Annotated in this window: 53 protein-coding genes (1 of these 53 running past the window's edge); 23 read left to right on the top strand and 30 right to left on the bottom strand. The window is 72.0% G+C overall.

Features of this window, described 5'->3' with window-relative positions:
* The 3 genes in view from J3486_RS00265 to J3486_RS00255 are tightly spaced (each overlapping or abutting the next) and all read right to left on the bottom strand, a layout consistent with a single transcriptional unit that may run on beyond the window.
* A protein-coding gene (locus J3486_RS00265; RefSeq protein ID WP_207817856.1) for an iron-containing alcohol dehydrogenase family protein crosses the window boundary here: on the bottom strand, positions 1-998 show its 5' portion. The gene continues 70 nt to the left of window position 1, outside the view; only the first 998 of its 1068 coding nucleotides appear in the window; it begins with the start codon at positions 996-998; its stop codon lies beyond the left edge, outside the window.
* Positions 986-1738 carry a sugar phosphate nucleotidyltransferase gene (locus J3486_RS00260; protein WP_207817855.1) on the bottom strand — a complete coding sequence of 251 codons (753 nt, stop codon included), beginning with the start codon at positions 1736-1738 and terminating at the stop codon, positions 986-988. The genes J3486_RS00265 and J3486_RS00260 overlap by 13 nt, the downstream gene beginning before the upstream one ends.
* Positions 1735-3492, bottom strand: a complete 1758-nt coding sequence (locus tag J3486_RS00255; protein WP_207818865.1) for a DUF5941 domain-containing protein — start codon at positions 3490-3492, stop codon at positions 1735-1737. Before J3486_RS00255 ends, J3486_RS00260 begins: the two co-directional genes overlap by 4 nt.
* Positions 3493-3750: 258 nt before the next feature.
* Between J3486_RS00255 and galE the strand changes: the two genes are divergently transcribed.
* The 4 genes from galE to idi all read left to right on the top strand — a co-directional run bounded on the left by galE (position 3751) and on the right by idi (position 8045).
* Entirely contained in the window at positions 3751-4743 is a 993-nt protein-coding gene (gene galE / locus J3486_RS00250) for a UDP-glucose 4-epimerase GalE (RefSeq protein WP_207817854.1), read from the top strand.
* A gap of 168 nt (positions 4744-4911) precedes the next feature.
* Positions 4912-5853: a cation diffusion facilitator family transporter gene (locus tag J3486_RS00245; RefSeq protein WP_207817853.1), complete on the top strand. Its 942-nt coding sequence runs from the start codon at positions 4912-4914 to the stop codon at positions 5851-5853.
* 211 nt (positions 5854-6064) lie between these two features.
* Complete coding sequence (locus J3486_RS00240; protein WP_207817852.1) at positions 6065-7324, top strand: bifunctional class I SAM-dependent methyltransferase/N-acetyltransferase; 1260 nt, start codon at positions 6065-6067, stop codon at positions 7322-7324.
* A gap of 127 nt (positions 7325-7451) precedes the next feature.
* Positions 7452-8045, top strand: coding sequence for an isopentenyl-diphosphate Delta-isomerase (gene idi / locus J3486_RS00235; RefSeq protein ID WP_207817851.1), 594 nt, complete (start codon positions 7452-7454; stop codon positions 8043-8045).
* 3 nt (positions 8046-8048) lie between these two features.
* Here idi and J3486_RS00230 read toward each other — a convergent pair whose 3' ends face one another.
* On the bottom strand, positions 8049-8522 hold the full coding sequence (locus J3486_RS00230; protein ID WP_229377289.1) for an ATP-binding protein: 474 nt from the start codon (positions 8520-8522) through the stop codon (positions 8049-8051).
* 282 nt (positions 8523-8804) lie between these two features.
* On the opposite strand from J3486_RS00230, the gene J3486_RS00225 reads away from it, so the two are divergent.
* Positions 8805-9560, top strand: coding sequence for an enoyl-CoA hydratase/isomerase family protein (locus J3486_RS00225; RefSeq protein ID WP_207817849.1), 756 nt, complete (start codon positions 8805-8807; stop codon positions 9558-9560).
* On the opposite strand, the gene J3486_RS00220 is transcribed toward J3486_RS00225, so the two are convergent.
* Positions 9538-10164 carry a DJ-1/PfpI family protein gene (locus J3486_RS00220; protein WP_207817848.1) on the bottom strand — a complete coding sequence of 209 codons (627 nt, stop codon included), beginning with the start codon at positions 10162-10164 and terminating at the stop codon, positions 9538-9540. The two genes, J3486_RS00225 and J3486_RS00220, sit on opposite strands and share 23 nt — an antisense overlap.
* A gap of 168 nt (positions 10165-10332) precedes the next feature.
* Between J3486_RS00220 and J3486_RS00215 the strand changes: the two genes are divergently transcribed.
* On the top strand, positions 10333-11208 hold the full coding sequence (locus J3486_RS00215; protein WP_207817847.1) for a hypothetical protein: 876 nt from the start codon (positions 10333-10335) through the stop codon (positions 11206-11208).
* 137 nt (positions 11209-11345) lie between these two features.
* Positions 11346-13709 (top strand): Tex family protein, encoded by a 2364-nt coding sequence (locus tag J3486_RS00210; protein WP_207817846.1) that lies wholly within the window; start codon positions 11346-11348, stop codon positions 13707-13709.
* Between the two features lie 96 nt (positions 13710-13805).
* Here J3486_RS00210 and J3486_RS00205 read toward each other — a convergent pair whose 3' ends face one another.
* The 3 genes from J3486_RS00205 to J3486_RS00195 form a co-directional block, all read right to left on the bottom strand.
* Positions 13806-15443, bottom strand: coding sequence for an ABC-F family ATP-binding cassette domain-containing protein (locus J3486_RS00205; protein WP_207817845.1), 1638 nt, complete (start codon positions 15441-15443; stop codon positions 13806-13808).
* Between the two features lie 29 nt (positions 15444-15472).
* The gene (locus J3486_RS00200; protein WP_229377287.1) at positions 15473-16036 is read right to left on the bottom strand and encodes a hypothetical protein; all 564 of its coding nucleotides are present in this window, start codon (positions 16034-16036) and stop codon (positions 15473-15475) included.
* Between the two features lie 93 nt (positions 16037-16129).
* The gene (locus tag J3486_RS00195; RefSeq protein WP_207817844.1) at positions 16130-17164 is read right to left on the bottom strand and encodes an oxidoreductase; all 1035 of its coding nucleotides are present in this window, start codon (positions 17162-17164) and stop codon (positions 16130-16132) included.
* Positions 17165-17284: 120 nt separating this feature from the next.
* Here J3486_RS00195 and J3486_RS00190 point away from each other — a divergent pair, with 120 nt between their 5' ends.
* Positions 17285-18178 (top strand): FAD-dependent oxidoreductase, encoded by an 894-nt coding sequence (locus J3486_RS00190; protein WP_229377453.1) that lies wholly within the window; start codon positions 17285-17287, stop codon positions 18176-18178.
* A 63-nt stretch (positions 18179-18241) separates the two neighbouring features.
* Here the strand turns inward: J3486_RS00190 and J3486_RS00185 are convergent, their stop codons facing one another.
* The 4 genes from J3486_RS00185 to J3486_RS00170 form a co-directional block, all read right to left on the bottom strand.
* The gene (locus J3486_RS00185) at positions 18242-18880 is read right to left on the bottom strand and encodes an SIMPL domain-containing protein (protein WP_207817843.1); all 639 of its coding nucleotides are present in this window, start codon (positions 18878-18880) and stop codon (positions 18242-18244) included.
* Between the two features lie 46 nt (positions 18881-18926).
* Positions 18927-19571: an HAD family hydrolase gene (locus tag J3486_RS00180; RefSeq protein WP_207817842.1), complete on the bottom strand. Its 645-nt coding sequence runs from the start codon at positions 19569-19571 to the stop codon at positions 18927-18929.
* 35 nt (positions 19572-19606) lie between these two features.
* Positions 19607-21286: a BCCT family transporter gene (locus tag J3486_RS00175; protein ID WP_207817841.1), complete on the bottom strand. Its 1680-nt coding sequence runs from the start codon at positions 21284-21286 to the stop codon at positions 19607-19609.
* Positions 21287-21362: 76 nt separating this feature from the next.
* On the bottom strand, positions 21363-22646 hold the full coding sequence (locus tag J3486_RS00170) for a M14 family metallocarboxypeptidase (RefSeq protein ID WP_207817840.1): 1284 nt from the start codon (positions 22644-22646) through the stop codon (positions 21363-21365).
* 320 nt (positions 22647-22966) lie between these two features.
* Here J3486_RS00170 and J3486_RS00165 point away from each other — a divergent pair, with 320 nt between their 5' ends.
* A complete protein-coding gene (locus tag J3486_RS00165; protein WP_207817839.1) occupies positions 22967-24451 on the top strand; it encodes a M1 family metallopeptidase in 1485 nt (494 codons plus the stop codon).
* Between the two features lie 39 nt (positions 24452-24490).
* Here the strand turns inward: J3486_RS00165 and J3486_RS00160 are convergent, their stop codons facing one another.
* The 5 genes from J3486_RS00160 to J3486_RS00140 all read right to left on the bottom strand — a co-directional run bounded on the left by J3486_RS00160 (position 24491) and on the right by J3486_RS00140 (position 29842).
* The gene (locus J3486_RS00160; RefSeq protein ID WP_207817838.1) at positions 24491-25330 is read right to left on the bottom strand and encodes an oxygenase MpaB family protein; all 840 of its coding nucleotides are present in this window, start codon (positions 25328-25330) and stop codon (positions 24491-24493) included.
* A 99-nt stretch (positions 25331-25429) separates the two neighbouring features.
* Complete coding sequence (locus J3486_RS00155; protein WP_207817837.1) at positions 25430-25732, bottom strand: hypothetical protein; 303 nt, start codon at positions 25730-25732, stop codon at positions 25430-25432.
* Positions 25733-25801: 69 nt separating this feature from the next.
* Positions 25802-26281 (bottom strand): macro domain-containing protein, encoded by a 480-nt coding sequence (locus tag J3486_RS00150; protein WP_207817836.1) that lies wholly within the window; start codon positions 26279-26281, stop codon positions 25802-25804.
* Positions 26282-26341: 60 nt separating this feature from the next.
* Positions 26342-27814 (bottom strand): amino acid permease, encoded by a 1473-nt coding sequence (locus J3486_RS00145; RefSeq protein ID WP_207817835.1) that lies wholly within the window; start codon positions 27812-27814, stop codon positions 26342-26344.
* A gap of 201 nt (positions 27815-28015) precedes the next feature.
* Positions 28016-29842: a long-chain fatty acid--CoA ligase gene (locus tag J3486_RS00140; RefSeq protein WP_207817834.1), complete on the bottom strand. Its 1827-nt coding sequence runs from the start codon at positions 29840-29842 to the stop codon at positions 28016-28018.
* 126 nt (positions 29843-29968) lie between these two features.
* Between J3486_RS00140 and J3486_RS00135 the strand changes: the two genes are divergently transcribed.
* Positions 29969-30697, top strand: a complete 729-nt coding sequence (locus tag J3486_RS00135) for a MerR family transcriptional regulator (RefSeq protein WP_207817833.1) — start codon at positions 29969-29971, stop codon at positions 30695-30697.
* 46 nt (positions 30698-30743) lie between these two features.
* On the opposite strand, the gene J3486_RS00130 is transcribed toward J3486_RS00135, so the two are convergent.
* The 4 genes from J3486_RS00130 to J3486_RS00115 all read right to left on the bottom strand — a co-directional run bounded on the left by J3486_RS00130 (position 30744) and on the right by J3486_RS00115 (position 36704).
* Complete coding sequence (locus J3486_RS00130) at positions 30744-32921, bottom strand: 3-hydroxyacyl-CoA dehydrogenase NAD-binding domain-containing protein (RefSeq protein WP_207817832.1); 2178 nt, start codon at positions 32919-32921, stop codon at positions 30744-30746.
* A gap of 214 nt (positions 32922-33135) precedes the next feature.
* Entirely contained in the window at positions 33136-34350 is a 1215-nt protein-coding gene (locus tag J3486_RS00125) for an acetyl-CoA C-acetyltransferase (RefSeq protein WP_207817831.1), read from the bottom strand.
* Between the two features lie 45 nt (positions 34351-34395).
* Positions 34396-35538, bottom strand: a complete 1143-nt coding sequence (locus J3486_RS00120) for an acyl-CoA dehydrogenase family protein (protein ID WP_207817830.1) — start codon at positions 35536-35538, stop codon at positions 34396-34398.
* An 8-nt stretch (positions 35539-35546) separates the two neighbouring features.
* Positions 35547-36704 carry a CaiB/BaiF CoA-transferase family protein gene (locus J3486_RS00115; protein ID WP_207817829.1) on the bottom strand — a complete coding sequence of 386 codons (1158 nt, stop codon included), beginning with the start codon at positions 36702-36704 and terminating at the stop codon, positions 35547-35549.
* Positions 36705-36869: 165 nt separating this feature from the next.
* Here J3486_RS00115 and J3486_RS00110 point away from each other — a divergent pair, with 165 nt between their 5' ends.
* Complete coding sequence (locus J3486_RS00110) at positions 36870-37319, top strand: DUF523 domain-containing protein (RefSeq protein WP_207817828.1); 450 nt, start codon at positions 36870-36872, stop codon at positions 37317-37319.
* Between the two features lie 16 nt (positions 37320-37335).
* On the opposite strand, the gene J3486_RS00105 is transcribed toward J3486_RS00110, so the two are convergent.
* Positions 37336-37731, bottom strand: coding sequence for an MmcQ/YjbR family DNA-binding protein (locus J3486_RS00105; RefSeq protein ID WP_307804636.1), 396 nt, complete (start codon positions 37729-37731; stop codon positions 37336-37338).
* A gap of 104 nt (positions 37732-37835) precedes the next feature.
* On the opposite strand from J3486_RS00105, the gene J3486_RS00100 reads away from it, so the two are divergent.
* Positions 37836-39044: a trans-acting enoyl reductase family protein gene (locus J3486_RS00100; protein WP_207817827.1), complete on the top strand. Its 1209-nt coding sequence runs from the start codon at positions 37836-37838 to the stop codon at positions 39042-39044.
* 39 nt (positions 39045-39083) lie between these two features.
* Here the strand turns inward: J3486_RS00100 and J3486_RS00095 are convergent, their stop codons facing one another.
* Complete coding sequence (locus J3486_RS00095; RefSeq protein WP_207817826.1) at positions 39084-39776, bottom strand: endonuclease V; 693 nt, start codon at positions 39774-39776, stop codon at positions 39084-39086.
* 48 nt (positions 39777-39824) lie between these two features.
* On the opposite strand from J3486_RS00095, the gene J3486_RS00090 reads away from it, so the two are divergent.
* Positions 39825-40250 carry a GNAT family N-acetyltransferase gene (locus J3486_RS00090; protein WP_207817825.1) on the top strand — a complete coding sequence of 142 codons (426 nt, stop codon included), beginning with the start codon at positions 39825-39827 and terminating at the stop codon, positions 40248-40250.
* A 12-nt stretch (positions 40251-40262) separates the two neighbouring features.
* Here J3486_RS00090 and J3486_RS00085 read toward each other — a convergent pair whose 3' ends face one another.
* From J3486_RS00085 to J3486_RS00070, 4 genes are read right to left on the bottom strand one after another with little or no spacing between them, the layout of a single operon-like run.
* Positions 40263-41078: an ABC transporter permease gene (locus J3486_RS00085; protein WP_207817824.1), complete on the bottom strand. Its 816-nt coding sequence runs from the start codon at positions 41076-41078 to the stop codon at positions 40263-40265.
* Positions 41079-41090: 12 nt separating this feature from the next.
* Complete coding sequence (locus J3486_RS00080; protein WP_374194681.1) at positions 41091-41936, bottom strand: ABC transporter permease; 846 nt, start codon at positions 41934-41936, stop codon at positions 41091-41093.
* A 16-nt stretch (positions 41937-41952) separates the two neighbouring features.
* On the bottom strand, positions 41953-43152 hold the full coding sequence (locus J3486_RS00075) for an ABC transporter substrate-binding protein (protein ID WP_374194669.1): 1200 nt from the start codon (positions 43150-43152) through the stop codon (positions 41953-41955).
* A gap of 27 nt (positions 43153-43179) precedes the next feature.
* The gene (locus J3486_RS00070; RefSeq protein ID WP_207817822.1) at positions 43180-44262 is read right to left on the bottom strand and encodes an ABC transporter ATP-binding protein; all 1083 of its coding nucleotides are present in this window, start codon (positions 44260-44262) and stop codon (positions 43180-43182) included.
* Positions 44263-44320: 58 nt separating this feature from the next.
* Between J3486_RS00070 and J3486_RS00065 the strand changes: the two genes are divergently transcribed.
* Complete coding sequence (locus tag J3486_RS00065; protein ID WP_207817821.1) at positions 44321-44617, top strand: YciI family protein; 297 nt, start codon at positions 44321-44323, stop codon at positions 44615-44617.
* A gap of 6 nt (positions 44618-44623) precedes the next feature.
* Here J3486_RS00065 and J3486_RS00060 read toward each other — a convergent pair whose 3' ends face one another.
* Positions 44624-45715 (bottom strand): oxidoreductase, encoded by a 1092-nt coding sequence (locus J3486_RS00060; protein WP_207817820.1) that lies wholly within the window; start codon positions 45713-45715, stop codon positions 44624-44626.
* 180 nt (positions 45716-45895) lie between these two features.
* On the opposite strand from J3486_RS00060, the gene J3486_RS00055 reads away from it, so the two are divergent.
* From J3486_RS00055 to J3486_RS00030, 6 genes are all read left to right on the top strand, one after another.
* On the top strand, positions 45896-46312 hold the full coding sequence (locus tag J3486_RS00055; RefSeq protein WP_207817819.1) for an SsgA family sporulation/cell division regulator: 417 nt from the start codon (positions 45896-45898) through the stop codon (positions 46310-46312).
* Positions 46313-46422: 110 nt separating this feature from the next.
* Positions 46423-47346 carry a DUF4129 domain-containing protein gene (locus tag J3486_RS44860; protein ID WP_207817818.1) on the top strand — a complete coding sequence of 308 codons (924 nt, stop codon included), beginning with the start codon at positions 46423-46425 and terminating at the stop codon, positions 47344-47346.
* Positions 47343-47963 carry a hypothetical protein gene (locus J3486_RS00045; RefSeq protein ID WP_207817817.1) on the top strand — a complete coding sequence of 207 codons (621 nt, stop codon included), beginning with the start codon at positions 47343-47345 and terminating at the stop codon, positions 47961-47963. Before J3486_RS44860 ends, J3486_RS00045 begins: the two co-directional genes overlap by 4 nt.
* A complete protein-coding gene (locus tag J3486_RS00040; RefSeq protein WP_307804633.1) occupies positions 47960-48976 on the top strand; it encodes a MoxR family ATPase in 1017 nt (338 codons plus the stop codon). The genes J3486_RS00045 and J3486_RS00040 overlap by 4 nt, the downstream gene beginning before the upstream one ends.
* Positions 48973-50328 carry a DUF58 domain-containing protein gene (locus J3486_RS00035; RefSeq protein WP_207817816.1) on the top strand — a complete coding sequence of 452 codons (1356 nt, stop codon included), beginning with the start codon at positions 48973-48975 and terminating at the stop codon, positions 50326-50328. The genes J3486_RS00040 and J3486_RS00035 overlap by 4 nt, the downstream gene beginning before the upstream one ends.
* Complete coding sequence (locus J3486_RS00030) at positions 50325-50915, top strand: hypothetical protein (protein ID WP_207817815.1); 591 nt, start codon at positions 50325-50327, stop codon at positions 50913-50915. The genes J3486_RS00035 and J3486_RS00030 overlap by 4 nt, the downstream gene beginning before the upstream one ends.
* On the opposite strand, the gene J3486_RS00025 is transcribed toward J3486_RS00030, so the two are convergent.
* Both J3486_RS00025 and J3486_RS00020 read right to left on the bottom strand, forming a co-directional pair.
* Positions 50912-51052, bottom strand: a complete 141-nt coding sequence (locus J3486_RS00025; RefSeq protein WP_207818985.1) for a hypothetical protein — start codon at positions 51050-51052, stop codon at positions 50912-50914. The genes J3486_RS00030 and J3486_RS00025 overlap by 4 nt on opposite strands.
* 67 nt (positions 51053-51119) lie before the next feature.
* Entirely contained in the window at positions 51120-51785 is a 666-nt protein-coding gene (locus tag J3486_RS00020) for a GPP34 family phosphoprotein (RefSeq protein WP_207817814.1), read from the bottom strand.
* 317 nt (positions 51786-52102) lie between these two features.
* Here J3486_RS00020 and J3486_RS00015 point away from each other — a divergent pair, with 317 nt between their 5' ends.
* The 3 genes from J3486_RS00015 (at position 52103) to J3486_RS00005 (ending at position 55821) form a co-directional block, all read left to right on the top strand.
* Complete coding sequence (locus J3486_RS00015; RefSeq protein ID WP_207817813.1) at positions 52103-53719, top strand: ABC-F family ATP-binding cassette domain-containing protein; 1617 nt, start codon at positions 52103-52105, stop codon at positions 53717-53719.
* 242 nt (positions 53720-53961) lie between these two features.
* Positions 53962-54738: a dimethylargininase gene (ddaH, locus tag J3486_RS00010; RefSeq protein WP_207817812.1), complete on the top strand. Its 777-nt coding sequence runs from the start codon at positions 53962-53964 to the stop codon at positions 54736-54738.
* 105 nt (positions 54739-54843) lie between these two features.
* Complete coding sequence (locus tag J3486_RS00005; protein ID WP_207817811.1) at positions 54844-55821, top strand: acyl-ACP desaturase; 978 nt, start codon at positions 54844-54846, stop codon at positions 55819-55821.
* Positions 55822-56078 lie beyond the last annotated feature (257 nt).

The raw sequence follows: 56078 nt of genomic DNA, 5'->3' as shown, positions 1-56078 counted from the left end.
TCGAGGATCGTGTAGCGGCCCGGCCGGGTCTGCGGAGCGAACTCCACGACCTTGACGAACTCGTCCACGGTGAAGCCGATCTCCTCGGGCAGCACGGGCAGCCCGTGGCGGCGCAGCACCTCGGCCATGTACGCGGACTCGTCGTGGGCACCGCGCAGGTGCATCGCGAAGGCCGCGCCCAGGCCGCACTGCTCGCCGTGGCTGGCGGCGCGCTTGGGGTAGAGGAGGTCGAAGGCGTGGTTGATCTCGTGGCAGGCCCCCGAGGCCGGCCGCGAGTCGCCCGAGACCGACATGGCGATACCGGTCATGACCAGGCCCTCGGCGAGCACCTGGAGGAAACCGTCGTCGCCGACGCCGCCGGGGTGCCGCAGGACGGCCTCACCGGCCTGACGGGCCATGGCGGCCGCGAGACCGTCGATGTCCTCGCCGCGCTCGCGGGCGGCGAGCTCCCAGTCCGCGACCGCGGAGATGTTGGACAGGGCGTCGCCGATGCCGGAGCGCACGAAGCGGACCGGAGCCTCACGGATGATGTCGAGGTCGATCACGACGGCGATCGGGTTCGGCACGCCGTAGGAGCCGCGGCCCGCGTCGTTGTCGAGGGTCGCGACGGGCGAGCAGAGGCCGTCGTGCGACAGGTTCGTCGCGACGGCGACCAGCGGCAGACCGACCCGGGCCGCGGCGAACTTGCCGCAGTCGATGATCTTGCCGCCGCCGAGGCCGACGATGGCGTCGAAGCGGCCCGCCTTCTTGATGTCGTCGGCGAGCTTGATGGCGTCGTCCAGCGTGCCGCCGCCGACCTCGAACCATTCGGCCGTGGGCAGCGAGGGCTCCAGGCGGGCCCGCAGGGCGGCGCCCGAACCACCGCTGATCGCGATGGCCAGGCACCCCTGCGACGACGAGATCCTCTGGTCGGCGAGGACCTTGGCCAGGTCGTCGAGCGCCCCCGGCCGGATGTCGACGACGACCGGCGAGGGAATCAGCCTCGTCAGTACTGGCACGCGATCTCCCGGGCCTTGGCGAGGTCGTCGTGGTTGTCGATCTCGACCCACTTGACGTCGCCGATCGGGGCGACGTCGACCTTGAAGCCGCGGTTCACGAGCTCCTGGTAGCCGTCCTCGTAGTACAGCTGCGGGTCACGCTCGTACGTGGCCTTGAGGGCGTCGGCCAGCTCGTCGGCGGCCTCGCCCTCGATGAGGGTGACACCGATGTACTCGCCGGTGGCCTCGGACGGGTCCATCAGCTTCGTGATCTTCTGGACGCCCTTCTCGGGGTCCACGACGACCTTCATCTCCTCTTCGCCCAGGTTCTTCACCGTGTCGAGCGCGAGGATGATCTTCTTGCCGTCGCCGCGGGCGGCGAGCAGCGTCTTCTCGACGGAGACCGGGTGCACGGTGTCACCGTTGGCGAGGATCACCGAGTGCTTGATGGCGTCACGGCCGCACCACAGGGAGTAGGCGTTGTTCCACTTCTCGGCGATGTCGTTCTCGATGAGCGTCAGCTTCAGGCCGTACTTCGCCTCGAGCGCCGCCTTGCGCTCGAAAACGACCTCCTTGCGGTAGCCGACGATGATGCCGACCTCGGTGAGGCCGATCTCGGCGAAGTTCTTCAGCGTGAAGTCGAGGACGGAGAGCTCGTTGTCGGTGCCCTCGCCCGCGACGGGCACGAGCGCCTTGGGGAGCGTCTCGGTGTAGGGGCGGAGCCGGCTGCCGGCGCCGGCGGCCAGGACGAGGCCGATCATGCGGGTTCTCCTTCATCGTGTACGGCGGGTGCTCCAGCAGAGACCCAGAAGCGGATGCTCTCGGCGAGCACCACGAGTGCCACGAGCACGGCGAGCGCCGTGAGCGCGACGGTGAAATCTGTGTTTGTGAGCAGCGCGGCCAGCACAGTGACCACCAGCGTTCTGCCTTCGTGCCCGCCGATCGCCCGCACCAGCCAGTGCGGGGGCGCTCCGGTGCCGCCGCGGATGCGGTACACCGTGTCGTAGTGATGGTAGGCGACCGCCGCCACAAGCCCGAAAGCCGCGGGCAGGGCCCCTTGGACGTCCGCGCGGGCCGCGAGGACCAGGATCGTCAGGTACTCCGAGGCCCGGAAAATCGGGGGGACGAGCCAGTCGAGGGCGCCCTTGAGAGGGCGGGAGACGGCGAGTCCCGACGTGACGCAGTACACGGCCGCGGCCACGATCGGCCAGACACCGCCGAAGTCGGTGAAGGCGCTCACCGTGACGACGGCCACGCCGCCGATCAGCCCGACGACGGGGGCCGCGGGGCTCTTGCCGGCCTTGGCCACGGCGCGGGCGATCGGGCCGGAGTCGGCGAGATCGGCGAGGGCCAGGGCGGCACGGTCGGTACGGCGTGCCTTGCGGGTCAGCGAGCGCAGGACGCGGCCCGCGGTCGTGTAGCAGGCGGCGAGTGCGCAGCCGACGAGAAGGACGTAGAAGGTGATGCGCGGCGTGGTGAGCGCCGTGAAGAGCGCGATGAGGGCCCAGCGTTCGCCGATCGGCAGCACTATCATCCGGCGCACCCAGACCGTCCAGCCGACACTGTCGAGCTTGTCGGAGAGGGCGGCGGTGGGGCTGGTGTTGGCGCTGGCGTCGTGGTTCGCCTCGTTGAAGGAGAAGTCGACGACGTGGCGGCAGGTCTGCAGGACCATCGCGCCGAGGGCGAGGGCCCATACGTCGTCGCCGCTCGCGTGGGCCGCGCCCAGGGCGAGGCCCGCGTAGTAGGCGTACTCCTTGGCGCGGTCGAAGGTCGCGTCCAGCCAGGCGCCGAGCGTCGAGTACTGCAGCGAGTAGCGGGCGAGCTGCCCGTCGGTGCAGTCCAGGACGAAGGAGAAGAGCAGCAGCAGGCCCGCCGCGACGAAGCCGGGGCGGGTGCCGGTGGCCGCGCAGCCCGCCGCGATCAGGGCGGTGAGCAGCGACGCGGTGGTGACCTGGTTCGGGGTCAGGCCACGGCGTGCGCACCAGCGCGCGATGTAGCGCGAGTACGGGCTGATGCAGTACGTGGTGAAGAAGCCGTCCCGCGCCTTGACCGCGGTGCGCAGCCGGATCGCCTCGTCGTCGACGGCGGCGACCCGCTGGCGGACCTCGTTGCGGGCCTGCGGGTCGTGCGGCACGGCGGCGACGAGCTCACCGAGCTCGGGGCGGTGCACATCGGTGCCGGCCGCCTCCAGGCTCTTGGCGACGGCGTCGGGGGCGGTGCCGGTCTCCTGGACCGCCCGGATCAGCGCCTGCCGGGCCGCGGGCTGGACGGTGACGGCGCCGGGGATCGCCGAGGCGGGGAAACGGGGGTCGGTGAGGCCGAGACGCAGGGCGTGGACATGGCCCACGAAACCCGCGTCGACGACCGCGACCCGCTGGTCGCCGGGGACGGTCGCGAGCGCCGCTTCGGCGTCGGCCGCGTCCGGGGCGAGCCGCACGTCGAAGCCGAGCGCCCGCAGATCGCCCTCCAGGGACGACCCGGGGACCGGCTGACCGGTGACGATGGCGGTCGACAGACGAACTCACTCCTTGGGTGCCGACGCGAGCGCGCGCCGGACTCATGCAGGTGGGGCGCCCTGGGCCAGATGTCCTCCGGGCGGCATGTCGGCAGAGGCTATCGGATGATCTGACGCGGACGTTCACCGCCCGTTTACGGCCCGATTGGCCCCTGTCTCACGCGGTCTGCGTCGCCGAGGCCGCCCGAACATCATTGTCGATCAAGGCCCCGGGCCACAAACCCGGGCTGCGCCGTGACCGGCTTAGGGTGGTGCGTCATGACATGGCTGATCACCGGCGGAGCCGGATACATCGGGGCACACGTGGCGCGGGCGATGACCGGCGCGGGCGAACGCGTCGTCGTCCTCGACAACGTGACGTCGGGGGTGCCCGACCGGCTGCCGGCCGGGATCCCACTGGTGCGCGGCTCGGCGGCGGACGCGGAGCTGGTGGCCCGGGTGTGCGCCGAGCACCAGGTGACCGGTGTGGTGCACCTGGCCGCACACAAGCAGGTCGGGGAGTCCGTCGAGCGGCCGGAGATGTACTACCGGGACAACCTCGGCGGCCTCGCCACGCTGCTGGAGACGGTCGCCGCCGCGGGTGTGCGCCGCTTCGTGTTCTCGTCGTCGGCCGCGGTGTACGGCAACCCGGACATCCCCGTCACGGACCTGATCACGGAGTCGACGCCGTGCGCGCCGGTGAACCCGTACGGCGAGACGAAGCTCGCGGGCGAGTGGCTGGTGCGGGCGGCAGGCCGCGCGCACCAGATGGCGACGGTCTGTCTGCGCTACTTCAACGTCGCGGGCGCCGCCGAGCCGGCCCTCGCCGACACCGGGGTCTTCAACGTGATCCCGATGGTCTTCGACCGGCTCACGCGCGGCGAGGCGCCGCGGATCTTCGGCGACGACTACCCGACACCGGACGGCACCTGCGTCCGCGACTATATCCACGTCGCCGACCTCGCCGAGGCCCATCTGTCGGCGGCGCGCCGGCTGGCCGGGGCCGGCGCGAGCGGCGATCTGACGCTGAACATCGGCACGGGGCAGGGCGTCTCCGTCCGCGAGCTGGTCGACGTGATCGCCGACGTCACCGACGACCGCACGCCCGCGCTCGTCGAGCCGCGCCGTCCCGGTGACGCGCCGCGCGCGGTGGGTTCGTCCGCGCTGGCCGAGAAGGAGCTCGGCTGGACGGCGTCGCGCGGCGTACGCGAGATGGTCGAATCGGCGTGGGCCGGATGGTGTCTCCGGCACCCGGAGGCGACCGCGAAGTGATCTTGTCAGCGCCCTGACCTGCGTACATACGCTTTGTCATTTACGCAGGTCAGGGCACATGACAACGGTGTTCAGTGCAGTGTTTGCAGATACCCCCTACCCGTAGTTCACTGTGATCGCCGCCCCGGCTCCGGGGCAGCACGGCGAACCGACGCGGAGGGTGGATTCATGGGTGTCGGGCACAGCCACGACCACGGGCACGGTCACGGGCCCACGACCGGGACGGCCGCCGCCGCCCACAAGGGGCGGCTGCGCATCGCGCTCACGATCACGCTGACCGTGATGGTGGTGGAGATCGTCGGCGGCATCGTGGCCGACTCGCTCGCCCTGATCGCCGACGCGGCCCACATGGCGACGGACGCGCTGGGGCTCGCGATGGCGCTGATCGCGATCCACTTCGCGAACCGCCCGGCCAGCGATCAGCGCACCTTCGGTTACGCGCGCGCCGAGATCCTGGCCGCGCTCGCCAACTGTCTGCTGCTGCTCGGCGTGGGCGGCTACGTGCTGTACGAGGCGGTCCAGCGCTTCATGGAACCGGCCGAGACGGCGGGCGGCCTGACCATCGTCTACGGCCTCATCGGCCTGGTCGCGAACATGATCTCGCTCTCCCTCCTGGTGAAGGGGCAGCAGGACAGCCTCAACGTGCGGGGCGCCTTCCTGGAGGTGGCCGCGGACGCCCTCGGCTCCGTCGCCGTGCTGATCTCCGCGACGATCATCCTGACCACCGGCTGGCAGGCCGCCGACCCGATCGCGTCGATCGTCATCGGCCTCATGATCGTCCCGCGTACGGTCAAGCTGCTGAGCGAGACCCTGAACGTGCTCCTGGAATCAGCCCCCAAGGGCGTGGACATGGCCCAGGTCAGGGCCCACATACTGGCCCTTCCCGGCGTCGAGGACGTCCACGACCTGCACGCCTGGACCATCACCTCGGGCATGCCGGTGCTCTCCGCGCACGTGGTCGTCTCCCCCGACGTCCTCGGCGCCATCGGCAACGAGAAGATGCTCCACGAGCTCCAGGGCTGCCTGGGCGACCACTTCGACGTGGAGCACTGCACATTCCAGCTGGAGCCGACCGGACACGCGGAGCACGAGGCGAAGCTCTGCCACTAGGGCCTTCGGCTCGGAGGTCCTTCGGCTCAGAGGTCCTTCGACTCGGCGTGATACCTTGGCCAATGATCTTTGAGGAGGTGGGTTGATGACTGTCGTCGCGGTGAGCGCTGCCGTGCGCAGCGACAGGTGCATCCCCATTTCCCGGGTCCTTCTCGGCTGAGCCGCGCCGTCGCGCGGTCGGTCGGGACCCCTTCACTCAGAGGTTCTTACGTTGACCGACGACAGCAACGTCGTACGCGATTCCTTCTTCGCCCTGCACCACGGACTGCCGCGGCAGGGCCCCGGCTCCGACGACACCACCCGGCGACTGCTCTCCTTCGTGGGCGAGCTGCCCGAGCGGCCGCGCATTCTCGATCTGGGCTGTGGGCCCGGACGGTCCGCGCTGCTGCTCGCCGCCGAGACCGGTGGTGAGGTGACGGCCGTGGATCTGCACGAGCCGTTCCTCGACGAACTGCGGGCCGCGGCCGCGGCCGGCGGCCTCTCCGACCGGGTCCGTGCCGTCAACGCGGACATGGGCGAACTCGCCTATCAGGATGGTTCCTTCGATCTGATCTGGGCCGAGAGCTCGGCCTACAACATCGGGTTCGACACCGCGCTCGCCCGCTGGCAGCGACTGCTCGCGCCGGGCGGGACGCTCGTGCTCACCGAGTGCGAGTGGACGACCGACACCCCGTCCCTCGAGGCACGCGCCTTCTGGGACGCGGCGTACCCCTTGCGCACCCACGACGCGAACCTGCGGGCCTGCACGGCCGCCGGGTACTCCGTGCTCGGAGCGCACCGGCAGCCCGAGTCCGACTGGGACGCGTACTACGGGCCGCTCGCCGAGCACGTCGCCGGCGCCGACCCGGAGCGTCCCGGGATGGCCGAGGCGCTCGCGGACACGCGCGCTGAGCTGGGAATGCGGCGCGCCCACGGGGCCGAGTACGGCTACACGGGGTACGTGCTGCGGCCCGCCGGGCGCTGGGTCACGCGGCCCGAGGGCGCGGCCGACCGCGCGGCCGTGCACGCCGTCAACGCCGCCGCCTTCGACACCCCGGCCGAGGCCGATCTCGTGGACGCGCTGCGGCGCGACGACGCGGCATGGCTGGAGGGTCTGTCGTACGTCGCCGAGGCCGCGGACGGCACGGTCGTCGCGTACGCGCTGATCACCCGCTGCACGGTGGACGGCGCGCCCGCGGCGGCGCTCGCGCCCTGTGCGGTGTTGCCGCAGTACCAGCGCACGGGGGCCGGTTCGGCCGTCGTACGCGCGGCGCTCGACGCGGCACGCGCGCGTGGGGAGCGACTCGTGCTGGTGCTCGGCCACCCCGAGTACTACCCGCGGTTCGGCTTCACGCCCGCGTCCGGGTACGGCATCAGGCCCGGTTTCGAGGTCCCGGACGCGGCGATGATGGCGCTCGTGCTGGGTGCCGGAGACGGGCTCCCGCAGGTGCCCGCGGGCACGATCGCCTACCCGCCCGCGTTCGGCGTCTGAGCCGGGTCTACGTTGGGTCCCGCCCCGCCGTACGCGGCCGGGCGGGACATGCGGGACGCGGCGCGGGGCGTGACGGTCCGTCGCGTACGGCAGACTTGGGGTCAGAGGACCGAAGCGAAGGATGGGTATGCCGACCACACCTGCCACCGCGGCGAACAGCTCGTCGAACGGCACCGGAGAAGCGATCTTGCTGGAACTCGTCGACGAGGACGGCAGGACGATCGGCACGGCGGAGAAGCTCGCCGCGCACCAGGCCCCGGGGCAGCTGCACAGAGCGTTCTCGGTCTTCCTCTTCGACGAGCAGGGCCGACTGCTGCTCCAGCAGCGGGCCCTGGGGAAGTACCACTCCCCCGGTGTCTGGTCGAACACCTGCTGCGGGCACCCCTACCCGGGCGAGGCCCCGTTCGCGGCGGCCGCCCGGCGCACCTTCGAGGAGCTGGGTGTCTCGCCGTCGTTGATGGCCGAGGCCGGCACCGTGCGCTACAACCACCCGGACCCGGAGTCGGGCCTGGTGGAGCAGGAGTTCAACCATCTCTTCGTGGGCATGGTGCAGGCTCCGCCGAGTGCGGACCCGGAGGAGGTCGGCGCGACCGCGTTCGTGACCGCGGACGAGCTGGCCGAGCGGCACGCCAAGGACCCGTTCTCCTCGTGGTTCATGACCGTGCTCGACGCCGCACGCCCCGCGATCAAGGAGCTGACGGGCCCCGCCGCGGGCTGGTGACGCTCAGCCGACCGCGGACTTGAGGGGCAGGGCGGCCCAGATCACCTTGCCCCCGCTCGCGGTGTGCTCGACGTCGCAGACGCCGCCCGCCTCCGCCGTGATCTCCCGGACGAGCAGCAGTCCGCGGCCGCCGGTCTGCCCGCTGGTGGCCTCCAGCGCGGTCGGCCGGTAGGGGTGTTCGTCCTCCACCGAGACCCGCACCCACTCCGCGCCGACGGCCACCTCGACGGCGAGCATCGGGGAGAGCAGGGCCGCGTGTTTCACCGCGTTGGTCACGAGCTCGGAGACGATCACGAGCAGTCCGTGCACGAGATCGTCCGACACCGGTACCCCTTGTCGCGCGAGCAGTTCCCGCACCGCCCTCCGGGCCTGCGGCACGGAGGCGTCGACCGCCTGCGCCGTGAACCGCCAGACCCCCTCGTACGGCAACGGCCCGCCCGAGGCATGCTCGGGGGGCGCGCTCCCGTGGTCGTTCATTGTCAGGTCCCCGCCCTTGCGCTGGATTGTCACCACACTTCGAGTGTTGGGAATCCGCTGGTCCGGACCGCATCACTGACCAGAAGTCAGCGACTATCGACGGGATTTGATCGTTGGCGTATGACCGCGTCAGGTGTGCGACCGGTCCTGTCCCAGTTGTTCCACTTTCGCGTGCTCTTCAGCTTGTTGTACGAGACGGACGAGTCTCGGCGGACGCCTCGGCCGAACCCGGACCGACCCTTCTTGATCGTCCGCGCGGGGCCGCTGGATAGCATCCGCGTCATGTCCCCTGCACCTGCTCTGACGCACTCCGTGGCCGACGGCGTCGCCATGGTCGTCATCGACCACCCGGCCAAGCGCAACGCGATGACCGACGCCATGTGGGCCGCGCTGCCACCGCTGCTCGACCGCCTGGCCACGGATCCCGCCGCACGGGTCCTCGTCCTGACCGGAGCCGGTGACACCTTCTGCGCCGGGGCGGACATCTCCACGCTCGGTGCGGACGCGGGCGCCGCGAAGGAACTCGCGGTCGCGGCGGAGGACGCGCTGGCCGCGTTCCCGAAGCCGACGCTCGCGGTGGTCCGCGGGTACTGCGTGGGCGGCGGCTGTCAGCTGGCGGTCGCGTGCGACCTGCGGTTCTCGGCCGAGAGCGCGCTGTTCGGGGTGACTCCCGCGAAGCTCGGGATCGTCTATCCGGCCTCCTCGACGCGCCGCCTCGCCTCGCTGGTCGGCCCGTCGACCGCCAAGTACCTGCTGTTCTCGGGCGAGTTGATCGGCACGGAGCGGGCGCTGCGCACGGGCCTCGTGGACGAGGTCCTGGCCGAGGGCGAACTCGACAAGCGGGTGGCCGAGTTCACGCGCGTCCTCGTGGGCCGTTCGCAGCTGACGCAGGCGGCGGCCAAGGAGTTCACGGCCGGCCGTAAGGACCGGGACGCGTACTGGGCCGAGCAGGCGCGCGGCAGCGGCGACACCGCCGAGGGTGCCGCCGCGTTCCTGGAGCGCCGCGCGCCGCGGTTCAGCTGGACCGTGACTCCCTGAACATCGCCACGAGATGAGCCGGGGCCCGCTCCGGCGAACCGGCGTCGTAGGGCGGCCGCGGGTCGTACTCGGTCATCAACTGGATGGCCTGGGCCGTCTCGTCGCCCACGATCCGGCCCGCGAGGGCGAGGCCCCTGCCGATGCCGGACGCGACCTCGGCGGCGGTGACGTCCTTCCCTGCGAACACCACCCGCCGCCCCGTGGAATGCGCGCCGAGCCGTTCGAACCGCTCCGGCGCGAGCCAGTGGGAGGTGGCCGTGCGGCCCTTCAGGAGTCCGGCCGCGGCGCGCGCGAGGGAGCCGGTGCACACGGATGTCGTCCAGGTCGTGGTGGGGTCGACGGCGCGCGGCCAGTCGAGCAGCGGCCCGTTCCGCGTCCGGGTGCTCGGCTCGGGGCCGCCGGGCGCGACCGCGAAGTCCGGGCCGCGCACGTCGCCGAAGATCCGGTCGGCGACCAGGGCGAGCCGCCCGGAGTCGTCGCGCACGGGCCCGGTCCCCTCGGCCCCGAAGACGACGCCGGCGTCCGGGATGCCGCCGAGCGTCCGGCACGGGCCGATGGCGTCGCGGGCGGTGAGGTGTCCGTCGAGAGCGACGGCGATCTGCATGGCTTCCTGTGGAGGAGGACCAGGACGGTGCGGGGCGGCATGTCCGCCGTTCTTCGAGCAGCGCGCGGAAGGCCGCGCGGCTGGCCGCAATGACGCTCCCCCCAACTTTTCCGCCATCTGAGGCGCCCCGTCTCCCCAGACGTACCGACCGGTCAGTAACGTAGAGGCATGACTCCTGACCCGCGACCGCGCGCCGCCCGCCGCTGTCACAACGTGCTCAATCCGTTCCACTCGACGCACTACTTCTCGCCCGACCTGGGCCGGGAAATGGCCGCCATAGGTGTCACGGACCGCAGCGCCGCCTACTTCGCGGTGCGTTCGGCGCCCATGGGAGCCGTCGGCGCCGGTGTCGTCACGGCCGCCTTCTACAACTTCAAGCACGACCTGGTGGCGCGGCACGTGCCCGAGGTGTGGCAGGTCGCCTCTCCCGACGAGGTGCTCGCGGCACGCGCGCGTGCCGTCGACGCGACGCTGCGCCGGCTGCTCGGCGAGGAGGCGCTCGCCTCCAAGGAGATGGCCGAGGCCGCCGCACTCGCCCTGCGCGCGACCGATGCCTGCACCCGCCACGCCCGTCCCCTGTACGCGGCGCACGCCGATCTGCCGGTGCCCGAGGCCGCGCACCTGGCCTACTGGCACGCCGCGACGCTGCTGCGCGAGCACCGGGGCGACGGCCATCTCGCCGCGCTGCTCGACGCCGGTCTCGACCCGGTGGAGGCCCTCGTCAGCCATGTCGCGACGGGCAAGGGCATGGCCCCCAAGTTCCTGCTGACCAGCCGCGGCTGGACCCAGGACGAGTACGACGCGGCGGCGGAGCGGCTGCGGACCCGCGGACTGCTCACGGCGGACGTGGAACTCACGCTGACCGAGGAGGGCGTACGCCTGCGGGCCGCCGTCGAGGAGCGCACCGACGTCCTGGACCGCGCGCCCTACGACCACCTCGGCGACACGGGCGTGGCCCGGCTCACCGAGCTGGCCACCGGCTTCATCGGCACCGCCCTCGGCAACGGCGCGTTCCCCACGGACCTGATCGGCAAGGCCGCCTGAAGCGCGCGGAGCGGTGCCTCGCGCTCCGGCCTGACACGCCGCGGATGAGCGGCAGGTCGCTGCCCTGATCCCCCGATTGTCGGTGTCACCTGCCACAATTGCCGCGCAACCTCATTCGACTTAGGCGGTACGGGATCGTGGCGACACCCACTCTTGGGTCCATCGAAGGCAGGATTGCCGAGGAACTCGGCGTACGGGAGCGGCAGGTGAAGGCCGCCGTCGAGCTGCTGGACGGCGGCTCGACGGTGCCTTTCATCGCCCGTTACCGCAAGGAGGCGACGGAGTCCCTGGACGACGCCCAGCTGCGCACCCTTGAGGAGCGGCTGCGGTATCTGCGCGAGCTGGAGGAGCGGCGCACCGCCGTCCTCGACTCGGTGCGCGAGCAGGGCAAGCTGACCGAGGAGCTGGAGGCGCAGATCCTCGCCGCCGACACCAAGGCGCGCCTGGAGGACATCTATCTGCCCTTCAAGCCCAAGCGGCGCACGAAGGCGCAGATCGCGCGCGAGGCGGGTCTCGAGCCGCTCGCGGAGGGACTGCTCGGCGACCCGACCGTGGAGCCGCTGGCGGCCGCGGCGGCGTTCGTGGACGCCGACAAGGGCGTCGCGGACCCGCAGGCGGCGCTCGACGGCGCCCGCGCCATCCTCACCGAGCGCTTCTCGGAGGACGCCGACCTGATCGGCGAGCTGCGCGAGCGCATGTGGGTGCGCGGTCGGCTCGCGGCGAAGGTGAAGTCCGGCAAGGAGGAGGCGGGCGCCAAGTTCGCCGACTACTTCGACTTCGCGGAGCCCTTCAAGGAGCTGCCCTCGCACCGCATCCTGGCGATGCTGCGCGGCGAGAAGGAGGACGTGCTCGAGCTCGTCCTGGAGCCCGAGGAGGCACCGGCCGACGGCGGCCCGTCCTCGTACGAGCCGATGGTCGCGGACCGGTTCGGGATCCGTAACCAGGGGCGTCCGGGCGACAAGTGGCTTCAGGACACGGTCCGCTGGGCCTGGCGCACCCGCATCCTCGTGCACCTCGGCATCGACCTGCGGCTGCGGCTGCGGACGGCCGCCGAGGACGAGGCGGTGAAGGTGTTCGCGGCGAACCTGCGGGACCTGCTGCTCGCGGCTCCGGCGGGCACGCGCGCGACGCTGGGGCTCGACCCCGGTTTCCGTACGGGCGTGAAGGTCGCGGTGATCGACGCGACGGGCAAGGTCGTGGCGACGGACGTCATCCACCCGCACGTCCCGGCGAACCGCTGGGACGAGGCGATCGCCAAGCTGGCGAAGCTCTCGCGCGACCACTCCGTGGACCTGATCGCGATCGGCAACGGCACGGCGTCGCGCGAGACGGACAAGCTCGCCGGTGAACTCATCACCAAGCACCCGGAGTTGAAGCTCACCAAGGTGATGGTGAGCGAGGCGGGCGCCTCCGTGTACTCGGCCTCCGCGTTCGCCTCGCAGGAGCTGCCCGACATGGACGTGTCGCTGCGCGGCGCCGTCTCCATCGCGCGCCGTCTCCAGGACCCGCTCGCCGAGCTGGTGAAGATCGACCCGAAGTCGATCGGTGTCGGCCAGTACCAGCACGACCTCAGCGAGGTGAAGCTGTCGCGCTCGCTGGACGCGGTGGTCGAGGACTGTGTGAACGGTGTCGGGGTGGACGTGAACACCGCGTCCGCGCCGCTCCTCGCGCGGGTGTCCGGCATCGGCGCGGGCCTCGCGGAGAACATCGTGGCGCACCGCGACGCCAACGGCCCCTTCAAGAACCGCAAGGGCCTCAAGGACGTGGCCAGGCTCGGCCCGAAGGCGTACGAGCAATGCGCGGGCTTCCTGCGGATCCGCGGCGGTGACGACCCGCTCGACGCGTCGTCCGTGCACCCGGAGGCGTACCCGGTGGTGCGGCGGATGGCCAAGTCGACGGGTGGCGAGGTCGGTTCGCTGATCGGCGACGCGGGGACGCTGCGCTCGCTGAAGCCGGCCGACTACGTGGACGACACGTTCGGTCTGCCGACCGTGACGGACATCCTGAAGGAGCTGGAGAAGCCGGGGCGCGACCCGCGGCCCGCCTTCAAGACGGCCACCTTCAAGGAGGGCGTGGAGAAGATCTCCGACCTGGAGTCCGGGATGGTGCTCGAAGGTGTCGTGACGAATGTCGCCGCGTTCGGGGCGTTCATCGACATCGGTGTGCACCAGGACGGGCTCGCGCATGTCTCGGCGCTGTCCCGTACGTTCGTGAAGGACCCGCGCGATGTCGTGAAGCCCGGCGACATCGTGAAGGTGAAGGTCCTGGACGTCGATGTGCCGCGCAAGCGGATCTCGCTGACGCTGCGGCTGGACGACGAGAAGCCGTCCGGCGGTGACCGGGGTGATCGGGGTGGGCGCGGCGGTGACCGTAAGCCGCCGCGGCAGTCGAACCGGCAGGGTGGGCGCGGTAACTCCGGTGGCGGGGGCAAGGGGCGGCCCGCGCCCGCCCCGGCCAATTCCGCCATGGCCGATGCGTTGAAGAAGGCCGGGTTGGCGTAAGCGCCGTTGAGGTTCGGCGGGGGTGGGGAACTGCGCGTCGTGTGGGGCCGGGCGCGCCCACGCGGCGGAGCCGCAGTTCCCACTCGGCCCCCGCGCCTAACGGACGCTCACCTTCCCTGCGTCGACCTCGAAGCGCCTCGTCGTCGTGACCGCGTTCAGCATCCGCCGGTCGTGGGTCACCAGGAGCAGCGTGCCCTGGTAGGACTCCAGCGCCGATTCGAGCTGTTCGATCGCCGGGAGGTCCAGGTGGTTCGTCGGCTCGTCCAGGACCAGGAGGTTGACGCCTCGGCCCTGGAGGAGGGCGAGGGCGGCGCGGGTGCGTTCGCCCGGTGAGAGGGTCGCGGCCGGGCGCAGCACGTGGTCGGCCTTGAGGCCGAACTTGGCCAGCAGCGTGCGCACTTCGGCCGGTTCGGTGTCGGGGACCGCGGCGCCGAACGCGTCGAGCAGGGTCTCCGGGCCGTGGAAGAGAGCGCGGGCCTGGTCGACCTCGCCGACCACGACGCCCGAGCCGAGCGTCGCGTGCCCCGCGTCGAGCGGGATCCGGCCGAGGAGCGCGGCCAGCAGGGTCGACTTGCCGGAGCCGTTGGCGCCGGTGATGGCGACACGGTCCGCCCAGTCGATCTGGAGCGTGACCGGCCCGAAGTGGAAGTCCCCGCGGCTCAGTTCGGCGTCGCGGAGCGAGGCCACCACGGCGCCGGAGCGCGGGGCCGCCGCGATCTCCATGCGCAGCTCCCACTCCTTGCGGGGCTCCTCGACGACGTCCAGGCGCTCGATCATCTTCTGCGTCTGACGGGCCTTCGCGGCCTGCTTCTCGCTGGACTCGCTGCGGAACTTGCGGCCGATCTTGTCGTTGTCGGTCGCCTTGCGCCGGGCGTTCTTGACGCCCTTGTCCATCCAGGAGCGCTGCATCTGGGCGCGGCCTTCGAGCGCCGACTTCTTGTCCGCGTACTCCTCGTACTCCTCGCGCGCGTGGCGGCGTGCGACGTCGCGCTCCTCCAGGTAGGCGTCGTAGCCGCCTCCGTAGAGGTTGATCTGCTGCTGGGCCAGGTCGAGTTCGAGGACCTTGGTGACGGTGCGGGTGAGGAACTCGCGGTCGTGGCTGACCACGACGGTGCCCGCGCGCAGGCCCCGTACGAACGCCTCCAGCTGCTCCAGGCCGTGCAGGTCCAGGTCGTTGGTGGGCTCGTCGAGGAGGAAGACGTCGTAGCGGGACAGGAGGAGGGAGGCGAGGCCCGCGCGGGCCGCCTGGCCCCCGGAGAGGGAGACCATCTCCTGGTCGAGGCCGACGCCCAGGCCGAGCTGGGCCGCGACCTCCTCGGCGCGCTCGTCGAGGTCGGCGCCGCCCAGGTTGAGCCAGCGCTCCAGGCTCACCGCGTACGCGTCGTCGGCGCCCGGCGCGCCGTCGACCAGGCCCTGGGTGGCCTCGTCCATGACGCGCTGGGCCTCGGCGACGCCGGTGCGGCGGGCGAGGAAGGCCCGGATCGTCTCGCCGGGGCGGCGCTCCGGCTCCTGCGGGAGGTGCCCGACGGTCGCGGTCGGCGGGGAGAGGTTGAGGTCGCCCTCCTCCGGGGTGTCGAGTCCGGCGAGCAGGCGCAGCAGGGTGGACTTCCCGGCTCCGTTGGCGCCGACGAGGCCGATCACGTCGCCGGGCGCGACGACGAGGTCGAGGCCGGCGAAGAGCGAGCGGTCACCGTGACCTGCGGCGAGGTTCTTGGCTACGAGGGTGGCAGTCATCAGGGCGTTGATCCTAATCGGCGTCGGCTTCAGTCGGCTTCAGTCGGCTTCATCGGCTTCCTCGGCTTCAGAGCAGGCCGGCGAGCTTGTAGAGCACCAAGGAGCCCGCGACGGCGATGTTCAGGCCGGCGCCGTGGCCGACCATCGGGGTCTCCACGCACTCGTCGAGGAGGTCCAGGGCTTCCGGCGGGCCGCTGCCGCGGCGCGGCTGTCTGTTCGTGGCCGAGGACGACGACCGTGCGTTCGCGGGCCGCGGGCAGGTCGGCGAGGCGGACGGCCTCGTCGGCGAGTTCGACGCCCACGATCCGGGCACCGCGCTCGCGCTGCTCGGTCAGCCGGCGCAGCGGGTCGCCGGTCCAGTGCGTGCAGAGCGGGCGGCGCAGCGTGTTGCCGCGCGCCACCGCCTCCGGCACCCAGGGGAAGCGCGGGACCGTCAGGCAGGCGCCGACCGCGTCGCAGGTGCGGGCGAGAGTGCCCAGGTTGGCGCCGTGCAACGGCCACAGCGGGGCCGCGTACAGGTGGTCCCAACAGGAGTGGGAGCGGCGGCCGCGGCGCAGTTCCGCGGCGCTGCGCGGCCGGATCCGCGGGCTCATCGCGCCATGGAGGCGCTCCTCCGGACTCGGGCAGAGTTCATCGTCGTACGGCGATCAGCGGCTCGCCGGGGCAGGTGAGAAGGACACGACAGGTCAGCGCGCCATCGGCGCCACCAGCACGCTCCCGGTGGTGCGCGCCACGAGGAAGGATTCCCCCTTGGTCGCCTTGTTGTCGAGCGAGATTCGGTGCTGCCCGGGGTCGAGGACGTCGTCGAAGACCTCGTGGGTGTGGGTGCGGTACAGGCGGTCGAGGCGGTAGGCGGTGAGCCGGACGCGGCAGGTGGAGGTGACTTCGAGTCCCGCTTCGCCGTCGGCGGCGACGAGCCGGGTCAGGCGGCGCTGCGGGGCGGGGCTGCGGTCGAGGGCGCTCTCGATCTGGGCGACGAGCAGCGGGATGATCGGGGCGAGTCCGTCGACGTAGGCGACGTCCGCGTCGGCGCGTTCGAACTCCCGTCGGGTGGCGGCGCGTTGGGCCGCGTCGACGGCGCGGCCGAAGGCGACCGCCCCGTAGCCGCGCAGTTCCTCGGACGGTACGCCGGTCGCGTCCTGGGTGATGTCGGCGCCGATGCCGATGGTGCGCAGGGCGGCGGCGAGTTTGGCGAGGACGGCGACGCGGGCACCGATGAGCAGCACCCGCCGCCCGGCACCGGGTTCGGCCTGCGGCGTGAGCAACTGGCCCAGCGCGGAGCGGTACTCGTCGCCGCGGAAGCGGAACGGGCCGATGCCGTGGTAGCCGTTGAGCTCCAGGTCGGCGTGGTCGTCGGTCTGCCAGGCGAAGTCGCGCCACACATAGTCGTCGCGGCCGTCGCCGGTCTTCTCGATGGTGGCGGTGACGGCTCCGCACTCCAGGCCCTCGCACTCGGGGCAGCCGTATATGACGTAGCGCCCCTCGGCGAGCGGCGCTTCGGCCTCCAGGAGGAGGCTCCTGACGTGGTCGGTGAAGATGGCGGGCGGGATGTCGGCGGCCAGTGGGGAGACCGCGTCGAGGTCGGAGAGCTGGAACAGCAGCGGGCGTCCGTCGACGATGAAGTCCACGAAGTCCCGGTGGACTTGGTAGTCACCGTTGGCCAGGACGCCCCCGGCTCGCATCGCCGGGGCCAGGCCGAAGGTCGCGTACTCGGCAGACATGATGTGAGTATCCCCACCCGACACCCGTGTTGAGCACGGCATGACACATTCCGCTACCGTCCGGGCGTGAACAGTGATGTGAGCGATGACGTGATCGTGGTCGGCGGCGGAGTCGTGGGGATGTCCACCGCCCTGGTCCTCGCGCGCCGCGGGCGGCGGGTCCGGGTGTGGTCGCGGGAGCCCGCAGAGCGGACCACCTCGGCCGTTGCGGGTGCGCTGTGGTGGCCGTACCGGATCGATCCGGTGGAGCAGGTCGGCCCGTGGTCGCTGCGGTCGCTGCGGCGGTACGAGGAGTGGGCAGCGCGCGCGGGCCGCCCGGAGGAGACCGGCGTACGCATGGTCGAGGGCGTACACGCGGGCACCCGGCTTGCCGGGCTCGGGGCGTGGGCCGGTGAGGTGGCGGGGCTGCGGGACGCGGACGCGGGGCTCGCGGCGCGCCTTCCCCTGATCGACATGCCGGTTCATCTGGCGTGGCTGCGCGGCGAGTTGGCGGCGGCGGGAGTGGCGGTCGAGGAACGGGCGGTGACGTCGTTGCGGGAGGTCACGGCGCCGGTCGTCGTGAACTGCACCGGGCTCGGGGCGCGGGAGCTGGTGCCGGACGCGTCGGTGCGGCCGGTGCGGGGGCAGTTGGTGGTCGTGGAGAACCCCGGCGTCCGTACCTGGTACACGGCCGCCGACGAGGCGTCGGACGCCACGACGTACTTCTTCCCGCAGCCGGGCGGGCGGCTGCTGCTCGGCGGGACGGCGCAGGAGGACGCGTGGTCCCTTGAGCCGGACCCGGCGACGGCCGAGGCGATCGTGCGGCGGTGCGCGGCGATCCGGCCCGAGATCGCGGGCGCACGCGTCCTGGGACACCGGGTGGGCCTGCGCCCGGCCCGCCCGGCGGTGCGCGTCGAGCGTGAAGTCGTAGGCCCCGGGCGGATATGGGTGCACAACTACGGCCACGGCGGGGCCGGGGTGACGGTGGCCTGGGGGTGCGCGGAGGAGGCGGCGAGGCTGGTGGAGGGCTGCTGACGGGCGGACAGCCACCCACCAGGGCTCAGCGGGGCTCAGCAGGCAGGCCCCGGCAAGGCTCGCTCATGGCAGCAAGCCGAAACCGAGCAGGACCGCCGCCTCGACCTTCACCGTGCCGGGGGTGAAGACCCCGTCGGACTCCGGGTCGCCGCCCATGCGGCCGCTGTGGCTGCGGACGCCCATCGACTCCGGGTCGACGTCCTGGATGTGCACCACGGGGCCGAGCCGGACCGCACACGCCTCGGCGTAGACCTCGGCCTTGCGGCGTGCGGCGGCGACGGCCCTGCGCCGCGCCTCGTCGCGCATGGCCGGTTTGTTCTCGACCTCGAAGAGCACGTCGTCGACGCGGTTGGCACCCGCCTCGACGGCGTCCTGGATCAGCTCCTCCAGACGGTCGAGGTCCCTGGTCAGCAGGGTGTACGTGGCCTCGCAGCGGTACCCGACGAAGGTCCGCTCGCCGCCGTACCCCGAGTGCTCGGTCCGCAGCGCGAGGCGCGATCCGGACACCTCGGCATCGGGTATCCGGTGGTCGCGCAGCACCCCTCTGAGCCGGGACACCGCGCCGCCCGCCTGCGCGAACGCCTCCTTGGGCGTCGGCGCGAGATGGTCGACGGCCAGCTTCAGGTGGGCCGTCACGGGCTCCGCCGACACACTGCCGGCACCGAAGACGCTCAGCCCCCAGGGCTCCTTGATCGCTGTCATGCGAGGATTCAAGCATCGGCGCGCGCCCCGCGACAGGGATTCGGGATCACGGCCCGGAGACGAGGATCCCGTCGATCGCCGTCGCCGTGTCGGCGGCCGTGAGCGTCGGCGCGAAGTCCCCCTCGCACCAGGTCCGGCCCCGGGCCACCCAGGCCGTCCGCAGCCCGAGCGCCCCCGCTCCCCCGATATCGGCGTGCGCCGAGTCCCCCACCATCCAGGCCGACTTCAGGGAACGCCCCGCCGCTGCCACCCGGAAGATCTCGGGCGCGGGCTTCTTGTGGCCGGCCGCCTCCGAGATCACCCAGCTGTCGACCAGGGTGTCGAGGCCGGTGCGGCGGATCTTCTCGGTCTGCTGAACGGTGCGGCCGTTGGTGACGACGACCGGGATCCAGCCGGCGGCGGCCGCCGCGAGCAGGGACGCGCGGACCGGGTCGGCGAGGGTCACCCGGTCCGCGGCGCCATGGTCGAGGACGGCCCGGATCGCGGCGGGCGGGACCCGGTCGGCGTACCGCCGGGTCATGGCCTCGGCGACGGCCGGGCGGGGCGTGTAACCGTCGGCGTCCAGGGCCATGAGCCGGGCCAGGTCCTCGGCGGGGAGGCCGTGGTCGGCCAGGAACGCCGCCATCGCGGCGCGGAACGCGGCGTCCCGGTCGATCAGCGTGTTGTCGAGATCCAGCAGGAGGAGGGGCATGGCCGGGAGTAGACCACGTCCGGTCCTGCCGGGGCTCAGGAGTTTCCGTGCTCCCCGATCGGGTCGCCTTCGGTCTCCAGGCTCTCGCCGGGGCCGATCCGGATCTCGAACTCGCCGCCGTACTTCTCGTGTCCGGCGACGACCGCCGCCTCCACGACCTCGATGCCCATGTCGCCGCGGACGATGAGCGGGTCCTGGCGCAGATCGCGCATCAGGGCCCAGCACATGCCGATCATCACCAGGGTGAAGGGGGCGGCGACGAGGATCGTGAGGTTCTGCAGGCCGGTGAGCGCGTTGTCGGAGCCGCCTCCGATGAGCAGCATCACCGCGGCCACCGCGCCGGTCACCACGCCCCAGAAGATGACGACGAACCGGCCGGGTTCGAGCGCGCCCTTCTGGGACAGCGTACCCATGACGATGGAGGCGGCGTCGGCGCCGGAGACGAAGAAGATGCCGACGAGGATCATCACGAGGATGCTGGTCGCCGTGGCCATCGGGAACTCGTGCAGAACGCCGAAGAGCTGGGCCTCCGGGGTGTCGGCGCCGCCGAGTTCACCGTGCTCCTTCATCTTCATCGCCGTACCGCCGAAGATCGCGAACCAGATCAGGCTGACCGTGGACGGGACCAGGATGACGCCGCCGACGAACTGGCGGATGGTGCGGCCGCGGCTGATGCGGGCGATGAACATGCCGACGAAGGGCGTCCAGGAGATCCACCACGCCCAGTAGAAGACCGTCCAGCTGCCGAGCCAGTCGGCGACGCCCTTGCCGCTGGACGCCTCGGTGCGGCCGATGAGTTGGGGCAGGTCGCCGAGGTAGGCGCCCAGCGAAGTGGGCAGCAGGTCGAGCACGACGATGGTGGGCCCGGCGATGAAGACGAAGACCGCGAGGATCAGCGCGAGCACCATGTTCGTGTTCGACAGCCACTGGATGCCCTTCTCGACGCCCGAGACGGCGGACGCGACGAAGGCGACGGTCAGGACGGCGATGATCACGACGAGCAGGGCGGTGCTCGCCTCGTCCATCCAGTCCAGGACCTCGAAGCCGGAGCCGATCTGCAGCGCGCCCAGACCGAGTGAGGCAGCCGAGCCGAACAGGGTCGCGAAGATGGCGATGATGTCGATGACGCGGCCCCAGGCGCCGTGCGCGCGGTCCTCTCCGATGAGCGGCACGAAGACGGAGGAGATGGTCTGGCGGCGGCGCCTGCGGAAGGTGGAGTAGGCGATGGCGAGGCCGACGACCGCGTAGATCGCCCAGGGGTGCAGGGTCCAGTGGAAGAGGGTGGTCGCCATGGCGGTCTCCATGGCTTCCGCGGAGTCCGCCGGGTCGGTGCCGGGCGGTGGCGTCGTGAAGTGCGCGAGGGGCTCGCTGACGCCGTAGAACATGAGGCCGATGCCCATGCCCGCACTGAACATCATGGCGACCCAGGAGACCGTGCGGAACTCCGGCTCCTCGCCCTCCTTGCCGAGGGTGATCTTCCCGTACCTGCTGATGGCGAGCCAGAGCGCGAAGACGACGAAGCCGGAGGCGGCGAGCATGAAGGCCCAACCACCGTTGTGGATCAGGCCGTTGAGGGCGCTGGTGGAGACGCTCTCCAGGTTGTCGGTGGCGACGGAGCCCCAGACCACGAAGGCCAGGGTGAGCACGGCGGTGACACCGAACACGATCCGGTCGGTGGCGGGGCTCCGGCCGCCGTCCGCTCCCTCCTGGGGCACGGGAGCGTCGGCGGGTGGTTGTTGAGGGTTTGTCACCCTTTACGGCCTACCACACCGAACGCTCCCGACCGCCCGTTCAGCAGCTGGTGTCGGGCTCCGCCTCCGTCAGGTGGTAGGGCGCGCGGGCATCGAGCAGCAGGGCGACGAGTGCCCGCTCGGACTGCCGCAGCGGCACGTACGCCCCGTCGCCGGCCTTCCGCACGGTGATGCCGTGCAGCGCCAACTCGTCCTGGTACTCGGCGTACTGGGCGGCGGTGAGGCGGTAGCCGCAGGGCGGGTCCTGGATGATCTCGGCGGGTTCGGCCGGGTCGTTGTCTGCGCCGCCCACATAGATCGGCCCCGAGTCGTGGAACCCGGCGGCGCGGGCCGCGGCCGTGGCGGCCTGGATCCGGCCCAGGCGTTCGCCGGTGAAGCGGAACAGGCCGCCGAGCGCGGCGAGTTGGGAGTCGCGGCGGCGCCGGTTGTTGAGCGACTCGTCGGCCGCCTCCTGCGGGGTGCCGGGGTCGACGCGGCTCTCGATCAGCAGGCCGAGGGCGTGCTTGACGCCGGACATGTTGCGCAGGATGCGCTCCTGGCCGTCGCCCGCGGTCTGCTTGACCGGGTCGCCGGTGACCGGGTCGGTCCAGATGCCGTACGTGCCGGTGGAGTACCCGGCGGCGTTGGCGGCCGGGCGGACGTACCCCTCGGAGAGCCGCTCGGCCTCGTCGTGCACGGCGTCCGCGGTGTTGAGGTTACGCGGCCAGAGGTCGAAGAGGTCCTTGTCGTAGTACTTCGGGGTGGCGCCGTACTCGTGCAGGTCGTAGATGATGTCGGGCCGCCGGTCGCGGATGACGGCCGCCATCGCGCGGGCCTCGGCGGTCTTGAGGGCGAGGTGGTCGCGGTTGATGTCGATCCCGTCGGAGTTTCCGCGGGTGTCGGCGGCCCGGCCGTCGGGGTTGGCGGTGGGCACGACCAGCAGGGTCGTGCGGGACAGGAACCGCTGGGTGGCCCGGTCCTTGGCGTGGGCGAGGTCGCGGATCTTCGTGAGGCAGGCCTCGCGTCCGGAGGGTTCGTCGCCGTGCTGGCTGCAGATGAGCAGCACGGTGGAGGCGGTGCGGTGCTCACCGATGCGGACCAGTTGGAGCGGGCGGCCCTGCTTGGTCGTGCCGATCCGGGAGACGGACACCCGGTCGGACGCCTTGTCGACGGCGGCGAGGAGTTCCTGCTCCTCGGGCTGGCTGGTCCAGCGGGCGCCGTTCGTCTGCTCGAAGCCGGTTCTGGGGAGCGTGGGCGTGGCTCTGGCGGGTGCGGTCACCACGAGGGGCGCGGCGAGCGCCACCGTGGTGACGGCGAGGGCGAGAACACGGTTGCGGGGGTTCATCGGTTGCTTGCCTCCCGGGTCGGGGCGGTCGGAGGTCCTTGGCCGACGAGGCTGTGCCGGTGTCCGCGACGCGACACGCAGGGCCCCGGGGGCGGTACGCGTGTCGCGTGAGTGTCGGCATGGGCGGAACGTACACGGGTCAACTGCCGTGCGACAGAGGGCCGTAGCGTGGAATGACAGGCGCGTGGGACGGAAAGGCGCATGTCGGCCGAATGGCGATCGTGTGACAGCTGCGGCCATGGACATGACTGGGGCGCCGGGTGCTGAATAGGGTCGCGAAAAGATCGATCCGCGTCCTGTGCCTACGACTTGGAGTTTCCGTGTACCGCAGACTCATCGCCCCCGGCGCGCTCGCCGCGGCACTGATGCTGGCGATCCCGGCATCGGCCGCCGACTTCCGGCCGGGTGCTCCGGGCATCGGTGATCCCTACTACCCGACGTACGGGAACGGCGGCTACGACGTCTCCCACTACGACCTGCGTCTGAAGTACCGGCCGACGACGGGCCTGCTGGAGGGCACGGCGACGATCCTCGCCACCTCCACCCAGGACCTCTCGCGGTTCGACCTCGACTTCGGGCTCACCGCGAGCGAGGTCCGGGTGAACGGCAAGAAGGCGACGTTCGCGGCGTCCGGCGTGCAGGAGCTGGAGGTGACGCCCGCGGCCGGGCTGCCGAAGGGCACGCCGTTCACGGTCGTCGTGAAGTACGCGGGCAAGCCGGCCGACGTCCAGCTGTGGGGCTTCACATCGCCCCAGCGCACCCCCGACGGCATCGTCTTCGCCAACGAGCCGGAGGAGGCGGCCTGGTGGTTCCCGTCCAACGACCACCCGCTGGACAAGGCCACGTACGACGTCTCGGTCGCCGTACCCGACGGCACCCAGGCGATCTCCAACGGCACGCTGCAGTCGCAGGTCCCGCAGGCCGGTGGCTGGACGCGCTTCAACTGGCGCTCCGCTCACCCCCAGGCGACGTATCTGGCGACGCTGGCGATCGGCAAGTTCGACATCACGACCGACAAGACGGCGGACGGCCTGCCCGTCATCAACGCCTACAGCAAGGATCTCGGCGCCAACGAGGGCGCCGCGAAGGCCAGCGTCGAGCGCACCACCGAGGTCGCCGAATGGCTGGAGTCGGTCTACGGCAAGTACCCCTTCGAGGCGCTCGGCGGCTATGTCCCGAACGTGCCCTCGCACTTCGCCCTGGAGACGCAGACCCGCCCCTTCTACTCGCCCGCGCAGTTCGCGAACGGTTCCAACGTGTCCGTCGTCGTGCACGAGCTGGCGCACCAGTGGTACGGCGACAGCGTCTCCGTGCGCGGCTGGAAGGACATCTGGATCAACGAGGGCTTCGCCCGGTACAGCCAGTGGCTGTGGTCCGAGAAGGAGGGCGAGGGCACGGCCCAGGAACTCGCCGACTACGCGTACGCGCAGCACCCGGCGGACGACGCCTTCTGGACCGTGAAGCCGGGTGACCCGGGGGCCGAGAACCAGTTCGCCTCGGCCGTGTACGACCGCGGCGCGATGGCGATCCAGGCGCTGCGCAACGCGGTCGGCGACAAGAAGTTCTTCGCGATCCTCAAGGGGTGGCCGCAGGCGCACGCGTACGGGAACGCGCAGGTCTCCGACTTCGTGTCGTACGCGGAGAAGATCTCCGGCAAGCAGCTGGACTCGCTGTTCGACACCTGGCTGTACCAGCCGGAGCGTCCCGCGACCACGGCGCTGCGCTCCGCCGCGGTGGCGGCCCCCCAGCAGCCCCGGTCGTGGAAGGCGATCGCGGCGACCAACGGGGTGCACGCGGAGCGCTGACGCGGCTGCCGGGCGCTGTGGCCGGGCGGGGTCGGCGCCTCACCGGTGCGGGGCCGCCGCCCGGGCCCGCCGGGCGTACGGGAGGTAGCGCAGGCGCTCCGGGAGGCGTGGTACCAGCCATCGCACGAGTACCGCCCACCGGCGCAGCCTGCGCTCCTGGCGCTCGGTCCACGGCAGGCCGAGCGCCGACCTGGCCTCGGGCGGCAGCAGACCGATCGACAGGAACCTCAGGGTCCGGGCCAGCGCGGGACGGAGTACGGGCCACAGCAGTCCGAGCACTCGGTGGCCCGGGGGTGCCGGGATCGCGCGGTGGGCCGAGGTCAGTTCGTCGACCACCGTGTTCCGCCCGATCTCGTCGGCGAGCACCTTGTCGTAGTACGGCCGGAACTCCTGGACCGTCTGCGGCATGTCCCGGTCGTGGATGCCGAGGATCCGGCCGACCATCAGCCACTCCGCGTAGAACCGCTCGTCCTCTTCCTGGGTGAAGGGGCGGGCGAAGTAGCGGCGGGCGTAGCGCGCGACGGGGTAGCCGGTGGCGTGCACCCAGGCGTAGGAGGCCGGGGTGAGCGCGTGGTAGCGGCGGCCGTGCGGGTCGGTGCCGCGGATGTCCCGGTGGATCCGGCGCAGGCGGCGGCCCTCCTCGGCGGCGTCCGCTCCCCCGTAGACCCAGAGCAGGACCGAGGTCAGCGAGCGCTCGCCGCGCCCCCAGGGGTCGGTGCGGAACACGGAGTGGTCGTCGACCCCGGCGCCGACGGCGGGGTGGGCCACCTGGAGGACGAACGCGGCGGGCAGCGCGAGGAGGGAGCGGATGTCACCCGCGGTCTCCCAGAGGACGCCGCCGGGCGGGGGCGGCGGCGGGTCCGGGTCGTGCTGTTTCATGCCGCTGCCGCTTCCTGCCGGGTGCCGGGTGCCGGGACGGACGGTGTGTGTGAGGCACACGATGTCCATGTCCCAGTATGCGGCGGATGCCCGGAGCGGTCAGAGCTCGCCCCCGTACCGCTTGGCCAGGTCCGAGGCGAGTTCCGAGATGCAGGTGCACAGGTCCGTCACGGCCGCGGCGTGAACGGGGTCGGCCGGAGCGGAGGGGGTGGAGTGCGTCGGCACGACCGGCACCCGGTAGGACTCCGACGGGGTCGGCGGGGCCGGCGCGGCGGGGGCCTGTGCACCCGCGGGGCGGGGGCGGCGCCGGCGCACCGAGCTGACCAGCACCGTCGTCAACAGGCTGGCGAACAGCGCCAGTTGTCCCGTCCTGACGTGGATGTCCCAGGGAACCAAGGCCATGCCTGTGTCCTACCCGGGTGTCACACGTCGCCAACGCACGGCCCTCCTGGCCCCGTTGCCCGGCCGGATTCAGCCGTCGTGGTCGTACACCGTCACCGGTATCCCCCGGGCCACGATCCGCTCGGCTATCAGCGGCTCGATCCGTGACCACGTCCCGCCGGCGAGGCCGCAGCCGATGCGCGGCATGTGGACGGAGGCGCCCAGCTCGGCGGCCCGGCCCGCGACGGCCGTGAGGCCCTCGGCGATCGCCTCGTAGCGCACCGGAACACCCTTGCTGCCGGTGCGGATGCCGCGCTGACCCACGAGATTGGCCACCCATAGGTACGGCTCGACCTGGACGAACTGGGCGGCGCCGAGTCCGAAGTCGTTCTTCGCGCGCTCGCGGTGCCAGCGGCGGTAGGCCCGCTCGGGCTCGGCCCAACGGTGGGAGAGAGCAAGCACAAATCCTTTGCCCCAGCCCCCGATGTCGTTGCAGACATGGACGATCAGGCGCGCTCCCTTGCCCAACGGCGCGGTGGCGTCACCTCGGACATACGTGATCTCCGACATGACGCCACCGTAGGGGCCAGCACTGACAACGGGCCGTGCGCGCACGCACGGCCCGTCAGGTCACTCGCTCTTCGTGAGCTGCGCCGCCTGCTCGGCGGCCTTGCGCTCGATGTTCTTGCGGGCGCGGAACCAGCCGGCGACGAGCAGCAGCGCGATCACCGGGATCAGGCTGAGCGTCTTGCGGCCGGTCTCCGCGTCGTTCCACATGAGGCCGAGGACCAGGAGCAGGAAGACGATCGTGACGATCTCGGTCACCGGGGACCAGGGCAGCCGGAACGACGGCCGCTGGACCACGCCCTCCTTGGCCTTACGGACGAACGCCAGGTGGGCGACCATGATCATGATCCAGGTGCCGATGATGCCGATGGACGAGACCTCGATGACGATCTCGAAGGCGTCGGCGGGCAGCAGGTAGTTCAGGCCCACACCGAGCACGCCGACACCGGCCGTGAGCAGGATGCCGCCGTAGGGGACCTGGCTGCGGTTCATCACGGAGGTGAACTTCGGGGCGGAGCCCGTCATCGCCATGGAGCGCAGGATGCGGCCGGTGGAGTAGAGGCCGGAGTTCAGCGACGACATGGCGGCGGTCAGCACGACCAGGTTGACGATGTCGCCGATGCCGCCGACCCCCAGCTTCGAGAAGAGGGTGACGAACGGGCTCTCGCCGGACTTGTACGTCGACGCGGGCAGCAGCAGGGCGAGCAGCAGCACCGAGCCGCAGTAGAAGAGGCCGACGCGCCACATGATCGAGTTCACCGCGCGCGGGACGATCTTCTCGGGCTCGGCGGTCTCGCCCGCCGCGACGCCGACCAGTTCCAGGGCCGCGTACGCGAAGACGACGCCCTGCATCACGAGGATCACCGACATGGTGCCGCTGGGCATCCAGCCGCCGTGCTCGGTGATCATGTGCAGTCCTGGTGTCTGCCCGTCGATCGGGTGCTGCGTGGCGACCAGGAAGATGCCCACGAAGAGGAAGGCGACCAGCGTCGCCACCTTGATGATCGCGAACCAGAACTCCATCTCGCCGAAGTACTTCACCGAGACGAGGTTGACGGAGAGCACGACCGCGAGGGCGATCAGCGCAAGGACCCACTGCGGGACCGTGGTGAAGGCGCTCCAGTACTGGGTGTACAGGGCGATGGCGGTGATGTCCGCGATGCCCGTCATCGACCAGTTGAGGAAGTACATCCAACCGGCGACGTACGCGCCCTTCTCGCCGAGGAACTCGCGCGCGTACGACACGAAGGAGCCGGAGGAGGGCCGGTAGACGACCATCTCACCGAGCGCGCGCACGACGAAGTACGCGAAGATTCCGCAGATCAGGTACGCGAAGACCAGCGCGGGGCCCGCGTCGTGCAGTCGGCCGCCCGCACCGAGGAAGAGTCCGGTGCCGATCGCGCCGCCGATCGCGATCATGTTGACGTGGCGGCTCTTGAGGCTCTTGCTGTAACCGGCGTCGCCCGCATCGACGGGCGCCTGGGGCGCATCCGTGCGGGATGCGTCCACGGCCGTGTTGACGGCGTCCTTGCTCACGTGGGGGTGTCCACTCTGTGGTGCCCGGGGACGTGGGGTCCCCGGGGTCCGGATGTGCTCCGGCCCGCGACACCCCTGACAGTGCGCGGACCGACTGTGCACCTTCCCCCAGAGATCACCGGGAATGCGGTGGCAGAGATCACATAGCGGTTCTTCTCACATAGCGAGAACGCATCTTGTGAACCTCGCCGACCAGGCGTATTAGCGCGCGGGCGGGGTGTAGAGCGCGTCGATCTCGGCCGCGTACCGCTCCCTGACCACCGCGCGGCGCAGCTTCAGCGAGGGGGTCAACTCCCCCGATTCCGGGCCCCATTCGCCGTCCAGGACCCGGTACCGCTTGATCTGTTCGGTGCGGTTGAGGCGGGAGTTGGCGGTCGCCACGGCGTGGGCGATCTCCTCCTGGACGGCCGGGTGGTCGGCGAGCGGGCCCTCGGCCCCGATGCCGTGCGCCGTCGCCCACGCGGGAGCCGTCTCCGGGTCGAGCACCAGCAGTGCCACGAGATAGGAGCGGCCGTCGCCGTGCGCGAAGGCCTGGCCGATGAGCGGGTGTTCCTTGAGGGTGTTCTCGACGAGCGCGGGCGAGACGTTCTTGCCCGTGGACGTCACGATCATTTCCTTCTTGCGGTCGGTCAGCCAGAGGTAGCCGTCGTCGTCGAGCCGCCCGATGTCGCCGGTCGGGAACCAGCCGTCCGCGTCGCGCGCCGGTTCCACTCCCCCGTCGGCGCGCAGGTAGCCGTCGAAGACGGTCGCCCCGCGCACGAGGATCTCGCCGTCGTCGGCGATCCGCAGCTCCACCCCCTCGATGGGCCGCCCGACCGAGCCGAGCCGGAACGCCGCCGGGTGGTTCGTGGTGGCCACCCCGGTCGTCTCCGAGAGCCCCCAGGCGTCCATGATCGCGAGGCCGAATCCGGCCCAGAACCGTACGACGTCCAGCGGCATCGGCGCCGAGGCGCCGGCCGTCCACACGAGGCGGTCGAATCCGGCGAGCGCCAGGATCGGGTCGAGGACGTTCTTCCTCGCCTTCCGGTACGCGATGTCGAGCGCCGGGTCCGGCTCTTCGCCGCGCTCGCGGCAGCGGACCCGGGCGCGGGCGGTCTCGTTGGCGTCCGCGATCGCCCGCTGCTGTTCCTCCGGGAGCCGGGAGATCGCCGCCCGCAGCGCCGCCGCCAGCTTCTCCCACACCCGGGGAACGCCGAAGAACTGCGCGGGGTGCAGCTCGCGCACGGTCGCCGCGACCGCCGCCGGGTCGGGGCACAGCCGCACGTGGGAGGCGCGGAACACGGAGAGGTAGATGCCGAGCATCCGTTCCGCGATGTGCGCGAAGGGGAGGTAGCAGATGTGCTCGACGTGGTCGGGCAGATCGACGACGGCGTCCAGGGCCACGGCGTTGAGCACGACGTTGCGGTGGGTGATGCGCACGCCCTTCGGGTCGCCGGTGGTCCCGGACGTGTAGACGACGGTGAGCGGGTCGGTCGGCGCGCACTCCCGCCAGGTCTTGTCGAAGGCGTCCGGGTTGTAGAGCCGGGCGCCCGACGCGTGCAGCGAGCCGTAGGTGCGGTGGTCGCCCGCGGCGGCCGCCTCCACGACGACCAGCCGCTCCAGCGGGAGGTCCGGGTCCACCGTCAGCGGCGCCCACAGCGCGACTTCGCGGGCGCCCTCGACGAGGGCGAAGCGGGCGCGGCTGTGCCGGGCGATGTGCGCGATCTGCTGCGGGGACGCGGTGCTGTAGACGGTGACCGGCACCGCCCCGATGTGGGTGAGGGCGAGATCGCTCAGCCAGTGCTCGGGCCGGTTGCCCATCATCATCAGGACGTGCTCGCCGCGCCGCACACCGAGCGCCGCGTACCCGGCGGCCAGGACGCCCACCGTGCGGCGCACCTCGCGCCAGGTGCGGGTCGTCCACGGTGCGGCGGGTCCGGCGCGCCAGGACAGCGCGGGACGTTCGGGATGGTCCTCGGCGTTGCGGTGGAGCAGCGCGGGAAGGGTGAGCGCGGCAGGCTCGTCGGGGAGTCGCAGGATCGTGGTCATGACCGCCTCCTGTCGCCGTGGGCTGCGCCGGAGACTTTCACAACATCGGTGTGTCAGCAATACTGTTGAACCCGATTGGTACGGGGCAGGGACCGGCACACGTACGGGCGAGGCGGCGAGGCGGACATGACGACGGACATCGAGAACCGTGGGGACGCCGACGCGGCCCGCACCCCCACGCTGACCGTCGACGAACTGGCGGCCCGCGCCGGGGTCACCGTCCGCACCATCCGCTTCTACAGCACGCGCGGTCTGCTGCCGCCGCCGGTGATCGGCCCACGTCGGGTCGGCCACTACGGGCAGGACCATCTGGCACGGCTCGCGCTGATCGAGGAGTTGCAGCACCAGGGCATGACACTGGCCGCGATCGAGCGGTACCTGGAGCAGCTGCCGGCGGGGCTGAGCCCGCACGAGCTGGCCATCCACCGTGCGGTGGTGGCGAGTTGGGCACCGGAGACCGTCGAGAAGCTGACCCGGCACGAGCTGGACGGGCGTGCGGGGCGCGCCCTGTCGGACGAGGACGTGGCCCGGCTCGCGGCGATGGGGGTCGTGGAGCGGGACGGCGACGAGGCGGTCCGCTGCGACGCGGGGCTGCTCCGGCTCGGAGTCCAACTCCTCGACGTACCGCTGTCGTTGGACGCGATCGTGGCCGCGCGCGAGGTGCTGGTCGAGCACTCGGTGGCCGCCGCGCACGAGCTGGCCCGGGTGTTCCAGGGCGAGGTGGCCGAGCGCGCGGCGCAGGACGTGAAGTCGCTGTCCGCGCACATGCAGCCGCTCGTGGTCCAGGCGCTGCTGACCACGTTCCAGCGCTCGCTGCGCGAGGCCCTCGCCGACGTGCTGCCCCCGCGCGAGTGAGCCGGGCCGGGACCGCCCCGCGTGGGGTGGTCCCGGCCCGTCCCGATCAGGCGGCGTCGGTGAACGTCTCGCCGTTCTCGGCCTTCGTCACCAGCAGCGCCGGCGGCAGGAAGCGGTCGCCGTAGCGGTCGGCCAGCTCCCGGGCGCGGGCTACGAAGCCGGGCAGGCCGCCCTCGTAGCCGTTGATGTACTGCAGGACGCCGCCCGTCCAGCCGGGGAAGCCGATCCCGAAGATGGAGCCGATGTTGGCGTCGGCGACGGAGGTCAGGACGCCCTCCTCAAGCAGCCGTACGGTGTCGAGCGCCTCGGAGAAGAGCATGCGCTCCTGCATGTCCCGGAAGGGGATCTCCGTGCCCGGCTTGGTGAAGTGCTCGCGCAGCCCCGGCCACAGGGCGCCGCGCCTGCCGTCCTCGCCGTACTCGTAGAACCCGGCGCCGCCGCTGCGCCCGGTGCGCCCGAACTCGTCGACCATGCGGTCGATGACGGCCTCCGACGGGTGCTCGGTCCAGGTGCCGCCCGCCGCCTCGACGGCAGCCCGCGTCTCCTTGCGGATCTTGCGGGGCAGGGTGAGGGTGAGTTCGTCCATCAGGGAGAGCACCTTGGCCGGGTAGCCGGCCTGGCCCGCCGCCTGCTCGACCGACGCGGGCTCGATGCCCTCGCCGACCATGGCGACGCCCTCGTTGATGAAGTGGCCGATGACGCGGGACGTGAAGAAGCCGCGGCTGTCGTTGACGACGATCGGCGTCTTGTTGATCTGACGGACCAGGTCGAAGGCGCGGGCCAGCGCCTCGGCACCGGTGCGCTCGCCCTTGATGATCTCCACCAGCGGCATCTTGTCGACCGGCGAGAAGAAGTGCAGACCGATGAAGTCGGCCTGCCGCTCGACGCCCTCGGCGAGGACCGTGATGGGCAAGGTCGAGGTGTTGGAGCACAGCAGCGCGTCGGGCTCGACGATGTCCTGGATCTCCTGGAACACCTTGTGCTTGAGCGCCGGGTCCTCGAAGACGGCCTCGATGACGGCGTCGCAGCCGGCCACGTCCTGCGGGTCGGCGGTCGGGGTGATGCGGGCCAGCAGCGCGTCCGCCTTCTCCTGCGTGGTGCGGCCCCGCTGCACGGCCTTCGCGCAGAGCTTCTCGGAGTAGCCCTTGCCCTTGGCCGCGGACTCGGCCGACACGTCCTTGAGGACGACCTCGATGCCGGCGCGGGCGCAGGAGTAGGCGATGCCCGCGCCCATCATGCCCGCGCCGAGGACGGCGACCTTGCGCACCTTGCGCGGCTCGATGCCCTGGGGGCGGTTGGCGCCGGAGTTGACGGCCTGGAGGTCGAAGAAGAACGCCTGGATCATGTTCTTCGCGGTCTGCCCGGTGACCAGCTCGGTGAAATACCGGGCCTCGATGGTCAGGGCCGTCGCGAAGTCGACCTGGGAGCCCTCGACGGCGGCCGCGAGGATGTTACGAGGAGCAGGGTAGGGAGCGCCGCCCAGCTGCTTCTTGAGGTTGGCCGGGAACGCCGGGAGGTTCGCGGCGAACTTGGGGTTGGCCGGAGTGCCGCCGGGGATCCGGTAGCCGGGCTTGTCCCAGGGCTGCTGCGACTCGGGGTTCGCGTCGATGAAGGCGCGGGCCTTGTCGAGCATCTCCTCGCGGGTGGCGGCCACTTCGTGGACGAGCCCGTTCTCCAGGGCGCGCCGCGGGGTGTACTGGGTGCCCTGGAGCAGCACCTTGAGGAGGGCGTCGGCGATCCCCATGAGGCGGACGGTGCGGGTGACGCCGCCGCCGGCCGGGAGCAGGCCCAGGGTGACCTCGGGCAGGCCGATCTTGGAGCCGGGCGCGTCGAGGGCGATGCGGTGGTGGCTGGCCAGGGCGATCTCGTAACCGCCGCCCAGGGCAGCGCCGTTGATCGCCGCGACGACCGGCTTGCCGAGGGTCTCGATGCGGCGCAGGGAGTTCTTGATGCCGGTGCCGGTCTCGAAGACGGCCTGGGCGTCCTCCGGGCCGGCCTTCATCATGTCCTTGAGGTCACCGCCCGCGAAGAAGGTCTTCTTGGCGGAGGTGTAGATGATGCCGCGGATCGAGTCCCGCTCGGCCTCGGCGCGGTCCGCGATCGCGGCGATGGAGTCCTTGAACGCCTGGTTCATGGTGTTCGCGGACTGGTGGGGGTCGTCGAGGACGAGGGTGACGATGCCGGTGTCGTCCTGTTCCCAGCGGATGGTGGTGCTGGCGGTCATGTGTGTCTCCGTGAGGTGAAGTCCGGTGCGGCTACTGGGGAGGGTGGGTGCGGTTTCGTCGCCGGGTGCGGGTCGGTGCGGGCTGGTCGCGCAGTTCCCCGCGCCCCTGAGATGCGCACTTCGTGCGGCATCTCATCGGGGAAATGCGGCGCGAAGCGCCTGCATTTCAGGGGCGCGGGGAACTGCGCGAGAAGCCCCACCGACCCGCGGCCGACTACACCCGCTCCACGATCGTGGCGATGCCCATCCCACCGCCGACGCACAACGTGGCCAGCCCGTACCGGAGGTCACGCCGCTCCAGTTCATCGACGAGCGTGCCCAGAATCATCGCCCCGGTGGCGCCCAACGGATGCCCCAGCGCGATCGCGCCCCCGTTGACGTTCACCTTGTCGAGGCTCAGCCCCATGTCCCGTACGAAGCGGAGCACCACCGCCGCGAAGGCCTCGTTGATCTCGACGAGGTCGATGTCGTCGATGGTCAGACCGGCCTTGGCGAGCGCCTTGCGGGTCGCGGGCGCGGGCCCGGTCAGCATGATGGTCGGCTCGGAGCCGGAGACGGCCGCGGCGACGATGCGGGCGCGCGGCGTGAGGCCGTGACGCTCGCCGACCTCCCGGTTCCCGATGGCGACGAGCGAGGCGCCGTCGACGATGCCGGAGGAGTTGCCCGCGTGGTGGACGTGGTCGATCTTCTCGACCCAGTGGTACTTCTGCAGCGCGACCGCGTCGAACCCGCCGAGGTCACCGATGTCCGCGAACGACGGCTTGAGCTTGGCGAGGGAGTCCGCGGTCGTCCCCGGGCGCAGGAACTCGTCGTGGTCGAGGACGGTCAAACCGCTGCGGTCCTTGACCGGGACGACCGAGCGCGTGAACCGGCCGTCCTTGACCGCGGCGGCGGCCCGCTCCTGCGACAGCGCCGCGTACTCGTCGACGTCGCGCCGCGAGAACCCCTCGATGGTGGCGATGAGGTCGGCGCCGATGCCCTGCGGCACGAACCCGGTGTCGAAGTTCGTCATCGGGTCGGCGAACCAGGCACCGCCGTCGGAGGCCATCGGCACCCGCGACATGGACTCGACACCACCGGCGAGGACGAGGTCCTCCCAGCCCGAACGGACCTTCATCGCGGCCAGGTTGACGGCCTCCAGGCCCGACGCACAGAAGCGGTTCTCCTGCACGCCCGCGACCGTGTCCGGCAGCCCGGCCGCGATGGCGGCGATGCGGGCGATGTCGGATCCCTGGTCGCCGACCGGGCCGACGACACCGAGGACGATGTCGTCGATGGCGGCGGGGTCGAGCCCGGGGAAGCGGGCCCTGATCTCGTGGATCAGGCCGACCACCAGGTCGATCGGCTTGGTGCCGTGCAGGGAGCCGGTGGCCTTGCCCCGGCCGCGCGGGGTGCGGATCGCGTCGTAGACGTACGCGTCTGTGGTCACGGAAGTGCCTTTCAACAGGGTGCGACTGGGGGTGGCGGGAGGAGTTCAGGACAGCAGCGAACGCCCGATGATCTCCTTCATGATCTCGGTCGTGCCGCCGTAGATGGTCTGGATGCGTCCGTCGGTGAAGGCCTTCGCGACGCGGTACTCGGTCATGTAGCCGTAGCCGCCGTGCAGTTGGAGGCAGCGGTCGGCGACCCGCTTCTGCAGCTCCGTCGCCCACCACTTGGCCATCGAGGCGTGGACGGCGTCGAGCGTGCCGTCGGAATGGTCCTCGATGCAGCGGTCGAGGAAGGTCCGGGTGACGGCGCACTCGGTGGCCATCTCGGCGATCTCGAACCGGATGTGCTGCAGTTTGGCGAGCGGGCGCCCGAAGGCCTCGCGCTCCTTCACATAGCTCGTGGTGATCTCCAGGAGGTGCTCGGCCGCGGCGATGGCGGCGACGGCGATCCCCATGCGTTCCTGCGCGAGGTTCGTCATCAGGTGGATGAACGCGCCGTTCGGCTCACCGAGCAGATTCTCCTTCGGGACGCGGACGTCGTTGAAGAACAACTCGGCCGTGTCCTGTGCCTTCTGGCCGATCTTGTCGAGGTTGCGGCCGCGCTCGAAGCCCGCCATACCGCGCTCGACGACCAGCAGGGACAGTCCGTGGGCGCCGCCCTCGGGGGTCGTCTTCGCGACGACGACGACGAGGTCGGCGAGGATGCCGTTGGAGATGAAGGTCTTGGAGCCGTTGAGCAGCCAGTGGTCGCCCTTGTCCTCGGCTGTGGTGCGGATGCCCTGGAGGTCGGATCCCGCGCCCGGCTCGGTCATGGCGATCGCGGTGACGATCGAGCCGTCGCAGAAGCCCGGCAGCCAGCGCCGCTTCTGATCGTCGGTCGCGAGCGAGGTGAGGTACGGGCCGATGATGTCGTTGTGCAGGCCGACGGCGAGCCCGGAGGCGCCCGCGCGCGTGAACTCCTCGGCGAGGACGGCGCTGTAGCGGAAGTCGGTGGTGCCGCCGCCCCCGTACTCCTCGGGCACGGCGAGCCCGAGGAGGCCCTGGCGTCCGGCGGCGAGCCACGCCTCGCGCGAGACGATCCCGTCCTTCTCCCACTGCTCGTGGTGCGGGGTCACTTCCTTGGCGAGGAAGGTGCGCACGGTCTCGCGGAACGCCTCGTGCTCGGCGCTGAACAGGCGTCGTTCCATGCTCGCGGTCAACTGCCTTTCGTGGTGGGCTCGTTCAGTTCGGGTACACCCCAGTCCCGCGCCACGTCGGCGGTGGCGGCGCCCGGCTGGGCGGGGCCCGAGCGGACCGCGGTGGGGGTCTGCGAGAAGCGCGGGGCGGGGGCGGGCTGGGTGATGCCGCCGTGGTCGACGAAGGTGCCGCGGGCGGCGAGGTGCGGGTGGGCCGGGGCCTCGCGCAGCGAGAGGACGGGGGCGACGCAGGCGTCCGAGCCCTCGAAGACGGCGGTCCACTCGTCCCGCGTACGTTCCTTGAAGCGCGCGGTGACGGCGGCGCGCAGTTCGCCCCAGCGGGCCAGGTCCTTGCGGGCGGGGGCGCTCGCCCGCAGGCCCATCAGGTCGATGAACTCGTCGTAGAACTGCTGCTCCAGGGCGCCGACGGCCATGTGCAGGCCGTCGGCGGTCTCGTACGTGCCGTAGAAGGGGCAGCCGCCGTCGAGGAGGTTGCTGGCGCGCCGGTCCTGCCAGCCGCCGGCCGCGAGCATGCCGTGGATCATCGAGGTGAGATGGGCGGTGCCGTCGACGATGGCGGCGTCGACGACCTGCCCGGTACCGGTGGCGCGGGCGTGGTGCAGGGCCGCGAGAACGCCGACGACGAGGTAGAGGGAGCCGCCCGCGTAGTCCCCCACGAGGTTGGCGGGGACGGTCGGCGGCTCGTCGGGCTTGCCGATCATGCCGAGGGTGCCGGTCGGCGCGATGTACGCGATGTCGTGCCCGGCGCGCTGGGCAAGGGGGCCCTCCTGGCCCCAGCCGGTCATCCGGCCGTAGACCAGCTTCGGGTTGCGGTCGTGGCAGACGGCGGGTCCGACGCCGAGCCGTTCGGCGACGCCGGGCCGGTAGCCCTCGATCAGCACGTCGGCGCGGTCGACGAGGGCGAGGACGCGCTGGGCGCCGCCCTCGGCCTTCAGGTCGACGAGCACGGAGCGCTTGTTGCGGTTGGTGATGTCGTACTCGGGGTTCACGCCCAGGCCGCTGCCGCCGGGCCGGTCGACGCGGACGACGTCGGCGCCGAGGTCGGCGAGGAGCATCGCGGCGAACGGGCCCGGCCCGATGCCCGCGAGCTCGACCACGCGCACCCCGGCGAGCGGGCCCCCGTGCTGATCGCGGGTCTCCGCGCCTGCCACTGTCATCCCGCCACGCCCCCAGCCTGCCTGCGGCTCTGCCTGCATCCATCTGTGACACAACTGATGTAACACCAGCGATGCTATGAACGCGGTCCGGCCAGCACAAGCCCCTGGCGAGCAAGCGCTTAGCCAATTTATGACGGCCGCGCCCGGGCCCGTAGGCTCGGGAGCATGGAATCGATCCTGGTCAGCGCGTGTCTACGCGGGGTGCCGTGCCGGTTCGACGCTCGCGCCAAGGAGTCCGAGGAGGCGGCGGAGCTGGCCGTCGGCCGGCGGATCGTCTCGTTCTGCCCGGAGGTGGCAGGGGGTCTGGCCACGCCGCGCAGGCCCGCCGAGATCGTGGGCGGGGACGGGCACGCGGTGCTCGACGGGACGGCCCGGGTGATCGAGGACACCGGCCGCGACGTGACCGCCGCGTTCGTGGCGGGCGCCGAGCGCGCCCTCGCCGCGGCGCGTCAGCAGGGCTGCACGGAGGCGCTGTTGATGCCGCGCAGCCCGTCGTGCGGGCGGGGCGCGGTGTACGACGGCTCGTTCGGCGGGGAATGGGTGGCGGGCGACGGTGTGACGGCGGCGCTGCTGGAGCGCAACGGGATCAGGGTGCGGCCCGCGCCCGGCGTCTGAGCCCCGGCGGGCCGCGTCACCGGTCCGCGTCGAGCTCCGCCACGAGCCGCCGGGGCGCGACGGCGCGGTAGCTCTCCTCGATCCAGTCGCACAGCAGCTCCGCGTCGGGCACGCCCTTCTCCTCCAGGGGGATCCGCACCCAGCCGGCCTTCCCGAGTCCGTATCCGGCCGGCTCGGCTCCCGGGGCGGTGAGCGCGTGCGCGTGCGCCTCCTCGTCCTTGAGCTTGACCGTCATCCCCATGGGGTACGTCCCGTCGTCGACGCCCAGGAAGACGAACACCTTCTTGTCGACCTTCGCGACCGTCTCGCCCCAGGGGAACTCCTCGGTGGCGCCCGGCAGTCCGCGTGCGAACGTGCGCAGCCGGGCCCAGACGCGCACGCTCTTGCGCGTCGGCTTTCTCCGCTCGGTCACGGCGGCGCCCTCCGTTCCCCGACGGGCCCCGGGCGGGCCCCGTCACCTCGCCCACGCTAGCCTCGGCCACCGACAACGGCGCGGTACGCACGGTGAGGGGTGTCATGATCGAGCCTGGGAAGCCCGGGAAGCCTGAGACTGCGGACAGGCCGTACGACGTGGTGCTGTTCGGGGCGACGGGGTTCGTGGGGGTGCTCACGGCCGAGTACCTCGCGGCGCACGCCCCTGAAGGACTGCGCTGGGCGATCGCCGGCCGCGACGTCGGCAAGCTGGAGCGGCTGCGCGAGCGGCTCACCGGGATCGACCCGCGGTGCACGGTGCTGCCGCTGGTGCGCGCCGACGTCGCCGATCCGGCGTCCCTGCGGGAACTGGCCGGGCACGCGCGCGTGGTCGCCTCCACCGTCGGCCCGTACCTGGAGTACGGCGAGGAGCTGGTCGCCGCGTGCGCCGACGCGGGCACCGACTACGTGGACCTCACGGGTGAGCCGGAGTTCGTGGACCTCATGTACGTGCGGCACGACGCCCGCGCGCGCGAGACCGGCGCCCGCCTGGTGCACGCCTGCGGTTTCGACTCGGTGCCGCACGACCTGGGCGCCTACTTCACGGTGCGGCAGCTGCCGGAAGGCGTGCCGCTGCGGGTCGACGGGTTCGTCCGCTCCAACGCCCGGTTCTCCGGCGGTACGTTCGCGTCCGCGCTGAACCAGTTCGCGCGCGGCCGTCAGATGCTGGCCGCGCAGCAGGACCGGCGGCGCCACCAGCCGCGGCTCGTGGGCCGCACGGCGTACGCGCCGACCGGCACCCCGCGCTACGCCAAGGAGGTCGGGGCGTGGGCCGTGCCGCTGCCGACGATCGACCCGCAGGTGGTGCAGCGTTCGGCCCGGGTCCTGGAGCGCTACGGCCCCGACTTCCGCTACCGGCACTACGCGGCCGTGAAGTCGCTGCCGGTCGCGGTGGGCGGGGTCGCCGCCGCGGGCGCCCTGTTCGCTGCGGCCCAGGTGCCGCCGGCCCGGCGCTGGCTGGGCGGACGGCTGCTGCCCGGCGAGGGCCCCGACGAGGAGCGCAGGGCCAAGAGCTGGTTCTCGGTGCGGTTCGTGGGCGAGGGCGGCGGCCGCCGGGTGTTCACCGAGGTGGCCGGCGGGGATCCCGGCTACGGGGAGACCGCGAAGATGCTGGCCGAGTCGGCGATGTGCCTCGCCCAGGACGACCTGCCGCCCAGCGCCGGTCAGGTCACGACGGCGGTGGCGATGGGCGACGCGCTCATCGGCCGGCTGCGCGCCGCCGGGATCACGTTCCGGGTGGCGGCGGAGCGCTGAGCCCTCCGGCGGCCGACGCGGGGCAGGGCGCACCCGCGCTCAGTGCGCGGCGGCCGCCAGCGCGTCCCGGCACAGCCGGTCCGCGCGTCGCGTGGTCTCCGGCTGGCGGAACTCGGGGGTCAGCGCGAGCGTGTGGGCGCACGCGGTGTCCAGCGACACCCGGTGGCCGACCGAGACGTACACCGGCTTGACCCCGTCGCGGGTGCGCAGGGCGCGGCCGACCTCCTCGGGGCCGTCCAGGAGCGGGGCCGCGCTCCCTCGCTCCGCCCCCAACTCCCCCTCGGCGAACACGAAGGGGTTCTTCGCGACGCCCATCGTGGGCAGCCCGGTGAGCACGCCCAGATGACTGGCGAGGCCGAAGCGGCGCGGATGGGCGAGGCCGTACCCGTCGCAGATCACGAGCCCGGGGTCGGTGCGCAGCGCTTCGAGCGCGCCCAGCACCGCGGGGATCTCACGGAAGGCCAACAGGCCTGGCACGTAGGGGAAGGCGACGCGGCCCACGGCCGTGGCCTGCTCGATCACCGCGAACGTGACCGGGTCGAGGACGACCGCCGCGGCGGCGACGACATCGCGCCCGTCGTCGTAGGCGACGTCGATCCCGGTGACCGGGCCCGCGCCGGGCGGCGGCCCCGGCTCGTCGAGCACGACGCGGCCCCGCAAGGCGTCCTGCACCGCGCGCGCCGCCGCCTCGTCGGCCGGCCAGCCCTCCGGGATCCCCGTGATCGTCACCATGGCGCAACCCTAGACGGCAGCGCCCCTCACCTCTGTAGCATGTAATACATGCCGAACAATAGTGACCCTTACGCGATCGAGGCCGGGCTGCCTTCCGTCGACGTCTTCCGGCGGCTGCGCACGGACGCCGGGCTCTCCGACAAGGACCCGGCCGCCGTCGCGCTCGCCCTGCCCCACTCCTGGTACGGGGTGCTGCTGCGGCATCGCGGCGAGCCGGTCGGGATGGGCCGCATCATCGGGGACGGCGGCACGGCGTTCCAGATCGTCGACATCTGCGTGCACCCCGACCACCAGGGGCGGGGCCTCGGCAGGCGGATCATGGCGGCGCTCACCGACGAGCTGGAGCGCCGGGCGCCCAGTTCTGCGTACGTGTCACTGATCGCGGACGGGCCCGCGAAGTTCCTCTACGAGAAGTTCGGCTTCGTCGAGACGGCGACGTACGGTTCGGTGGGCATGTCCCGGGTGATCACGTAGCTCCCGTACTCCCTACACCCGGCTGCCTGCCGTCGTGTCGGACGACAGCCGCTGGGCCACGTACACGGGGATCACCGAGAGCAGGACGAGCACGACGGCCACGACGTTGACCACCGGGGCCTGCTGGGGTCTGGCCATGTTGGAGAAGATCCAGACGGGGAGCGTCTGCACGCCGGGGCCCGCCGTGAACGTGGTCACCACGATCTCGTCGAAGGAGAGCGCGAAGGCCAGCAGGCCGCCCGCCGCGAGCGCCGAGCGGGTCAGCGGGAAAGTGATGTCGCGGAACGTGCGGAAGGCAGGGGCGCCCAGGTCCATCGCCGCCTCCTCGTACGAGCCGGACAGCCGGTGCAGCCGCGCGGCCACGTTGTTGAAGACGACCACGACGCAGAACGTGGCGTGGCCGACGACGACCGTGAACAGGCCCAGGCCGACGCCGAGCGGTTCGAGGACCGTGCGGAAGGCCGTGTTGAGGGCGACGCCCGTGATGATGCCGGGCAGCGCGATCGGCAGGACGACGGCGAAGGAGAGCGCCTGCCGGCCGAAGAACCGGTACCGGGCCACCGCGAAGGCGATGAGCGTGCCGAGGACGAGCGCGATGGCGGTGGCGCCGAGGCCCGCCTTCACCGACGTCCACAGCGCGTCCCTGGCACCCGCGCTGCGCCAGGCGTCGTGCCACCAGCGCAGGGTGAGCCCGGCCGGCGGCCAGCCCGAACTGCGGTCACGGTTCAGTGAGTTGACGACCACCAGGAGCAGCGGGACGTAGATCACCGCGAAGCCGACGAGCGCGGCGACACGCAGCGCGACGCGGGCAGGACGCGACAGGTGCACCACGGACTCCTTTCACAGGCTGCTCAGCGCGCCCGTGCGGCGCACGGCGAGCAGGTACAGGACGATGACCACCACCGGAACCGTGCCGAGCGCGGCGGCCAGCGGCAGGTCGAGCGTGATGTTGGAGTAGACGAGATTGCCGATCAACTGCGTCTTGCCGCCGACGATCTGCACCGCGATGTAGTCGCCGAGACTGAGCGAGAACGTGAACACCGAGCCCGCCGCGACCGAGGGCAGGACCAGCGGCAGCAGCACCGTGCGAAAGGTGCGCCAGGTGCGGGCGCCCAGGTCGGCCGAGGCGTCGAGGAGGCTGTCCGGGACGCGTTCGAGGCCCGCGTGGATCGGCAGGATCATGTACGGGAGCCAGAGGTAGGTCAAGGCGAGCACGGTCGCCGTCAGGCCGTAGCCGGGTCCTTCGATGCCCAGTGGGCTCAACAGCCAGTCCAGCAGGCCCCCTTGGGCGAGCATGACGCGCCACGCGTACGCCTTGACCAGGTAGCTGGCCCAGAGCGGGGTCAGGATCGCGACGACCAGCAGCGGGCGCCATCGGGGGCGGGCGACGCGTGCGGTGTAGAAGGCGACGGGGAAGGCGAGGACGACGCAGAGCGCGGTGACGGCGAGCGCGACCGCGATGCTCCGCAGCGCGACCTGGCGGTACACGTCGGTCGTGAACAGCGTCTTGAAGTTGTCGAGCGTCCACGTGCGCACGATGTCCGACGTGAAGGGGTCCGTGGTCCACAGGCCGGAGAGGAAGAGGACCGCGAGCGAGCCCAGATAGGCGACGACCAGCCACGTCAGGGGCGCGGCGAGCAGCAGGGTCAGGCGGAGCCGGGGGCTGCGGTGCAGCACCCCTGACACCTTTCTCACCGGCCCCTCAGCCCTTGATCTCGGTCCAGGCCTGCACCCACTTCGCGTACGGCACGCACGTCACGTCGGTGCGGCCGTCCAGACACTGCGGGATCGGCGTGGTCCAGAAGTGGACCTGCTTCCAGTAGGCGGCGTCGTCGGCGTGGAAGGTGGCGCAGTGGTTCTTGTCGGCGGTCTCCTCGCACGCCTTCGCGTTCGCGGGGGCCTCACCGAAGTACTCGGCGACCTGGGCGTTCACCTTCGGCGAGACGATCCAGTCGAGCCATTTGTAGGCGCAGTCGGGGTGTTTCGCCTTCGCCGACACCATCCAGGTGTCGGACCAGCCGGTGGCGCCCTCCTTGGGCAGCACCGCCTTCACGGGGGCCTTCTCGCCCTGGGCGGTGTTCACGATGACCTGCCAGCTGGTGCCGACGACGGAGTCGCCGCTCTTGAAGGCGGAGATCTCCTTGAGGTAGTCGCTCCAGTACTCGCCGATGTCCGCGTTCTGCTTCTTCAACAGGCCGACGGCGGCGTCGAACTGCTTCTGGTCGAGGGCGTACGGGTCCTTGATGCCCAGGCCGGGCTGCGTCTTCATCAGGTACAGGGCGGCGTCGGCGATGTAGATCGGCGAGTCGTACGCGGTGACGTGTCCCTTGTACCGCGACGCGTCGTCGAAGACGGCCTTCCAGCTGTCGGGGGCCGGGGAGACCTTGTCGGTGCGGTACATGAGGAGGTTGGCGCCGCGGCCGTGCGGGATGCCGTACGCGACCTTGCCGACGGAGTTCCAGGGCTGCATCTTCAACCCCGTGAAGATGTCTCGGTAGTTGGGCACGAGACTGGTGTTGACGGGCGCCGCGTCACCGGAGGCGATCAGGCGCAGGGACGCGTCGCCGGAGGCGGAGACGGCGTCGTACTGACCGGTCTTCATCAGGTTGACCATCTCGTCGGAGGTTCCGGCGACCTTGGTGCTGACCTGACAGCCCGTCCGCTTCTCGAACGGGGTGACCCAGTCGACCTTCGGGTCGTTGGAGCCGTCCTCGGCGTAGCCGGCCCAGGCGATCAGGTTCACCGTGCCCTCGGTCTTCCCCAGGGACGTGGGAGCGGACATCTTCGGCGGGGTGAAGCCCTGGTCCCCGCTCTTGGCGCCACTGTCGGACGAGCCGCAGGCGGTGGCGAGCAGCAGCCCGCCGAGCGCGGTGGCGGCCATCAGGGTTCGGGTTGCGCGCACGTGATCTCTCCCGGTCCGTGAGGTGGATCAACTGGCGTGGTGCAGCGGGATGTTGTGGCGTCGGTGCCAGCGCAGCAGGACGCGGGTGCCGGGCAGGGCGAGGGCGTCGGCGGCGGACGTGTCGAGGTTCTGCCGTACGACGACGAAGCGCTCGCCCGCGTCGGTGTCGACGACGACCCGGGTGTGGTCGCCCAGGTACACCGCGTCGGCGACCGTGCCGTGCACCTCGCTGTGGTCGCCGCGACCGGTCCGACCCTGCTCCGCGTCGGCGGCGAGGACCCGGATCTTCTCCGGTCGGACGCCGAACGTCCCGGGTTTCCCCACGATCAGCTCGGCGGCCGGTCCCGTGACGGTGTTGGAGGTGCCGACGAACGACGCGACGAACGCGGAGGCGGGCGCCTCGTACAACTCGCCCGGTGTGCCGACCTGTTCGACGCGTCCCGCGTTCATCACGGCGACCCGGTCGCTGAGCGCCAGCGCCTCGGCCTGGTCGTGGGTGACCAGGACGAAGGTGATCCCGACGTCGCGCTGGAGCTCCTTCAGTTCGCTCTGCATCTGTTCGCGCAGCTTGAGGTCGAGCGCGCCGAGCGGTTCGTCGAGCAGCAGCACCCGGGGGCGTACCACCAACGCCCGTGCCAGCGCCACGCGTTGCCGCTGCCCGCCGGAGAGCCGGTCCGGCCGTCGGCCGCCGAATCCTTCGAGGCGTACGGACGCGAGGGCGGCGCGGGCCCGTGCCGCCCGCTCCTTGCGGGAGGCGCCGCGCACCTTGAGTCCGTAGGCGATGTTCTGCTCGACGGTCATGTGCGGGAAGAGCGCGTAGTCCTGGAAGACGGTGGTGACGTCACGCTCGAAGGGGGCGCGCCGGGTGACGTCCTCGCCCGCGAGCGAGACGGTGCCGTCCGTCGGTGTCTCGAACCCGGCGATCAGCCGCAGCACGGTCGTCTTGCCCGATCCCGACGGGCCGAGCAGGGAGAAGAACTCGCCCTCGGCGACGTCGAGTTCGACGCCGTCGACGGCATGGACATCACCGAACGACTTGCGCAGGCCGCGCAGCCGGATCGCAGGGGTGCCGTCGCCCGTCGTGCCGCCCGTGCCGATGCCCGTAGCCATACGCGTAGATCATGCACACTTCAACGAAGCCCACAAGACCGCGCGTACCCTATTGATCATGTTTGTTCTCGAATTGACGTACACCGCGCCCCTGGAGCGCGTGGACGCCCTCATGGACGCCCATCGCTCCTGGCTCGCCGAGCACTTCGCGTCCCGGACGTTCCTCGCCGCGGGGCGCAAGGAGCCGCGGGACGGCGGCATCATCCTCGCGGCCGGGGCCGACCGCGCGGCCGTCGAGCGGCTCACCGCGACCGACCCCTTCGTGACGGGCGGGGTGTGCCGCTACCACGTCACCGAGTTCATCGCCACGAAGACCGCGCCCGAACTCGCCGATTTCCGGCAGGAGTCCGTCTGAGCCCGCTCAGCGTTCGAGGCGCGCGACGCGGCCCTTCTCGCCGGCCGCCCAGCAGCCGCCGTCGCGGGTGCAGTCCACGGTGTCGTACGAGCCGGGGTCGACGGTGCGCCAGGTGCGGCCGCCGTCCGTGGTCAGGTCGGTGCCCGTCGGGCCGACGGCCAGGGCCGCGGTGCGGCTGTGCGGGAGCCAGGCGACGCCGGAGCGGTAGGCGGGCGGCGGGGTGGCGGCCGGGGTCCAGGTGCGGCCCGCGTCGCCGGTGACCGCGGCGGCCCGCGGGGACGGCTGGTCGGCGCGGTAGTCGCCGCCGACCGCGATGCCGTGCGTACGGTCGCGGAAGGCGAGGCCGAAGACGCCGCGGGCCGGATCGCCCGCCGGGAGCGGCGTTTCGGCCGCCGTCCACGTCAGACCGCGGTCGGCGCTGTGCAGCACACGGGCGCTCGCGCCGCCGCCGGTCGCCAGCCAGACGTCGCGCGGCCCGGACGCGACCAGGCACTGCCCGGACGCGGCGAAGCCCGCCTCGCCGCTCTGTGCGGGCGGCATCCCGGCGCTCGGCAGCACCGTCCAGGAGCGGCCGCCGTCACGCGTCGACAGGATGCGGTACTTGCCGTCGACCGGGTCGCTCAGCGCGAGCCCGTGGCGGGAGTCGAAGAACGTCACGCAGTCGTAGAACGCCTTCGGGTCGGTGTTGCGGAACGACTCCGCCCAGGTCGCGCCGCCGTCGTCCGTGCGGAAGATCCGGGAGGCGTCGCCCTCACCGATCGCCAGGGCGACCGCGCGCCGCCCGTCGAACGCCTCGATGTCGCGCAGTTCGAGCCCGGCCGCGCCCGCGGGCGACACATCGCTCCAGTGCGCGCCGCCGTCGCCGGTGCGCAGCACGGTGCCTCGGGATCCGGCCACCCAGGCGGTGTCCCGGTCGACGGCCGCCAGACCGCGGAACCGTACGTCGCCGCGCTGCGTGTCCTTCAGGTGCCAGGCCGGAGCGGGCGCGGCGGCCGCGACCGGCGCCGGGCCGACCGCGAAGGCCCCGATCAGTGTCGCCACCCCGAGACCCAGGGTGCGCAGTGTCCTCGTCCGCCTCGTCGTCCACGATCTCCCCATGGCGCGCGAAACTAGTCCACTCCCCCCACCGCGTCCAGAGCACCCTGATTGAAACCGGTGACAGAGGTCACTCGTTTTTCGTCCGACATCAGGTGCACGGATTCGCTCGTTCCGCCGTCTATTCAAGTGAGGCCCTCAGAGCGTCCGGCGGCCTCCGTCCAGTCGACAAGGGAGCAGGCGTTGTCCACCGTCATCGAGCAAGCCGTAGAGGCCCGTCTCGTCGCCGCCGCGCCGCGCATGGCGAGCATCCCGGCGACCCTTCGGTACGACGTGCACGACCCGTTCGCCGTGCGCATGGCGTTCCCCGCCGCGGCCACCCTCGAAGGGGTCGACGTGTGCTGGACGTTCGCCCGTGAGCTGCTCACCAGCGGTCTGACGGAGTCGGTGGGCTCCGGCGACGTGCGGGTGCGGCCCTACGGGTACGACCGCACCGTCCTGGAGTTCCACGCCGTGGAGGGCACCGCCGTGGTGCATGTCCGCACGGACGACCTGCGCCAGTTCCTGACGGGCACGACGAAGCTGGTGCCGTCCGGCGACGAGGGGCTGCACGTGGACGTGGACCGGGATCTGGCCGAGCTGCTGCGGGACGCGTGCTGATGGCTCCGGCCGGCCGACGGGCCGTGGAACCCCTGCGCCGGACGGGAATCGGCTGACATCGGTTCCCCCGCGTGTGAGGATGCCAGAACTGGCATTCGGGGGGAGGCCCAGTGCACGCAGGACGAGGCGGTCGCCGGACGCCGCCCGGAGCGACGGTCGCCGTGTGCGTCGTCGTGGTGCTCGCCGCCGCCGCACTGCTGCTGCGCCCCGCCGCGCGACTGCTCGCCCCGGGCCGGGGCCCGCTCGGCGGCACCACTCTTGTCGTGATCGCGCTCGTCGCCGCCTGGGCGGGCGCCTCCTTGTTCCTCGTCCGTCGGCTGCGGCCCCGGATCGGCGGTGACCCGCGCGCGATGTCGCCGTACGAGGAGCGGCTGCGCCAGATCGCCGTGCCGCTGCTGCTGGTCGCCCCCTTCGCCCTCGGCGTGCTGGCGCTGGTGCTGCACCGTTTCCCGCCGCGCCGCCCGGGCCCCCCGGACACGCCGGTGAAGGTCAGGCCGAGCGCGCCCGTCATGCCGTCCCTGCGCCCCCACCCCGGGTCCGAATCCGGGCATCTGCCGCTGTACCTCGGGGTCGTCGTGCTCGCCGCCCTGCTGCTCGTGGTGGCCGTCGTGCTGGTGGTGCGTTGGCTGCGCGGGCGCACTCTGACGTTGCCGCAGCTGCCCGCCCGGCCCGCCGCGGAGGAGGACACGGAGCGGGAGCTGCTGCTGTCCGCGGTCCGCGACGGGCGCCGCGCGCTGGCCGACGGCGCCGACGCGCGGGCCGCCGTGATCGCCTGCTACGCCGCGATGGAGGACGCCCTCGCCGCGTCCGGTCTGTCGCACCGCGCCTCGGACAGCCCGGCCGACCTGCTCGCGCGCGCGTCCGGCGCGGGCCTGCTGACGGGCCCGGCCGCGCCCCGCCTGACCGCGCTGTTCCGTGAGGCCCGCTACTCCTCGCACCCCATGGACGACTCCCGGCGGCTGGCCGCCGCCGACGCGCTGGAGGAGATCGCCGAGCTGCTCCGGGAGCGGCGCGGGCAGGAGGTGGCCGGGTGATCCCGCCGTCGCCGCTCCCGTCGCCGCCCGAACCGCCGGCGGGCCCCGCCGGGAGGCCGCCGTCCCGCACTCCGCTGCCGCTCTCCCGACTGGCCCTGGTCATGGGCGTGTTGGCCTGGTCCGCCGTGGTGCTGGTGCTGCTCGTCGACGGGCCGGCCGCCGCCGGGGTGACGGGCGCCGTGCTCATCTCGGGCGCGCTGCTCGTCGCGCGGTACGCCGCCGGGGCCGCCGCCCTGGACTCCGGACACCGTTCCGACGTACGGCTGTTGGGGACGCGATCGCCGGGCATGGGCGAGTGGCACCGCAACGTACGCATCTCCCTCGGCCCCGACGGCGCCCTGTGCTACCGGGCGGTGCTCAGGCCGGAGGTGCGCCGGCTCTTCGCCGCCGCGCTCGCCGAGCACCATCACGTCTCGCTCGACCGGCAGCCCGGCCGCGCGGCCGAGTTGATCGGGGCGGAGCTGTGGGCGTGGCTCGGCCCCGAGCCGCCCATGACGGGCCCCGACGGGGCGATCCCGGTCGATGTCCTCGCCCGGCTCGTCGACCGCCTGGAAGCGCTGAACAGCCCCCGAGCCCGTTCGAGTCCCGCTCGTACAGTCAAGGAAGAAACGTCGTGACGAGTCCGTCAGAGTCAGAGATACCCGCCCCGCTCGCCCCGCTGTCCGCGCAGGAGGTCGGCGAGCGGGCCGGCGCCGTGCTGCGCGAGGTCGGCCGCGCCGTCGTCGGCAAGCCCGACGCCCTAGAACTGGTCATGCTCGGCGTCCTGGCCCGCGGGCACGTCCTGGTCGAGGACCTGCCGGGGCTCGGCAAGACGCTGCTCGCCCGGTCCTTCGCGACGGCGCTCGGGCTCGACTTCCACCGCATCCAGTTCACGCCCGACCTGCTGCCCTCGGACGTCACCGGCGCGTCCTTGTACGACCAGCGCGGCGGCGAGATGGTCTTCCACCCCGGGCCCGTCTTCACGCATCTGCTGCTGGCCGACGAGATCAACCGGACGCCGCCCAAGACGCAGGCCGCGCTGCTTGAGGCGATGGCCGAGTCGCAGGTGACCGTGGACGGGGCGACGCGTCCGCTGCCCGATCCGTTCCTGGTGATCGCGACCGCCAACCCGGTGGAGTACGAGGGCACGTACTCCCTGCCGGAGGCCCAGCTGGACCGCTTCCAACTGCGCGTCAGGATGGGCTACTTGGCGCCGCAGGAGGAGCGAGCGATGCTGCGTGCCCGGGTCGGCAGGGCCACCCCCGAGCCGGTGGTCGACACGCTCGCGCGGCCCGCCGAGGTCGTGGCCTGGCGGGACGCGGTGGAGCGCGTCGAGATCGACGACGACCTCCTGGAGTACGCCGTCGCGCTGGTGACCGCCACCCGGGACCATCCGCAGATCAGCATCGGCGCCTCCCCGCGCGGCGGTCTCGCCCTGGTCCAGCTCGCCCGTGCGCGGGCCGTGCTGGAGGGGCGCGACTTCGTGATCCCGGAGGACATGAAGTACCTCGCGGTGCCCGCCCTCGCCCACCGCGTCTCGCTGCGCCCGGAGTTGTGGGTGCGCGAGGTGTCCACCGACGCGGTGGTGCGCGAGATCGTCGATGCCGTACCGACCCCGTCGACCCGGCGCACGGAGCCGGTCCGCTCATGACCGTGCGGCCGACCCCGAAGGACGACGCCGCCCCGGCGCCGGGCGCCGCGGTCGTGCGCGCCCTCGAAGGCCGCACCACGCCGGTCCAGGCGTCGACCCCGCCGCCGGCCGGACCGCGGCCGGGCGAGCGGACGCTGCGGCTGCTCACGGTCGCCGTGGTGGCGCTCGCGGCGGCGCTGCTCACCGGCAGAGCGTGGCTGCTCGCGCTCGCCGCGGGGCCGCTGGTGCTCCTGGCGCTGGCGCTGCCGCGCCGGTATCCGCGGCGCGTGGCGACGTCGCTGAGTGTCGAGCCCCGGCGCTGCTTCGAGGGCGACACGATCACCGTGCGCGTCGATGTGGCGCACGACGGCGACGAGGTCCGGCTCGATCCGGGGGTCACGCTCGGCCCCGGGGTCCGGCTCGACGCGGTCGTCACCGGACCGTCCTCGGTGACGCTGCGGCTCACTGCGACGGAGTGGGGCCGCTGGTCGATCGGGCCCGTCGATCTCGACGTGTACGACGCCGGGGGCACCGTCCGCCGCAGCGTGCGGGTCGAGGCGGCCGAGGTCGCGGTGTTCCCGTACGCGGGGCGGTCCCGGTTCACGCCGATTCCGGCGCGGCTGCCGCAGCGGCTCGGCGAGCACACGGCCGCGCAGTACGGGGAGGGCGTCGAGGTGGTCGGCGTACGGCAGTGGGAGCCGGGCGAGCGGCAGCGGCGCATCCACTGGCCGTCGACGCTGCGCCGCGGCGAGGTGCAACTGCACCGGTTCGCCGCCGAACGGGCCGCGGACACGGTGATGCTGATCGACGCGTTCGGCGACGTGATCGACCCGGCGACCGGTGTCTCCTCGCTGGACGAGACGGTCCGCGCGGCCACCGGGCTCGCCCGCGCCTATCTGCGCACGCACGACCGCGTCGGGGTCGTCTCGGTGGGCGGCGCCACGCGCTGGCTGCAGCCGCAGGCCGGGAACGCCGCGTTCTACCGGATCGTCGAGAGCGTGCTCGACGTGCGCAAGGACCGCCGCTTCGACGGCTCGGGGCTCCAGCGGGTGCCGGTGCCGGCGCTGCCGGAGGGGGCGCTGGTGTACGTGTTCACGCCGCTCAGCGACGGCCGGGTGCTGAAGGTGCTGCGCGATCTTCAGGCGCGGGCCAGGCGGCCGGTCGTCGTGGAGATCCCGAGCGGTGACCCGGAGGTCGAACCGGGTGACGTGGCGGGCGAGTTGGGGCTGCGGCTGTGGCACGCGGACCGGGACGCGATGCGGTTCGCGCTGCGCGACAGCGGGGTCCCGGTGCTGCGGCACACCGCCGGTGAGCCCCTCGACCTGGCGCTCGCGCCGCTGCTGACCGGCCGGGTGGGAGGGCGCCCGCGATGACCGGTCCCGGACGACGGATCCCCTGGCGGGCGTACGCCGTGCACGCCGCCCGCACCCTGCCGGTGCGGGTGCTCGCCGTGGCGCTGCTGGTGGCGGCGTACCGGCCGTGGGCGGGCGGGCACGACAGCACCGGCCTCTTCCTGTTCTGCGGCGCCCTGGTCGTCGGGGTGTGGGCGGCGCCCGGACTCGATGTGCGTCCGACGCTGCACTCGATCCGCTGGGCGTATCTGATCGCGCGGCACCGCACGAGCGCGCTGGCGTGCGGCGCGGTGCTGATCGCGGCGCTCGGTGACCCGCCGGTCTGGCAGGCGGCGTGCACGGCGGTGCTGCTGGTCGGCTATCTCGCGGCGAGCGACGCCTGGTCGACGGGGCTCACCGCGGCCCGTCCCGCTCGGCGGACCTGGGGCGAGGCCCTGGCGGCAGCCGCGGCGTCGGCCGCGGTGCTGGGCGCCGCCGCGCTCGACACCCCGGAATCCGGCGCGGGCCGCCCCCTGGCGGCGCTGGTCCTCGCGGCGGGCGGGACGCTCCTGGTCCTGACGGTCCGCGGCCGCAGCCGCAGCCCTCGGCCGCCGACCGGGGCGCCCTAGCTGACGTCGGGCCGGGTCATCAGTGGCGACCGGGCGTGCAGCAGCAACTCGGGGCCGGTCAGCGGCACGATGTTCCAGGTCGCGGTCGCGGTGCCGGTGCCCGCGTCGACCCGCGGCAGAACACGCTGAGCAGACATCCGGGCACCGTACTCAACGACGGGCCCGCGCCTCACCGATGTCCGCGACGCCCGGATCCCCGAGGTCCTAGCCGCCCCCGCCCCCGTCCGAGGCCCTGGCCGCCTCCGCCTTCCTCACCTCCGCTTCGAGGGCCTTGCGGAGCTGCGGCACGTACGGGCCCGCATGCTCCGCGAGGGCGCTGAGCCGTTCGGCGTGCCGACGGCGTTCGCGCCAGGAGAGCAGGCCCCGGAAGTGTCCGGCGGCGGCGAGCACGACCAGCGCCGCCTGGTCGGGGTGGACGGCTTCCGGGGCCGCGGGACCGGTCAGGGCGACCCGTGCCTCGGCCCGCAGGACCTGTACGTAGCCGGCGCGGGCGAGGACGTAGCGGGTGGCGGGGAACAGGCCGAGGACGCGGCGCCGTTCGGCCCGCAGATATCCCTGCGCGGCCAGTTCGCGGCGCACGGTGTCGCGCGTGCCGCGGGCGCGGTGGGTGATCAGGCCGCGCCATGTGCGGGGTCTGGACTCCCCGATGAGTTCCAGGAGTTCGTCGAGGACGGGATCGTCGGCGCGGGCGTCGAGCACCGGCGTGACGGTCCCGTCGGTCTCCTGCACGAGAGCGCGCGCGGCGAGCTCGGCCAGGGCGCCGGCGCGGACGGCGAGCACCACGTCGGGCGCGCCGGTCACCCGCCCCTTGCCGGGGTCGTGCGCGAGCAGGAACAGGCGGGCGGGCAGCGGAAGGGAGCCATGGGGCACGGGCGCCACGTTAATGCGTTGACACCGTTCCGGCCGCGTCCCTACCGTGGTCGACGGTTCTGTTGCCGCCGATCGGAGAAGGACATTGGTCTACTGAGGTCCTGAGACACCGTGCATGTCTCGCAGCCGCGCGCCCCTGATTCGCCCCTCTGTGGCGAGGCCGCGCCGTTTTCGCTGCGCCCATGTGTCCGTGTGAGACCTCGGCAGACGAGCCGTCCTCCCCGCCGGAACAGGCCCTTTTTTGTTGCCCGTGGCCCGCGGTGTCTCGAACGCGTTGCACCCCGTCACCGTTCGCACTCCGCAACCGCGAGGCCCTCATGTCACATCCTCAGAGTTTCTCCGGCTCCGCCACCACGTCCGTCGCCGTCACCGGTCTCGACTTCGCCTGGCCCGACGGCACGGAGGTCTTCGACGGCCTCCAGGCCACCTTCGGTCCCGGTCGCACCGGCCTCATCGGCATCAACGGGTCAGGGAAATCGACCCTGTTGAAGCTGATCGCGGGCGAGCTGACCCCGGCCGACGGCACGGTCCGGGTCTTCGGCGAAGTCGGCCACCTGCCGCAGAACGTCACCCTCGACACCGCCCTGCGCGTCGACGACGCCCTCGGTATCGCCGACGTCCGGGCCGCGCTGCACGCCATCGAGGCGGGCGACGTGCGCGAGGAGCACTTCAGCACGGTCGGCGACGACTGGGACGTGGAGGAGCGGGCGACCGCCCTGCTCGCCCAACTCGGCCTGGACCGCATCGATTTGGACCGGACCGTCGGGGAGGTGTCGGGCGGCGAGTCGGTGCTGCTGCGCCTCGCGGCGCTGCTGCTGCGCCGCCCCGACGTCCTCCTCCTCGACGAACCCACCAACAATCTCGACGTGTACGCACGGCAGCGGCTGTACGCGGCCGTGGAGGGCTGGTCCGGCGCGCTGATCGTCGTCAGCCACGACCGTGAACTCCTCGACCGGGTCGACCAGATCGCCGATCTGCGCGGCGGGGAGGTCACCTGGTTCGGCGGGAACTTCTCCGCGTACGAGGAGGCCCTCGCCGTCGAGCAGGAGGCGGCGGAGCGGATGGTCCGCGTCGCCGAGGCCGATTGGAGGAAGCAGAAGCGTGAACTGACCGAGGCCCAGGTGACGTTGGCGCGGCGCAGGCGCTACGGGCAGAAGATGTGGGACTCCAAGCGCGAGCCCAAGATCGTGATGGGTGCGCGCAAGCGGGCGGCGCAGGTGTCGGCCGGCAAGCACCGCATCCTGCACGAGGAGAAGCTCGCCGAGGCGAAGGAGCGGCTCGACGAGGCGGTGGAGGCGGTGCGCGACGACGACGAGATCCGTGTCGATCTGCCGTACACGGCCGTGCCGCCGGGCCGCGAGGTCCTCACCCTCACCGGTCTGCGACTCGCGTACGGCGGGCAGCTGGTCAAGGAGCTGGATCTGCGCGGCCCCGAGCGGATCGCGCTCGTCGGCCGCAACGGCGCGGGCAAGACGACGCTGCTGCGCACCATCGCCGGTGAGCTCGCGCCGGTCGCGGGCGAGGCGTTCGTGCACGTACCGCTGCGCTTCCTGCCGCAGCGGCTCGACGTCCTGGACGACACGTCCACGGTCGTCGAGAACGTGGCACGGTTCGCGCCGGACGCCACCAACAACCGGATCCGGGCCCGCCTTGCCCGCTTCCTGTTCAAAGGGGCCAGGGCCGACCGGCTCGCGGGGACCCTGTCGGGCGGCGAGCGGTTCCGCGCGGCGCTGGCCGCGCTGATGCTCGCCGAGCCCGCGCCGCAGCTGCTGATGCTGGACGAGCCGACGAACAACCTCGACATGGCCAGCGTCCGGCAGCTGACGTCGGCCCTTGAGTCGTACGAGGGGGCGCTGATCGTGGCCAGCCACGACATGCCGTTCCTGGAGTCGATCGGGGTGACCCGGTGGATCGAGCTGGGGGCCGGCGACTGACGTCTTCCCCGGGTACGACGGGGCCGCGGTCGGGAGCCGCCGGTCCAACCGGCCGCGGCGGACGGTCCGTTCACGGCGGAGCGTCCGCGGCGGGCCGCCAAGGGCACGGGCGGGCCGGGTGAGGAGGAGGTGACAGCCGCGTAACGGGGGATTCCGCCGGACCCACGGGGCTGTGCATGATGTGCCCGCCGTCACCCCTCATGCGCGGCGCCCCGTCCTGCCATGACCCGTGGAGTTCATCCGTGCCCAGCAAGAAGGCCCTCGTCCGCCGCCCCGGACCGCGTCTCGCCGACGGACTCGTCACCCATGTCGAGCGCACCCCCGTCGACACCGGGAAGGCCGTCGAGCAGTGGCAGGGGTACGTCGACGCGCTGGAGGAGCACGGCTGGGAGACCTTGGTGGTCGAGCCCGCCGACGACTGCCCGGACGCGGTGTTCGTGGAGGACGCGGTGGTCGTCTTCCGGAACGTGGCGCTGATCGCCCGGCCCGGCGCCGCGTCGCGCCGCGAGGAGATCTCGGGCGTCGAGCAGGCCGTGGCGCGGCTCGGCTGCTCCGTCAACTGGGTGTGGGAACCCGGCACCCTCGACGGCGGCGACGTACTGAAAGTGGGCGACACGCTCTACGTGGGCCGGGGCGGGCGCACGAACGCGGCGGGGGTGCAGCAGCTGCGGGCGGTCTTCGAGCCGCTCGGCGCCCGGGTCGTCGCCGTTCCGGTGAGCCGGGTGCTGCACCTGAAGTCGGCGGTGACGGCGCTGCCCGACGGCACGGTGATCGGCCATGAGCCGCTGGTGGACCACGCCTCGCTCTTCCCGCGGTTTCTGCCCGTGCCGGAGGAGTCGGGCGCACACGTCGTGCTGCTGGGCGGTAACCGGCTGCTCATGGCGGCGAGCGCGCCGAAGTCGGCGGAGCTGCTCGCGGACCTCGGCCATGACCCCGTTCTGGTGGACATTTCCGAGTTCGAGAAGCTCGAAGGCTGTGTGACGTGCCTCTCAGTCCGCCTTCGGGACCTCTACGCGTAACCACAGCTCTTTATGGAGCGCTTAACCTACGGCAACGTAACCTACGACACCGTAGGTAGAACCGCTCGTACCGCTCGCTGTACCTCCGTCCCCCAGGAGCCCCCCGTGACCGTCATCTCCCCCCGCCTCGGCTCGTCGACCTCATGGACCGACGCCCGCCTTCTGTACGCGCTGGAAGAAGTCGTCGAGAAGGAGCTCAACCGGCACCTGCAGGTCGCCAAGGACTGGATGCCGCACGAGTACGTGCCCTGGTCCGACGCCCGTAACTTCCCGGGCTTCTTCGAGGACGGCGAGGCCTGGGCGAAGGACCAGTCGAAGGTCACCGACGTCGGCCGCACCGCGCTGATCGTCAACCTGCTGACCGAGGACAACCTCCCCAGTTACCACCACGAGATCGCGACGCTCTTCGGCCGCAACGGCGCGTGGGGCACCTGGGTGCACCGCTGGACCGCCGAGGAGGGCCGGCACGGCATCGTGATGCGCGACTACCTGCTCGCGTCGCGCGCCGTCGACCCGGACCAGCTGGAAGCCTTCCGCATGTCGCACATGAGCGAGGGCTACGAGTCGGACAACAACCACTCGATGCTGCACTCGATCGCGTACGTCGCCTTCCAGGAGCTGGCGACCCGGATCTCGCACCGCAACACAGGTCACCAGTCCGGTGACCCGGTCTGCGACCGGATGCTGGCGCGCATCGCCACGGACGAGAACCTGCACATGGTCTTCTACCGGAACCTGCTGAAGTCCGCGTTCGAGCTCACGCCCGACCTGACGATGCAGGCCGTGCGCGACGTCGTCGTCAACTTCCGGATGCCGGGGCACGGCATTCCCGGCTTCGAGCGGGCCGCCGCGCAGATGGCGATCGGCGAGGTCTACAACCTGCGCATCCACCACGACGACGTGATCCAGCCCGTGCTGCGCTTCCTGAAGGTCATGGAGATCGACGGTCTCGGCCCCGAGGGCGCGAAGGCCCAGGAGGAGCTGGGGCTGTTCATGGGCGGCCTCGACTCCGAGGCCTCGAAGTTCGACGAGAAGCTGGCGGCCCGCAAGGCGCGGATGGCGGCGAGGGCCGCCGGCGTGTAGCGGGCTCGGGGCCGTGTCGATACGCGGCTCCGCCGCGTGCGCGTCCGGCCACGTACCCGCCGCAGTCGCGTCCGCTCATCGACCGAGCGGACGCGACTGCGGCGTTTCGCGGGTTCCCCGCGCCCCTCAGCTTGTTCCTTAACCTCCGGCCCGGCCATATCGTCACTCTTTGGAGTGATCGCAGGGTATGAAGTGGCCTTCCTCGTGATCCTGAACTCTGCGACGAGATACCGGAGTTCACCAGGAAGGCCGTGCGG

The sequence above is a fragment of the Streptomyces sp. VRA16 Mangrove soil genome (genome assembly GCF_017377775.1).
GTDB lineage: Bacteria > Actinomycetota > Actinomycetes > Streptomycetales > Streptomycetaceae > Streptomyces.
Note: the sequence above shows the minus strand (reverse complement) of the source record. Positions and strands in the feature narration are given on the sequence as shown.

What these genes read in the sequence shown, in the direction of transcription:
- J3486_RS00260 (WP_207817855.1), bottom strand. Translation starts at nt 1,738, where the DNA reads ATGATCGGCCTCGTCCTGGCCGCCGGCGCCGGCAGCCGGCTCCGCCCC.
- galE (WP_207817854.1), top strand. Translation starts at nt 3,751, where the DNA reads ATGACATGGCTGATCACCGGCGGAGCCGGATACATCGGGGCACACGTG.
- J3486_RS00245 (WP_207817853.1), top strand. Translation starts at nt 4,912, where the DNA reads ATGGGTGTCGGGCACAGCCACGACCACGGGCACGGTCACGGGCCCACG.
- idi (WP_207817851.1), top strand. Translation starts at nt 7,452, where the DNA reads ATGCCGACCACACCTGCCACCGCGGCGAACAGCTCGTCGAACGGCACC.
- J3486_RS00230 (WP_229377289.1), bottom strand. Translation starts at nt 8,522, where the DNA reads ATGAACGACCACGGGAGCGCGCCCCCCGAGCATGCCTCGGGCGGGCCG.
- J3486_RS00225 (WP_207817849.1), top strand. Translation starts at nt 8,805, where the DNA reads ATGTCCCCTGCACCTGCTCTGACGCACTCCGTGGCCGACGGCGTCGCC.
- J3486_RS00220 (WP_207817848.1), bottom strand. Translation starts at nt 10,164, where the DNA reads ATGCAGATCGCCGTCGCTCTCGACGGACACCTCACCGCCCGCGACGCC.
- J3486_RS00215 (WP_207817847.1), top strand. Translation starts at nt 10,333, where the DNA reads ATGACTCCTGACCCGCGACCGCGCGCCGCCCGCCGCTGTCACAACGTG.
- J3486_RS00205 (WP_207817845.1), bottom strand. Translation starts at nt 15,443, where the DNA reads ATGACTGCCACCCTCGTAGCCAAGAACCTCGCCGCAGGTCACGGTGAC.
- J3486_RS00200 (WP_229377287.1), bottom strand. Translation starts at nt 16,036, where the DNA reads ATGAGCCCGCGGATCCGGCCGCGCAGCGCCGCGGAACTGCGCCGCGGC.
- J3486_RS00195 (WP_207817844.1), bottom strand. Translation starts at nt 17,164, where the DNA reads ATGTCTGCCGAGTACGCGACCTTCGGCCTGGCCCCGGCGATGCGAGCC.
- J3486_RS00190 (WP_229377453.1), top strand. Translation starts at nt 17,285, where the DNA reads ATGTCCACCGCCCTGGTCCTCGCGCGCCGCGGGCGGCGGGTCCGGGTG.
- J3486_RS00185 (WP_207817843.1), bottom strand. Translation starts at nt 18,880, where the DNA reads ATGACAGCGATCAAGGAGCCCTGGGGGCTGAGCGTCTTCGGTGCCGGC.
- J3486_RS00180 (WP_207817842.1), bottom strand. Translation starts at nt 19,571, where the DNA reads ATGCCCCTCCTCCTGCTGGATCTCGACAACACGCTGATCGACCGGGAC.
- J3486_RS00170 (WP_207817840.1), bottom strand. Translation starts at nt 22,646, where the DNA reads ATGAACCCCCGCAACCGTGTTCTCGCCCTCGCCGTCACCACGGTGGCG.
- J3486_RS00160 (WP_207817838.1), bottom strand. Translation starts at nt 25,330, where the DNA reads ATGAAACAGCACGACCCGGACCCGCCGCCGCCCCCGCCCGGCGGCGTC.
- J3486_RS00155 (WP_207817837.1), bottom strand. Translation starts at nt 25,732, where the DNA reads ATGGCCTTGGTTCCCTGGGACATCCACGTCAGGACGGGACAACTGGCG.
- J3486_RS00150 (WP_207817836.1), bottom strand. Translation starts at nt 26,281, where the DNA reads ATGTCGGAGATCACGTATGTCCGAGGTGACGCCACCGCGCCGTTGGGC.
- J3486_RS00140 (WP_207817834.1), bottom strand. Translation starts at nt 29,842, where the DNA reads ATGACCACGATCCTGCGACTCCCCGACGAGCCTGCCGCGCTCACCCTT.
- J3486_RS00135 (WP_207817833.1), top strand. Translation starts at nt 29,969, where the DNA reads ATGACGACGGACATCGAGAACCGTGGGGACGCCGACGCGGCCCGCACC.
- J3486_RS00130 (WP_207817832.1), bottom strand. Translation starts at nt 32,921, where the DNA reads ATGACCGCCAGCACCACCATCCGCTGGGAACAGGACGACACCGGCATC.
- J3486_RS00120 (WP_207817830.1), bottom strand. Translation starts at nt 35,538, where the DNA reads ATGGAACGACGCCTGTTCAGCGCCGAGCACGAGGCGTTCCGCGAGACC.
- J3486_RS00115 (WP_207817829.1), bottom strand. Translation starts at nt 36,704, where the DNA reads ATGACAGTGGCAGGCGCGGAGACCCGCGATCAGCACGGGGGCCCGCTC.
- J3486_RS00110 (WP_207817828.1), top strand. Translation starts at nt 36,870, where the DNA reads ATGGAATCGATCCTGGTCAGCGCGTGTCTACGCGGGGTGCCGTGCCGG.
- J3486_RS00100 (WP_207817827.1), top strand. Translation starts at nt 37,836, where the DNA reads ATGATCGAGCCTGGGAAGCCCGGGAAGCCTGAGACTGCGGACAGGCCG.
- J3486_RS00095 (WP_207817826.1), bottom strand. Translation starts at nt 39,776, where the DNA reads ATGGTGACGATCACGGGGATCCCGGAGGGCTGGCCGGCCGACGAGGCG.
- J3486_RS00090 (WP_207817825.1), top strand. Translation starts at nt 39,825, where the DNA reads ATGCCGAACAATAGTGACCCTTACGCGATCGAGGCCGGGCTGCCTTCC.
- J3486_RS00070 (WP_207817822.1), bottom strand. Translation starts at nt 44,262, where the DNA reads ATGGCTACGGGCATCGGCACGGGCGGCACGACGGGCGACGGCACCCCT.
- J3486_RS00065 (WP_207817821.1), top strand. Translation starts at nt 44,321, where the DNA reads ATGTTTGTTCTCGAATTGACGTACACCGCGCCCCTGGAGCGCGTGGAC.
- J3486_RS00060 (WP_207817820.1), bottom strand. Translation starts at nt 45,715, where the DNA reads ATGGGGAGATCGTGGACGACGAGGCGGACGAGGACACTGCGCACCCTG.
- J3486_RS00035 (WP_207817816.1), top strand. Translation starts at nt 48,973, where the DNA reads ATGACCGTGCGGCCGACCCCGAAGGACGACGCCGCCCCGGCGCCGGGC.
- J3486_RS00030 (WP_207817815.1), top strand. Translation starts at nt 50,325, where the DNA reads ATGACCGGTCCCGGACGACGGATCCCCTGGCGGGCGTACGCCGTGCAC.
- J3486_RS00025 (WP_207818985.1), bottom strand. Translation starts at nt 51,052, where the DNA reads ATGTCTGCTCAGCGTGTTCTGCCGCGGGTCGACGCGGGCACCGGCACC.
- J3486_RS00015 (WP_207817813.1), top strand. Translation starts at nt 52,103, where the DNA reads ATGTCACATCCTCAGAGTTTCTCCGGCTCCGCCACCACGTCCGTCGCC.